At 67.4% G+C, this 57,120-nt stretch carries 49 protein-coding genes and 1 pseudogene (1 of these 50 only partly in view); 23 read left to right on the top strand and 27 right to left on the bottom strand.

Annotated elements, in window-relative coordinates; all coding sequences use genetic code 11:
- Both mreC and mreB read right to left on the bottom strand, forming a co-directional pair.
- On the bottom strand, positions 1-214 hold the beginning of the coding sequence (mreC, locus tag H165_RS0109310) for a rod shape-determining protein MreC (protein WP_017938664.1). Its footprint begins 779 nt before the window's first position; only the first 214 of its 993 coding nucleotides appear in the window; its start codon is at positions 212-214; its stop codon lies beyond the left edge, outside the window.
- A gap of 303 nt (positions 215-517) precedes the next feature.
- A complete protein-coding gene (mreB, locus tag H165_RS0109305; RefSeq protein ID WP_026146499.1) occupies positions 518-1,555 on the bottom strand; it encodes a rod shape-determining protein MreB in 1,038 nt (345 codons plus the stop codon).
- 211 nt (positions 1,556-1,766) lie between these two features.
- Between mreB and gatC the strand changes: the two genes are divergently transcribed.
- From gatC to H165_RS0109280, 5 genes are all read left to right on the top strand, one after another.
- Positions 1,767-2,054 carry an Asp-tRNA(Asn)/Glu-tRNA(Gln) amidotransferase subunit GatC gene (gene gatC, locus H165_RS0109300; RefSeq protein ID WP_017938662.1) on the top strand — a complete coding sequence of 96 codons (288 nt, stop codon included), beginning with the start codon at positions 1,767-1,769 and terminating at the stop codon, positions 2,052-2,054.
- Between the two features lie 14 nt (positions 2,055-2,068).
- Positions 2,069-3,520, top strand: a complete 1,452-nt coding sequence (gatA, locus tag H165_RS0109295) for an Asp-tRNA(Asn)/Glu-tRNA(Gln) amidotransferase subunit GatA (RefSeq protein WP_017938661.1) — start codon at positions 2,069-2,071, stop codon at positions 3,518-3,520.
- Between the two features lie 84 nt (positions 3,521-3,604).
- Entirely contained in the window at positions 3,605-5,053 is a 1,449-nt protein-coding gene (gene gatB / locus H165_RS0109290) for an Asp-tRNA(Asn)/Glu-tRNA(Gln) amidotransferase subunit GatB (RefSeq protein WP_017938660.1), read from the top strand.
- Between the two features lie 77 nt (positions 5,054-5,130).
- Positions 5,131-5,496, top strand: a complete 366-nt coding sequence (locus H165_RS0109285; RefSeq protein WP_017938659.1) for a septal ring lytic transglycosylase RlpA family protein — start codon at positions 5,131-5,133, stop codon at positions 5,494-5,496.
- Between the two features lie 17 nt (positions 5,497-5,513).
- The gene (locus tag H165_RS0109280; protein WP_017938658.1) at positions 5,514-5,894 is read left to right on the top strand and encodes a carboxymuconolactone decarboxylase family protein; all 381 of its coding nucleotides are present in this window, start codon (positions 5,514-5,516) and stop codon (positions 5,892-5,894) included.
- Between the two features lie 26 nt (positions 5,895-5,920).
- On the opposite strand, the gene H165_RS0109275 is transcribed toward H165_RS0109280, so the two are convergent.
- From H165_RS0109275 to H165_RS0109250, 6 genes are all read right to left on the bottom strand, one after another.
- Positions 5,921-6,349, bottom strand: a complete 429-nt coding sequence (locus tag H165_RS0109275) for a bactofilin family protein (RefSeq protein WP_017938657.1) — start codon at positions 6,347-6,349, stop codon at positions 5,921-5,923.
- 22 nt (positions 6,350-6,371) lie between these two features.
- The gene (locus H165_RS0109270) at positions 6,372-6,716 is read right to left on the bottom strand and encodes a hypothetical protein (RefSeq protein WP_248681204.1); all 345 of its coding nucleotides are present in this window, start codon (positions 6,714-6,716) and stop codon (positions 6,372-6,374) included.
- Positions 6,703-7,686 carry a M23 family metallopeptidase gene (locus H165_RS0109265; RefSeq protein ID WP_026146497.1) on the bottom strand — a complete coding sequence of 328 codons (984 nt, stop codon included), beginning with the start codon at positions 7,684-7,686 and terminating at the stop codon, positions 6,703-6,705. Before H165_RS0109265 ends, H165_RS0109270 begins: the two co-directional genes overlap by 14 nt.
- Positions 7,687-7,951: 265 nt before the next feature.
- The gene (locus H165_RS0109260; protein WP_017938654.1) at positions 7,952-8,893 is read right to left on the bottom strand and encodes an AEC family transporter; all 942 of its coding nucleotides are present in this window, start codon (positions 8,891-8,893) and stop codon (positions 7,952-7,954) included.
- 150 nt (positions 8,894-9,043) lie between these two features.
- Entirely contained in the window at positions 9,044-9,607 is a 564-nt protein-coding gene (locus H165_RS0109255) for a response regulator transcription factor (RefSeq protein WP_017938653.1), read from the bottom strand.
- A gap of 10 nt (positions 9,608-9,617) precedes the next feature.
- Entirely contained in the window at positions 9,618-10,865 is a 1,248-nt protein-coding gene (locus H165_RS0109250) for a HAMP domain-containing histidine kinase (RefSeq protein ID WP_017938652.1), read from the bottom strand.
- Between the two features lie 200 nt (positions 10,866-11,065).
- Here H165_RS0109250 and H165_RS0109245 point away from each other — a divergent pair, with 200 nt between their 5' ends.
- The gene (locus tag H165_RS0109245) at positions 11,066-11,782 is read left to right on the top strand and encodes an SIMPL domain-containing protein (protein ID WP_017938651.1); all 717 of its coding nucleotides are present in this window, start codon (positions 11,066-11,068) and stop codon (positions 11,780-11,782) included.
- A 215-nt stretch (positions 11,783-11,997) separates the two neighbouring features.
- On the opposite strand, the gene H165_RS0109235 is transcribed toward H165_RS0109245, so the two are convergent.
- The 6 genes from H165_RS0109235 to H165_RS0109210 all read right to left on the bottom strand — a co-directional run bounded on the left by H165_RS0109235 (position 11,998) and on the right by H165_RS0109210 (position 17,582).
- Positions 11,998-13,278: a sensor histidine kinase gene (locus H165_RS0109235; RefSeq protein ID WP_017938649.1), complete on the bottom strand. Its 1,281-nt coding sequence runs from the start codon at positions 13,276-13,278 to the stop codon at positions 11,998-12,000.
- Positions 13,279-13,284: 6 nt separating this feature from the next.
- The gene (locus H165_RS0109230) at positions 13,285-13,953 is read right to left on the bottom strand and encodes a response regulator transcription factor (RefSeq protein WP_017938648.1); all 669 of its coding nucleotides are present in this window, start codon (positions 13,951-13,953) and stop codon (positions 13,285-13,287) included.
- Positions 13,954-14,118: 165 nt separating this feature from the next.
- Positions 14,119-15,753 (bottom strand): chaperonin GroEL, encoded by a 1,635-nt coding sequence (gene groL / locus H165_RS0109225; RefSeq protein WP_017938647.1) that lies wholly within the window; start codon positions 15,751-15,753, stop codon positions 14,119-14,121.
- Between the two features lie 45 nt (positions 15,754-15,798).
- Positions 15,799-16,092, bottom strand: coding sequence for a co-chaperone GroES (locus tag H165_RS0109220; RefSeq protein WP_017938646.1), 294 nt, complete (start codon positions 16,090-16,092; stop codon positions 15,799-15,801).
- A 234-nt stretch (positions 16,093-16,326) separates the two neighbouring features.
- Positions 16,327-16,779, bottom strand: a complete 453-nt coding sequence (locus H165_RS0109215; RefSeq protein ID WP_017938645.1) for an FxsA family protein — start codon at positions 16,777-16,779, stop codon at positions 16,327-16,329.
- A gap of 65 nt (positions 16,780-16,844) precedes the next feature.
- Positions 16,845-17,582, bottom strand: a complete 738-nt coding sequence (locus H165_RS0109210) for a HugZ family pyridoxamine 5'-phosphate oxidase (RefSeq protein WP_017938644.1) — start codon at positions 17,580-17,582, stop codon at positions 16,845-16,847.
- 138 nt (positions 17,583-17,720) lie between these two features.
- On the opposite strand from H165_RS0109210, the gene H165_RS0109205 reads away from it, so the two are divergent.
- From H165_RS0109205 to H165_RS0109170, 8 genes are all read left to right on the top strand, one after another.
- Complete coding sequence (locus H165_RS0109205; RefSeq protein ID WP_017938643.1) at positions 17,721-18,479, top strand: SDR family oxidoreductase; 759 nt, start codon at positions 17,721-17,723, stop codon at positions 18,477-18,479.
- Positions 18,480-18,741: 262 nt separating this feature from the next.
- On the top strand, positions 18,742-19,893 hold the full coding sequence (locus H165_RS0109200; protein ID WP_017938642.1) for an efflux RND transporter periplasmic adaptor subunit: 1,152 nt from the start codon (positions 18,742-18,744) through the stop codon (positions 19,891-19,893).
- A gap of 68 nt (positions 19,894-19,961) precedes the next feature.
- Positions 19,962-23,021 (top strand): multidrug efflux RND transporter permease subunit, encoded by a 3,060-nt coding sequence (locus H165_RS0109195; protein ID WP_017938641.1) that lies wholly within the window; start codon positions 19,962-19,964, stop codon positions 23,019-23,021.
- A 142-nt stretch (positions 23,022-23,163) separates the two neighbouring features.
- Entirely contained in the window at positions 23,164-24,762 is a 1,599-nt protein-coding gene (locus H165_RS0109190) for an ABC transporter substrate-binding protein (protein WP_017938640.1), read from the top strand.
- Positions 24,763-24,766: 4 nt separating this feature from the next.
- Positions 24,767-25,777 (top strand): ABC transporter permease subunit, encoded by a 1,011-nt coding sequence (locus H165_RS0109185; protein WP_017938639.1) that lies wholly within the window; start codon positions 24,767-24,769, stop codon positions 25,775-25,777.
- Positions 25,774-26,655, top strand: coding sequence for an ABC transporter permease subunit (locus H165_RS0109180; protein WP_017938638.1), 882 nt, complete (start codon positions 25,774-25,776; stop codon positions 26,653-26,655). Before H165_RS0109185 ends, H165_RS0109180 begins: the two co-directional genes overlap by 4 nt.
- A gap of 56 nt (positions 26,656-26,711) precedes the next feature.
- Positions 26,712-27,662 (top strand): ABC transporter ATP-binding protein, encoded by a 951-nt coding sequence (locus H165_RS0109175; RefSeq protein WP_017938637.1) that lies wholly within the window; start codon positions 26,712-26,714, stop codon positions 27,660-27,662.
- Positions 27,659-28,615, top strand: a complete 957-nt coding sequence (locus H165_RS0109170) for a dipeptide ABC transporter ATP-binding protein (RefSeq protein ID WP_017938636.1) — start codon at positions 27,659-27,661, stop codon at positions 28,613-28,615. Before H165_RS0109175 ends, H165_RS0109170 begins: the two co-directional genes overlap by 4 nt.
- 6 nt (positions 28,616-28,621) lie before the next feature.
- Here the strand turns inward: H165_RS0109170 and H165_RS0109165 are convergent, their stop codons facing one another.
- From H165_RS0109165 to H165_RS18495, 5 genes and pseudogenes are all read right to left on the bottom strand, one after another.
- Complete coding sequence (locus H165_RS0109165) at positions 28,622-29,530, bottom strand: 5-oxoprolinase subunit C family protein (RefSeq protein ID WP_017938635.1); 909 nt, start codon at positions 29,528-29,530, stop codon at positions 28,622-28,624.
- Positions 29,527-30,204, bottom strand: a complete 678-nt coding sequence (gene pxpB / locus H165_RS0109160; protein ID WP_017938634.1) for a 5-oxoprolinase subunit PxpB — start codon at positions 30,202-30,204, stop codon at positions 29,527-29,529. The genes H165_RS0109165 and pxpB overlap by 4 nt, the downstream gene beginning before the upstream one ends.
- Positions 30,201-30,947 carry a 5-oxoprolinase subunit PxpA gene (locus tag H165_RS0109155; RefSeq protein ID WP_017938633.1) on the bottom strand — a complete coding sequence of 249 codons (747 nt, stop codon included), beginning with the start codon at positions 30,945-30,947 and terminating at the stop codon, positions 30,201-30,203. The genes pxpB and H165_RS0109155 overlap by 4 nt, the downstream gene beginning before the upstream one ends.
- 58 nt (positions 30,948-31,005) lie before the next feature.
- Positions 31,006-33,570 carry a PepSY domain-containing protein gene (locus H165_RS0109150; protein ID WP_026146496.1) on the bottom strand — a complete coding sequence of 855 codons (2,565 nt, stop codon included), beginning with the start codon at positions 33,568-33,570 and terminating at the stop codon, positions 31,006-31,008.
- A gap of 150 nt (positions 33,571-33,720) precedes the next feature.
- A pseudogene (locus H165_RS18495) lies at positions 33,721-35,362 on the bottom strand (TonB-dependent receptor); the annotation flags it as partial.
- Here H165_RS18495 and H165_RS19970 point away from each other — a divergent pair.
- Positions 35,309-35,548 (top strand): hypothetical protein, encoded by a 240-nt coding sequence (locus H165_RS19970; protein ID WP_420493622.1) that lies wholly within the window; start codon positions 35,309-35,311, stop codon positions 35,546-35,548. The pseudogene H165_RS18495 and the gene H165_RS19970 overlap by 54 nt on opposite strands.
- 62 nt (positions 35,549-35,610) lie before the next feature.
- Here the strand turns inward: H165_RS19970 and H165_RS0109135 are convergent, their stop codons facing one another.
- Positions 35,611-37,821: a TonB-dependent receptor gene (locus H165_RS0109135; RefSeq protein ID WP_017938629.1), complete on the bottom strand. Its 2,211-nt coding sequence runs from the start codon at positions 37,819-37,821 to the stop codon at positions 35,611-35,613.
- A gap of 188 nt (positions 37,822-38,009) precedes the next feature.
- Here H165_RS0109135 and H165_RS0109130 point away from each other — a divergent pair, with 188 nt between their 5' ends.
- On the top strand, positions 38,010-38,768 hold the full coding sequence (locus H165_RS0109130; protein WP_017938628.1) for a tetratricopeptide repeat protein: 759 nt from the start codon (positions 38,010-38,012) through the stop codon (positions 38,766-38,768).
- 43 nt (positions 38,769-38,811) lie between these two features.
- Here H165_RS0109130 and H165_RS0109125 read toward each other — a convergent pair whose 3' ends face one another.
- From H165_RS0109125 to H165_RS0109115, 3 genes are all read right to left on the bottom strand, one after another.
- On the bottom strand, positions 38,812-39,909 hold the full coding sequence (locus H165_RS0109125; protein ID WP_017938627.1) for an alpha-hydroxy acid oxidase: 1,098 nt from the start codon (positions 39,907-39,909) through the stop codon (positions 38,812-38,814).
- A gap of 7 nt (positions 39,910-39,916) precedes the next feature.
- Complete coding sequence (locus tag H165_RS0109120; RefSeq protein WP_017938626.1) at positions 39,917-40,597, bottom strand: Fe2+-dependent dioxygenase; 681 nt, start codon at positions 40,595-40,597, stop codon at positions 39,917-39,919.
- A gap of 183 nt (positions 40,598-40,780) precedes the next feature.
- Complete coding sequence (locus H165_RS0109115; RefSeq protein ID WP_017938625.1) at positions 40,781-41,944, bottom strand: type III PLP-dependent enzyme; 1,164 nt, start codon at positions 41,942-41,944, stop codon at positions 40,781-40,783.
- Positions 41,945-42,394: 450 nt separating this feature from the next.
- Between H165_RS0109115 and H165_RS0109110 the strand changes: the two genes are divergently transcribed.
- The 3 genes from H165_RS0109110 (at position 42,395) to H165_RS0109100 (ending at position 46,241) form a co-directional block, all read left to right on the top strand.
- On the top strand, positions 42,395-43,660 hold the full coding sequence (locus H165_RS0109110; protein WP_017938624.1) for a cation:proton antiporter: 1,266 nt from the start codon (positions 42,395-42,397) through the stop codon (positions 43,658-43,660).
- A gap of 138 nt (positions 43,661-43,798) precedes the next feature.
- Positions 43,799-45,382: a peptide chain release factor 3 gene (locus H165_RS0109105; protein ID WP_017938623.1), complete on the top strand. Its 1,584-nt coding sequence runs from the start codon at positions 43,799-43,801 to the stop codon at positions 45,380-45,382.
- A gap of 79 nt (positions 45,383-45,461) precedes the next feature.
- Positions 45,462-46,241 (top strand): TatD family hydrolase, encoded by a 780-nt coding sequence (locus H165_RS0109100; protein ID WP_017938622.1) that lies wholly within the window; start codon positions 45,462-45,464, stop codon positions 46,239-46,241.
- 64 nt (positions 46,242-46,305) lie between these two features.
- On the opposite strand, the gene H165_RS20325 is transcribed toward H165_RS0109100, so the two are convergent.
- The 4 genes from H165_RS20325 to H165_RS0109080 form a co-directional block, all read right to left on the bottom strand.
- Positions 46,306-48,330, bottom strand: coding sequence for a methyl-accepting chemotaxis protein (locus tag H165_RS20325; protein ID WP_017938621.1), 2,025 nt, complete (start codon positions 48,328-48,330; stop codon positions 46,306-46,308).
- A 347-nt stretch (positions 48,331-48,677) separates the two neighbouring features.
- Entirely contained in the window at positions 48,678-49,508 is an 831-nt protein-coding gene (gene ampE / locus H165_RS0109090; protein WP_017938620.1) for a regulatory signaling modulator protein AmpE, read from the bottom strand.
- A gap of 3 nt (positions 49,509-49,511) precedes the next feature.
- A complete protein-coding gene (gene ampD, locus H165_RS0109085; RefSeq protein WP_017938619.1) occupies positions 49,512-50,066 on the bottom strand; it encodes a 1,6-anhydro-N-acetylmuramyl-L-alanine amidase AmpD in 555 nt (184 codons plus the stop codon).
- Positions 50,067-50,185: 119 nt separating this feature from the next.
- Positions 50,186-52,459 carry a DUF1631 domain-containing protein gene (locus H165_RS0109080; protein WP_026146495.1) on the bottom strand — a complete coding sequence of 758 codons (2,274 nt, stop codon included), beginning with the start codon at positions 52,457-52,459 and terminating at the stop codon, positions 50,186-50,188.
- 338 nt (positions 52,460-52,797) lie between these two features.
- Between H165_RS0109080 and nadC the strand changes: the two genes are divergently transcribed.
- From nadC to H165_RS19150, 4 genes are all read left to right on the top strand, one after another.
- A complete protein-coding gene (gene nadC / locus H165_RS0109075; protein WP_017938617.1) occupies positions 52,798-53,646 on the top strand; it encodes a carboxylating nicotinate-nucleotide diphosphorylase in 849 nt (282 codons plus the stop codon).
- 153 nt (positions 53,647-53,799) lie between these two features.
- Complete coding sequence (locus H165_RS0109070; RefSeq protein ID WP_017938616.1) at positions 53,800-55,107, top strand: nucleotide sugar dehydrogenase; 1,308 nt, start codon at positions 53,800-53,802, stop codon at positions 55,105-55,107.
- A 74-nt stretch (positions 55,108-55,181) separates the two neighbouring features.
- Complete coding sequence (locus tag H165_RS0109065) at positions 55,182-56,336, top strand: glycosyltransferase family 4 protein (RefSeq protein WP_026146494.1); 1,155 nt, start codon at positions 55,182-55,184, stop codon at positions 56,334-56,336.
- Positions 56,333-57,004 (top strand): glycosyltransferase, encoded by a 672-nt coding sequence (locus tag H165_RS19150; protein WP_081609342.1) that lies wholly within the window; start codon positions 56,333-56,335, stop codon positions 57,002-57,004. The genes H165_RS0109065 and H165_RS19150 overlap by 4 nt, the downstream gene beginning before the upstream one ends.
- Positions 57,005-57,120 lie beyond the last annotated feature (116 nt).

Below are 57,120 nucleotides of genomic sequence, written 5' to 3'. Positions count from 1 at the left end.
CCTCGGCCTTGAGCTTCTCGTTCTCGGCCAGAAGTTCGCTGCGGCTGTTGAACTGTTCGGTGACGGCATCCCACAGGCGCACCGGCAGGCCGGCCACCCAGTAGAAGGGGGCGACCACCAGGCCCATCTGGCTACGCACCGGCTTGAGCACCTCCAGACGCGCGTCGACCACCATCAGCGCGACGGAAAGCACGGCCAGCACCAGCAGGCGCATGCCGAGCGAAGGTCCCTTGGTGAATAGCGGTTTGATGGCGAGTACCTCGCAGCCGCAGGTTTACAACCGGGAGCGGCAAGCTGGCGGGGGTGTTCCGGCTACAGCTTGCGGCTCGTGCCCCAATGCCGAACATCGCCACGATCCTGCGAAGCACCGGAGATACGGTCAAGAGACGGCCAGGCCGTCTGCGGATCCACGGACGGCGGGCAGCCATTCGGCAACGGCCGCCCTCCCCCTGTCATCCTGCACGCTACCCGCCTACCGCTCGCGACTTTCAGCAGCTCGTGGATCCGCGCCTGCCGCTTATTCCGAAGACAGCAGGTCCATGCTGTGGCGGTCCATCATTTCCAGCGCCTTGCCGCCGCCACGGGCCACGCAAGTCAGCGGGTCCTCGGCGACGATCACCGGCAGGCCGGTTTCCTGGGCCAGCAGCTTGTCCAGATCGCGCAGCAGCGCGCCGCCGCCGGTCAGCACCAGGCCGCGCTCGGCGATGTCCGAGGCGAGTTCCGGCGGGGACTGTTCCAGGGCGCTCTTGACCGCCTGAACGATGGTCGCCAAGGACTCCTGCAGGGCTTCCAGCACTTCGTTGGAGTTGAGGGTGAAGCTGCGCGGCACGCCCTCGGCCAGGTTGCGGCCGCGCACGTCGACTTCGCGGATCTCGCCGCCCGGGAAGGCGGTGCCGATTTCCTGCTTGATGCGCTCGGCGGTGGATTCGCCGATCAGGCTGCCGTAGTTGCGGCGCACGTAGGTGACGATGGCCTCGTCGAAGCGGTCGCCGCCGACCCGCACGGACTCGGCGTAGACCACTCCGTTCAGGGAGATCAGGGCGATCTCGGTGGTGCCGCCGCCGATGTCGACGACCATCGAGCCACGGGCTTCCTCGACCGGCAGTCCGGCACCGATGGCCGCGGCCATCGGCTCCTCGATCAGGAACACCTCACGGGCCCCGGCGCCCAGGGCGGATTCACGGATGGCGCGGCGCTCCACCTGGGTGGACTTGCAGGGCACGCAGATCAGCACCCGCGGGCTGGGCTGCAGGAAGCTGTTCTCGTGCACCTTGTTGATGAAGTACTGGAGCATCTTCTCGCAGACGCTGAAATCGGCGATCACCCCATCCTTCATCGGACGGATGGCGGCGATGTTGCCCGGCGTACGGCCGAGCATGCGCTTAGCCTCGGTACCCACGGCGACGACGCTCTTCTGGTTGCCATGGGTACGGATGGCGACGACCGACGGCTCGTCGAGGACGATGCCGCGATCGCGCACGTAAATCAGGGTATTGGCCGTTCCCAGATCGATGGACAGATCACTGGAAAACATGCCACGCAGTTTTTTGAGCATGGGATAACCCTAGGGAACGCGTGGATAAAAATGCGCAGGTAAAAAAGTGCGGCAAACTCTAACAACCACGGGCCTTTTGGGCAACCCGAGCGGTGTGCTAAATTGCCGTCTTTTCCGGGCCTTACGGCACGATTTCGCGGCCTATGACCACGCATGCGGGGTTCCGTTCCCCGCCCGCTGTCCCTCCGCCCGCTTGTTCTGGAGATTTCCCATGGCGCTAGAACGCTCCGAGGTGGAAAAGATCGCCCATCTGGCCCGACTGGGCCTGGACGAGGCGGACATTCCGCGCACCACCGAAACCCTCAACAACATCCTCGGCCTGATCGACCAGATGCAGGCCGTCGACACCGACGGCATCGAGCCGCTGGCCCATCCGCTGGAAGCCACCCAGCGGCTGCGCCCCGACGAGGTCACCGAAACGGACCACCGCGAGGCCTACCAGGCCATCGCCCCGGCCGTGGAGAACGGCCTCTACCTGGTGCCGAAAGTCATCGAATGAAGGAAAGGGTTCCCATGCATCACCTGACCCTGGCCGAGATCAGCCGCGCGCTGGCCGCCAAAGAATTTTCCGCCGTCGAGCTGAGCCAGGCGCTGCTGGCGCGCATCCGCCAGCTCGACCCGCAGCTCAACAGCTTCATCACCGTCACCGAGGAGCTCGCCGAGTGCCAGGCGAAGGCCGCCGACGCCCGCCGCGCCGCCGGCGAGAACGGCGCCCTGCTCGGCGCGCCGATCGGCCACAAGGACCTGTTCTGCACCAAGGGCGTACTGACCAGCTGCGCCTCGAAGATCCTCACCGGCTTCAAGGCCCCCTACGACGCCACCGTGGTCGAGAAGCTGGCTGCCGCCGGCACCGTGACCCTCGGCAAGCTGAACATGGACGAGTTCGCCATGGGCTCAGCCAATGAATCCAGCCATTACGGCCCAGTGAAGAACCCCTGGGACCTGGAACGCGTACCCGGCGGCTCCTCTGGCGGCTCGGCCGCGGCGGTGGCCGCGCGTCTGCTGCCGGCGGCCACCGGCACCGACACTGGCGGCTCGATCCGCCAGCCGGCGGCGCTGACCAACCTCACCGGCATCAAACCCACCTACGGCCGCGTGTCCCGTTGGGGGATGATTGCCTACGCCTCGAGCCTCGACCAGGGCGGCCCGATCGCCCGCACCGCCGAAGACTGCGCCCTGCTCCTCGGCGCCATGGCCGGCTTCGATCCCAAGGATTCCACCTGCCTGGACCAGCCGGTGGACGACTACCTGGCGGCGCTCAACCAGCCGCTCGCCGGCCTGCGCATCGGCCTGCCCAGGGAATACTTCGGCGAGGGCCTGGACAGCCGCATCGGCGCCGCCGTGCTGGCGGTGGTCGAGGAGCTGAAGAAGCTCGGCGCCACGGTCAAGGACATCTCCCTGCCGAACCTCAAGCACGCGATTCCCGCCTACTACGTGATCGCCCCGGCGGAAGCCAGCTCCAACCTATCGCGCTTCGACGGCGTGCGCTTCGGCTACCGCTGCGAGAACCCGCAGAACCTCGAGGACCTCTACAAGCGCTCGCGCGGCGAGGGCTTCGGTGCCGAGGTCAAGCGGCGCATCATGGTCGGCACCTACGCGCTGTCGGCCGGCTACTACGATGCCTACTACCTGAAGGCGCAGCAGATCCGCCGGCTGATCAAGAACGACTTCGTCGCTGCTTTCGAGGAAGTCGACCTGATCCTCGGGCCGACCACTCCGAACCCGGCCTGGAAGCTCGGCGAGAAGGCCAACGACCCGGTCTCCGCCTACTTGGAGGACATCTACACCATCACCGCCAACCTCGCCGGCATCCCGGCCCTGTCGATGCCTGCCGGCTTCGTCGACGGCCTGCCGGTCGGCGTGCAGCTGCTCGCTCCCTACTTCCAGGAGGGCCGTCTGCTCAACGTGGCGCACCAGTACCAGCAGGTCAGCGACTGGCACCAACGCGCCCCGGCCGGCTTTTGAGGCATGGCGCCGCCCGGCGGCCCTCCCGCTCGTGGGTAGCGGGAGAGGCGCGCCGCAGGCCACACAGGATTGAGGAATACGCAGATGCAATGGGAATCCGTGATTGGGCTTGAGATCCACGCCCAGCTCAGCACCCGCTCGAAGATCTTCTCGGGCAGCGCCACCACCTTCGGCGCCGAGCCCAACACCCAGGCCAGCCTGATCGACCTGGGCATGCCCGGCACCCTGCCGGTGCTCAACGCGGAAGCGGTGCGCATGGCCGTCAAGTTCGGCCTGGCGATTAACGCCGAGATCGCCGAACGCAACGTCTTCGCCCGCAAGAACTACTTCTACCCGGACCTGCCCAAGGGCTACCAGACCAGCCAGTACGAGCACCCGATCGTCGGCAAGGGCTACCTGGACATCACCCTGGAGGACGGCACGGTCAAGCGCATCGGCATCACCCGCGCGCACCTCGAGGAGGACGCCGGCAAGAGCCTGCACGAGGACTTCCACGGCATGACCGGGATCGACCTGAACCGTGCCGGCACCCCCCTGCTGGAGATCGTCTCCGAGCCGGACATCCGCTCCGCCAAGGAGGCGGTGGCCTACGTCAAGGCCATCCACGCGCTGGTCCGTTACCTGGGCATCTGCGACGGCAACATGGCCGAGGGCTCGCTGCGCTGCGACTGCAACGTCTCCGTACGCCCCAAGGGCCAGGCCGAATTCGGCACTCGCGCCGAGATCAAGAACGTCAACTCCTTCCGCTTCATCGAGAAGGCCATCAACTACGAGATCCAGCGACAGATCGAGCTGATCGAGGACGGTGGCAAGGTCATCCAGGAAACCCGCCTGTACGACCCGAACAAGGACGAGACCCGCTCGATGCGCGGCAAGGAGGAAGCCAACGATTACCGCTACTTCCCCTGCCCCGACCTGCTGCCGGTGGTCATCGAGCGCAGCTTCCTCGAGGAGGTGCGCGCCCAGCTGCCGGAGCTGCCCACCCAGAAGCGCGAGCGTTTCCAGAGCCAGTTCGGCCTGTCCGCCTACGACGCCAGCGTGCTCTCCGCCAGCCGCGAGATGGCCGACTACTTCGAAGCGGTACAGCAGGTCTGCGGCGACGCCAAGCTGGCCGCCAACTGGGTGATGGTCGAGCTGGCCAGCCTGCTCAACAAGGAAGGCCTGGAGATCGACCAGTCGCCGGTCTCCGCCGAGCAGCTCGGCGGCCTGATCCTGCGCATCAAGGACAACACCATCAGCGGCAAGATCGCCAAGATGGTCTTCGAGGCCCTGGCCAACGGTGAAGGCGCCAGCGCAGACGAGATCATCGAGCAGAAGGGCCTCAAACAGGTCACCGACGCCGGTGCCATCGACAAGCTGCTCGACGAGGTGCTGGCCGCCAACGCCGCCCAGGTCGAGCAGTACCGCGCCAGCGACGAGGCCAAGCGCGCCAAGATGTTCGGCTTCTTCGTCGGCCAGGCCATGAAGGCCTCCAAGGGCAAGGCCAACCCCGGCCAAGTGAACGAACTGCTGAAGAAGAAGCTCGAAGGCTAGGGCTGAACGCGAGGCCGGCCGTGGCGACCCGCCGGCCTCTCGGCCCCAACGATCTCACCAGACCGATGGGACACCGCATGTTCAGAACACTCCTGCTTCTCAGCTTCGCCCTCTGCCTGGCCGGCTGCGCCAGCCTCGGCCCCGGCGGTCACTACGACGAGACCGGCAAGGCCTCCTGGTACGGCGCCAAGCACCACGGCAAGAAGACCGCCAGCGGCGAGCGCTTCGACCAGCACGCGCTGACCGCCGCCCACCGCACCCTGCCCTTCGGCACCCGGGTTCGGGTCACCAACCTCAACAACGACCGCTCCGTCGTGGTCCGCATCAACGACCGCGGCCCCCACGTCCGCGGCCGGATCATCGACGTCTCGCGCAAGGCCGCCGAACGCCTAGGCATGCTCGGCAGCGGCGTTGCCCCGGTGCGCGTACAGAGCCTCAGATAGACCTTTGGGAGATCAGCATGAGCGAACAGAAGAGCGCCGGCGAACAGGTACGTCGGGCAGTGATGGGCGATGCCTTCGTCGACCGCGCGCTGCACAACGCCACCGAGTTCAGCCGGCCGCTGCAGGAATTCGTCAACGAGCACGCCTGGGGTGGGGTCTGGACCCGAGAGGGGCTGGACCGGCGGACCCGTAGCCTGATCACCCTCGCCGCGCTGACTGCCCTGAAGTGCCCGCAGGAGCTCAAGGGCCACGTGCGCGGCGCACTGAACAACGGCTGCACGGTGGAGGAGATCCGCGAGGCGCTGCTGCACTGCGCGGTCTATGCCGGGGTGCCGGCCGCCATCGACGCCTTCCGCGCCGCCCAGGAAGTGCTGGCCGAGCTACAGCCCGGCGCCTGAGAACCCGGGGGCGCGATCCCGCAGCGTCAGTCGGCCGCCGTCTCCGCGGCCGGTTCCGGTTGCGGCAGCTCCAGCACCGGGCGCTCGTCGTCCAGACGCATCAGGGTGCCCTCCACCACTGCGCCGTTCTCCATGCTCAGCTGACGGTAGCGGATGTTGCCGCACACCCGGGCGTTGGAATGCAGCTCCAGGAGGTGCTCGACGCACAGGTCGCCAACGATGGTGCCGTCGATCAGCGCGTCGTAGCAGCACACCTCGCCCTCGATCTGACCACCCGCGGTCAGCGCCAGCAGACTGGTGCTGCCCTCCTTGTGGCGCACGTTGCCACGGATCCGCCCGCTGACCTTGAGCCCCTCGGTGAACTCCACGTCACCGACCAGCGTGAGGTTGTCAGAAACCAGGCTGGAAAAACTGTCGATGGCCGGGCGCGGGGCCGCCTTCTTGGAACGAAACATCCTTTCCTGTACTCCGGTAAAGCTAGGGGTTGTCTTTCTGCTTGCGGAAAAACGCCAGCTCGGTGCTCAGCCGCTTCACCCGGGCGGACAGCTCGGCGTTGCGGCGCACCAGCTGGCGCTCGGCGGCCTGCGCCTCACGGTGCAGCAGCCGGCTCTCCTCCAGGCTGGCCTTCAGCTGGCGGTTTTCCTCGCGCAGCGCGGCCAGCTCCGCGGCCTGCTCACGGCGCTCGGCGAACCACAGGGCACCGACCAGCAGCGGCAGGCCAAGGGCCAGCAGCCACAGTCGCCGACGCCCCTGGCCGACCATCAGCAGACGGTGATCGCCGCGCACCAGATGGCGGGTCGAACGCCGCCTAATCGAGCGCAACGGCACCGCCGTGGCTCTCCAGGCTGTCCAAGGCCAGGAAGCGCTGCGGATCGACGAAACGTCCGTTCTTCATGACCTCGAAATGCAGGTGCGGGCCGGTGGAGCGGCCGGTGGAACCGACCTTGCCGATCTGCTGGCCGGGAGTGACCACCTGGCCGACCCGCACCTGGATGCTCGAGAGGTGCGCGTAGCGGGTCACCAGGCCATTGCCGTGGTCGATCTCCACGCGCTTGCCGTAGCCGCCCCAACGGCCGGCGGCGCGCACCTTGCCGCCGGCGGAAGCACGCACCGGCGAGCCGCTGGGCAGTGCGAAGTCCACCCCGGAATGGAAGGCCAAGCGACGATTGAAGGGGTCGACGCGGTTGCCGAAGGTGGAGCCGATCCGCCCCTGCTCAACCGGGCGCCACGAGGGGATCGCCAGCAGCGCGGCGTTGCGGGTCGTCACACGCTCCAGCAGGTCGTCGAAGCGGGCGCGTACGCAGCGCACCGCGGCCTCGCTGCGGCGCAGCTCGTCCAGGGCATCGGCATGGTCCGGCCAAACCTCCTCGGTGCAGCCGCGCGGAGCCAGCAGCACGCCGCCCTTGCCGGCGTCATCGTCCGCGGCGACATTCGCCGGCGTCGGCAGCAGGCCGGGATCGACCCGGGAAACCTGCTCGCTCAGGGTCTTGTGCTCCTCCAGCATGCGCTGCAGGGCCAGGGCATCGGCCTCCAGAGACTTGACCCGGCCGGCCAGCTCGCCAAGGCGGGCGACGGTGAAGCTGCTTTCCGCGCTGGACGGCGCGCCGTGTGACTCCGCCGCCAGCGGTTCCGCGCCCCGCTCGGCCCCGCGCCCGAGCCAGTAGCCACCGGCGAAAGCGAGAAGATTCAGCGCCAGGGAGAGGACCAGCACGGGCCCCAGCACCCGCCGCAGGTCCACCACCCGGTTAGCTCCACGGATCAGAGCCCGACTGGAGGGAGGGAACAACTTCATACTCGATACCCTTGGGTCTGTTGCCTGACCTGTTCAGCGGAGGTGGACTCTGCCACGCCCCGCGCGACAGTTCTGCGGGCCAGTGACCAGTCGCGGACATCCCGCGAACTTTTTCCCCAGACTGCGGCCCAGGCCGCAAAACGGCGTGCTTGAGCCTTGCCGAGGCGGTCCCGCCCGGCGCCGGCGCGGAGTCTACTGGCTGAGCGCGCGCCATCGAACCCCTTTCCGACGATTCGCACCTCGCCGGGACACTTTGCCGCACGGGCTAGATCCAGCCGCCCCACTGCAGGACGAAGAGGCCAAGGTTGGTGGTCAGCGCCGCGCCCAGGGTGGTCAGCACGATGATCGCCGCCGCCAGCTCGGCATTGGCGCCGGCCGCCCTGGCCATCACGAAGCTGGCCGCCGCGGTGGGGCTGGCGAAATAGAGGAACAGGATGCCCAGCTCGGCGCCGCGGAAGCCGCAGGCGAAGGCGCCGAGGGTGCCGAGCAGCGGCAGCCAGACCAGTTTCATCAGGCTGGCGCTGAGCGTCAGGCCGCTGCTGGCGCGCAGCGAGGCTAGCGACAGGCTGCCGCCGATGCAGATCAGCGCCAGCGGCAGGGTCAGTTGCGCCAGGTACTCGCCCGAGGTGGTCAGCCAGGCCGGCAGGCAGATCTGCCAGTAGGCGAACGGAAAGGCCGCCAGCACGCCAAGGATCAGCGGGTTGCGCAGGATGCCCCCGAGCAGGCTCCAGAGCCCCACCCTGCCGGCCGGGTTGTAGTACTCGAGGATCAGCACCGCCAGGCTGTTGTAGGTGACGATCATCACCCCGCCCAGCACCCCGCCCAGGGACAGGCCGTAGTCGCCGTACAGACTGGCCGCCAGGGCCAGGCCGATGATCCCGTTGTTGCCACGGAACGCGCCCTGCACGTAAACCCCGCGGTCGGCGCGCGGCACGCGGAGGATCGCCCAGCCCCAGGCGAGCAGGAAGCCGGCCAGCGTGGCCAGCACGAAGTAGCCGAGCAGCGCCGGCTGCAGGGAGGTGCGCAGGTCGGCATGGAGGATGGCGAGGAACAGCATCACCGGCATGCTGACGTTGAACACCAGGGCCGAGGCGGTGCCTATGAAGGCGGCGTCGATCTGCCTCAGATGACGCAGCAGCATGCCGAGGCACAGCATGGCGAACACCGGCGCGGTGATGGCGAGGATCTCGGAAATGAGGGCAAGCATGGCTGGGCACTACGAGGATGGAAGCCGCCGATGATAGCAGGCCGGCCCGAGCCCGCAGCGTCACGGCCGCTCAAGAGCGGAGGCTGGCGCCGCCGGGACGGCACGCCCGGCGGTTCAGCGGGGATCGCCCGGGGAGTCCGGGCTGGAAGCTCAGCGGCGCACCGGACGCTTCTGCAGCTTGCGCTGCAGGGTACGCCTGTGCATGCCCAGAGCCCGTGCGGTGGCGGAGATGTTGCCGTTGTGCTCGGCGAGCACGCGCTGGATGTGCTCCCACTGCAGGCGATCCACCGACATGGGGTTTTCCGGCACCAGCTTCTCGATGTCCACGTGCTCGGAGACCAGAGCGGTCAGCACGTCATCGGCGTCGGCAGGCTTGCACAGGTAGTTGGCGGCGCCGCGCTTGATGGCTTCCACGGCGGTGGCAATGCTCGAGTAGCCGGTGAGGATCACCACGCGCATCTCCGGGTCCAGGGCCAGCAGCTTGGGCAGCAGGACCAGGCCGGAGTCGCCCTCCATCTTCAGGTCGAGCACCGCGTAGTCGGGCACGTCCTGCTCGGCGAGCGCCAGCCCCTCCTCGGCGGAACTGGCGATCGACACGCGCAGGCCGCGGCTGGTCATCGCCCGCGCCATCACCCGGGTGAAGGTAGGGTCGTCGTCGACCAGCAGCAGATGGGGCTGCTCTTCGCCTTCGTGCAGGTTGCTTTCGTCGCTCATGCGTATTTCCTCAAGGCAGACGGGGCAGACGCAGCTCGGTGAGCGTGCCACCCTCTTCGTGGTTGTACAACTTCACCGACCCGCCGGCCCGCGTCACGCTGGCCTGGCTGAGGAACAGGCCGAGGCCGAAGCCCTTGCCGCCCTTGGTGGTGATGAACGGCTTGCCGAGCTGCTCGGCGATCGCCAGGGGCACGCCGACGCCGTGGTCGCGGATGCGCAACAGCAGCGCCTGATCATCCCAGTCGAGCCGGATGTCGAGGTTGTCCGGGCAGGCATCGGCGGCGTTGTTGAGCAGGTTGAGCAATGCCTGGGTGAGGTCCGCCGGAGTGGCCAGGCGCGGCACCGCGCCACTGCCCAGGCACTGGTAGCGGTAGGTGGCCTCGGGGCGCATCAGGTGCCAGCGGTTCAGGGTGCTTTCCAGCCAGCTCACCGCGCTCTGCTCCACCGTCGCCTGCAGGCGGTCGGCCTCGGCGGCGCGCACCAGCTGCTGCAGACTGTCCTTGCACAGCTGCACCTGCTCCTGGAGCAGCGCCAGGTCCTCCTGCAGCAGCGGATCGGCGTGCTCGCGGCGCAGCTCCTTGATCAGCACGCTCATGGTCGCCAGCGGGGTGCCCAGCTCGTGGGCGGCACCGGCGGCCTGGGTGGCTACGGCGAGCAGTTGTTGGTCGCGCAGGTCCTCCTCACGGCGCCGCGCCCGGGCCTCCTCCTGGCGGCGCAGTTCCTCTGCCATGCGCGCGACGAAGAAGGTGATCAGCCCGGCGGCCAGGGCGAAGCTCAGCCACATGCCGTAGATCAGCAGCTTCTCGCGCTCGATGAGCATCAACTCGAAGGGATGGTACCAGGCCAGCAGCAGGGTGTAGGCAGCCAGCGCCAGGCCGGCGAGCAGCAGGGTGTAGACCCCGGGCAGGGTCGCCGCGGCGATGGTCAGCGGCACCAGGTAGTAGGACACGAAGGGGTTGGTGGAGCCGCCCGAGTAGTACAGCAGCACGCTGTGGATGATCAGGTCGCAGGCCAGCTGGGATGCGTACTCCAGCTCGGTGACCGGCCACGGCCCGCGCAGGCGCAGGGCGGTAAGCACGCAGAGGATCGCCGACACCGCCAGGGTGATGGATAGCGGCAGCCAGGGCAGCGGCAGCAGCCCGGACAGGTAGGCGAAACCCACCGAGCCGGCCTGGGCGGCGAGGACCAGAATGCGGATCAGCGTCAACCGCCAGAGGTTCTGGTTGCTGGCGGACAACAGTTGCGCAGGTTCGAGCATAGGGTCTCCTAGGTTCGCCCGAGTATAACCAACCGTCCGTCCAGGAACCGCCCCGCTGCGGCAAAGCACCGCAGGCAAAATTCCCGAAATCGTCTACTCCGCGCACCGGGTGCGGCGGACGAACGGGGAACATCGGTTGACCCGAAGAGTCACATGGCTTCGTCTAAGCTCGGGCAATCCCGCCAGAAAAGGAGTTTTCCATGCACCTGCGCAACCGCATCGCCGCCGCCCTCGCCCTCTGTACCGCCAGCTTCGCCAGTCTGCCGCTGCACGCCGATGAGGCGCCCCGCTACAACCAGGTGGCCCTGCGTGCCGAAGTCAGCCAGGACGTGGCCCACGACCTGATGCACGTCACCCTCTACCACGAGGCCCAGCAAAGCGACCCGGCACAGCTCGCGGCACAGACCACCGCCGCGCTGAATGCCGCCCTGAAGAAGGCCCGCCAGGTACAGAAGGTCACCGTGCAGCTCGGCAGCCGACACAGCTACCCGGTGTACGACAAGGACGGCCAGCAGATCACCGCCTGGCGCGAGCGCGCCGAACTGCGCCTGGAGAGCCAGGACTTCGCCGCGCTCTCCCAGCTCACCGCCGACCTGCTCGGCGAGCTGAAGATGGGCGGCATGAACTTCTCCATCTCCAATCCCACCCGCAAGCAGAGCGAAGACCGCCTGCTCAAGGACGCCGTAGCCGCCTTCCGCGAACGTGCCCAGCTGGCCACCGAGGCCCTCGGCGGCACCGGCTACAGACTGGTCAGCCTGAGCCTCAACAGCGGCGGCTTCCAGCCCCTGCCCGTACAGCGCATGGACGCCGCGCCGGTGGGCATGTCGATGGCCAAGGGCGAGGCCCTGCAGATCGAGGGCGGCAGCAGCGAGGTCACGGTGAATGCCGACGGGATCATCGAGGTGCAGATGCCCTGAGGGCCGTCCCTGGCGGTTTACAACGAGTCAGCGCTGTGGCCGGGCTCGTGCCAGATGTCCGCTGCCAGGGAGGCGATACCCAACGCTCCGACGAGGAACAAACCTCGGGCGATTTCTAGCCTCATGCCATAACTCATTGATGAGGCCGCAAGAGGGCATGAGGCCAAACTAGTTCAGCCCGAGCCTTCCGGAGGCTTTTGCGACGAGCGGCCGGCTCAGCCGGCTGCGCCCGGACGCAACACGACGCGGAAGCGGCAGCCGCTCGGCTCGACCGCGGAGAGCTGCACCATCCAGCCTTGCGCCGCGCAGATCCGCTGTACCAGCGACAGGCCGAGCCCCAGGCCGTCGCCACGCTGCTTGCCGCCGCGCACGAAGGGCTGGAACATCGCCTCGCGCTCATGCTCGGGGATCCCCACCCCGCTGTCCTCGACCACGAAACCGTCCTCCTGCAGCAGCAGGCGCACGTGGCCCTGCTCGGTATAGTGCCAGGCGTTGCGCAGCAGGTTGCCCATCACGGTGCGTAGCAGGGTCGGATTGAAGGGCCCACACAGCTGCGCCTCGGGTCGGTATTCCAGGATCAGCCCCTTGCTCTCGATGGGTTCGCGCCACTGCTCGACCAGTTCGTCGGCGATACTGCGAACCTCCACCTCCGGCTGCACGCCCTGGCCCTGCTCGGCGCGCGCCAGGGTCAGGAAGGTCTGCACCAGCTCGCGCATCTCCTGGGTGGCACGGGCGATGCGCAGCACCTGCTTGCGCGCCCGAGGCTCCAGCAGGGGGTTCTCGAGGAGCAGCTCGCTGGAGCTGGCCAGCACCATCAGCGGAGTGCGCAACTCGTGGCTGACGTCGCTGGTGAACATCCGCTCGCGGTTCAGGGCCTGGCGCAGCAGGCCGAGGGTGGCGTCGAAGGCCGCCGCCAGCTGGCCTACCTCGTCGGCGGCGTAGTCCGGCGCCAGCGGCGGCGCCAGGGGCAGCAGTTGGTCCGGGTGGCGTACCTGGCGAGACAGACGCACCACCGGCTCGATCACCTTGCGGGCGAGCAGCCGGCCGAGCAGCAGGGCCAGGGCGATGCTGAACAGGAAACCGCCCCAAACCACCGCGAAGAGAATCTGCTCGCGCTTCTCGTATTCGTTCTGGTCCTGCAGCAACACGTAGCGACGGCCGTCGACGATGCGCACAAACGCGTGAAAAGCCTGGTCGTCACGGAACACCTCGTGGAAGCCTGGCTCCAGGTCCTTGAGGTCGTCCGGCAGGGCGAAGTCGCCGTAGCCGCCGGAGAAGTGAAAGAGCTGCTCCGGCTCCGGGCGCAGGCGCCAGTCGTCCATGCTCTCCATCTTCAGCAGACGGTCGAGGTCGCCGCCCAGCTCGGCGGAGAGCAGGCGCTCCTCGACGAAGTGCACGGTCTTGACGATGCCCATGGCGAAGGTGCCGGCCACCAGGGTGCTCATCAGCACGAAGGCGATGACGATACGCTGCGAAAGGTTCTGGCGAAACTCCATCCGCCGTCACTCCGCAAGGCGGTAGCCGACGCCGTGCACGGTGTGCAGCAGCGGCTTGTCGAAGGGCTTGTCGATCACCTGGCGCAGTTGGTGGATGTGGCTGCGCAGGCTGTCGCTGTCCGGGCAGTCGTCGCCCCACAGCGCCTCCTCGAGCACCTCGCGACGCAGCACGTGAGGACTCTTCTGCATCAGCACGGCAAGCAGCTTGAGACCCACAGGGTTGAGCTTGAGCGGCCTGCCGGCGCGGGTCACCTCCAGGGTGTCCAGGTCGTAGTCGAGGTCCGCCACCTGCAGGCGCCGGCGCCCGCCGCCCTGGCTGCGCCGCAGCACTGCCTCGATGCGCGCGGCCAGCTCGGAGAGGGCGAAGGGCTTGATCAGGTAGTCGTCGGCGCCGGAGCGGAAGCCCTCCAGGCGGTCGTCCAACTGGTCGCGGGCGGTGAGCATGATCACCGGGGTGTCGCGCCGTACCTCCTCGCGCAGGCGTCTGCACAGGGTGTAGCCGTCCAGGCCGGGGAGCATGATGTCCAGCACGATCAGGTCGTAGTGCTCGCTGCTCGCCAGGCGCAGGCCGGCCAGGCCGTCCTGGGCGCAGTCGACGCTGTAGCCCTTGATCTCCAGGTAGTCGGCCATGTTGGCCAGGATGTCGCGGTTGTCTTCAACCAGCAGGATGCGCATTGCCAAGTCACCTCGTGGGCGTGAACCCGATCTGCCAGACGATAACCGATGCCGGTGGCCGACCGCCGGGCTTTGACGAATTATTCACCTCCGGGTTTCCCACGGACAAAGAAAAAGCCCCGCACGAGGCGGGGCTTTTCGGTACGGCGCGGGAAGCCGGTCGGCTTACATCATGCCGCCCATGCCGCCCATGTCCGGCATGGCCGGAGCAGCGGGCTTGTCTTCCGGAGCGTCGGCCACCATGGCTTCGGTGGTGATCATCAGACCACCGATGGAAGCCGCGGCCTGCAGGGCGGAACGGGTGACCTTGGCCGGGTCCAGGATACCCATTTCGATCATGTCGCCGTACTCGCCGGTCGCAGCGTTGTAACCGAAGTTGCCGGAACCCTGCTTGACCTTGTCGAGCACCACGCTCGGCTCGTCACCGGCGTTGGCCACGATCTGACGCAGCGGAGCTTCGACGGCACGACGCAGCAGGGCGATACCGACGTTCTGGTCTTCGTTGTCGCCCTTCAGGTCGGCGATGGCCTGCAGCGCGCGAACCAGGGCCACACCACCGCCGGGCACCACGCCTTCCTCGACAGCCGCACGGGTGGCGTGCAGGGCGTCTTCGACGCGGGCCTTCTTCTCCTTCATCTCCACTTCGGTAGCCGCACCGACCTTGATCACGGCCACGCCGCCGGCCAGCTTGGCCAGACGTTCCTGCAGCTTCTCGCGGTCGTAGTCGGAGGTGGTTTCCTCGATCTGCGCACGGATCTGCTTGACGCGGGCCTCGATGTCGGCCTGGGCGCCGGCGCCGTCGATGATGGTGGTGTTTTCCTTGCTCAGCACCACGCGCTTGGCGTTACCCAGATGCTCCAGGGTGGCACCTTCCAGGTTCAGGCCGACTTCTTCGGAGATCACGGTACCGCCGGTGAGGATGGCGATGTCCTGCAGCATGGCCTTGCGACGGTCGCCGAAGCCCGGAGCCTTGACGGCAGCGACCTTGACGATGCCGCGCATGTTGTTGACCACCAGGGTGGCCAGGGCTTCGCCTTCCACGTCCTCGGCGACGATCAGCAGCGGACGGCCGGCCTTGGCGACGGCTTCCAGCACCGGCAGCAGCTCGCGGATGTTGGAGATCTTCTTGTCGACCAGCAGGATCGACGGGTTCTCCAGCTCGGCGACCATGGTGTCCGGCTTGTTGATGAAGTAGGGGGACAGGTAGCCGCGGTCGAACTGCATGCCTTCCACGACAGACAGTTCGTTCTCCAGGCCGGAACCTTCCTCGACGGTGATCACACCTTCCTTGCCGACCTTCTCCATGGCCTCGGCGATGATGTTGCCGATGGACTCGTCAGCGTTGGCGGAGATGGTGCCGACCTGAGCGATGGCCTTGGAGTCGGCGCAGGGCTTGGCCAGTTCCTTCAGCTGGGCGACGATGGCGCTGGTGGCCTTGTCGATGCCGCGCTTCAGATCCATCGGGTTCATGCCGGCGGCAACCGCCTTCAGGCCTTCGTTGACGATGGCCTGGGCCAGCACGGTAGCGGTGGTGGTACCATCACCGGCGGCGTCGTTGGCCTTGGAGGCCACATCCTTGACCAGTTGGGCACCCATGTTCTCGAACTTGTCCTTCAGTTCGATTTCCTTGGCCACGGACACGCCATCCTTGGTGATGGTCGGGGCGCCGAAGCTCTTGTCCAGAACCACGTTGCGGCCTTTCGGGCCGAGGGTTGCTTTGACCGCGTCGGCCAGCACGTTCACGCCGACCAGCATTTTCTTGCGAGCGGAATCGCCGAATTTGACGTCTTTAGCAGCCATGTCGATTGTTCCTCAATTCTGGGTAGTAACGGAGATTCGCGTTGATCACTCTTCGATGACGGCGAGGATTTCGTTCTCGCCCATCACCAGCAGTTCTTCGCCGTCGACCTTGACGGTGTTGCTGCCCGAGTAGGGACCGAACACCACCTTGTCGCCGACCTTGACGGTCAGCGGACGCACTTCGCCGTTGTCCAGCACGCGACCGGTGCCGACGGCGACCACTTCGCCACGATTCGGCTTCTCGGCAGCGGAGCCCGGCAGGACGATGCCGCCTGCGGTCTTGGTTTCTTCCTCGCTGCGACGGATGACAACGCGGTCATGCAGAGGACGAAGCTTCATTGTCGATCTCTCCTAACAAATGAGTGGTTTAACGACCGGCACCTTATCACCGGCGGTTTTAGTGTTTTCCGGCACTGCCGGGTGCGACCCGCTGGAGGTTCGGGCCGCAGAAGACTGACGTCGACCTTGCGGTGACTGCCTAGATTGGGACAGGAAAAAGAATTTCAAGGGCCGCCCTGAAAAAACTTTGCGCATTTCCTGCATGGGCAGCGAGGAGACCGCCGGAAGCGGCCTTCAGCGGTCGTGACGCTGGTACTCGCCCTCGATCAGGTTCGGCCGGCTCTGCCCGGAACGCGCCTGCAGGTCGTCGGCGAAGGCGCGCCGGCGCAATGCCTGCTCCTCAGCGCGGCGGCGCAGCAAGCCGGCCAGCAGGCGGCGACTCGGCGGCAGCAGGCAGATCAGGCCGATGAGGTCGCTGACGAAGCCCGGCAACAGCAGCAGGCCGCCGCCCACGGCGATCAGCAGGCCCTCGAGCATCTCCTGTTCCGGCAGCTCGCCGCGCGCCAGGCGCTCCTGGGCCCGCCAGGCGGTAGCCACCCCGGCGACACGCAGCAGCAGGCCGCCGAGCACGGCGGTGGCGATGATCAACAGCAGCGTGGGCAGCACGCCGATGGCGCTGCCGACCTTGATCAGCACCGCCAGCTCGAGCAGCGGGAAGAGGACGAAGAGAAAGAAGAACACGCGCATGAAAGGATTCCTTGCGGCGGAACGTCCGCCATCGGTGGCAGATGTGGCGCCGCGGCGGGATTAATTCAAGCCCCGCGCGCCTCCGCCTCGGGCCAGACCGAGGCGCGGGCCAGGGAAACCAGGGCCTGGCGCACCGCACCGGGATTGTTACAGGGTGTTGGGAAAGGGAGCCAGTGCAGCACCCGACCGATGCGCAGGTGGAAGCCCTCGCTGTCGATGCCGACCATCTGCGCCGCCGGCTCCCCGGGCAGGCCGCGCAGTGCGGCGTAGTGGGCGATGGCCTCGGCGTGATCACCGTTCATGTGCTCGACCATCCCGCGCTCGGTGTCGCCGGCGAAGGGATTGTCGAGCAGCAGGTCGCCGACCGACAGCCAGTGGATCTCGCCGAAGCCGCCGATGAAGCGGGCGCGCACCGGCTCCAAGCACCAGAAGTCGAAGTCGTGGGTGCGGTGGTAGTCGCTGGCCTGGGGGAAGTAGCGGTAGTAGCGCTCGGCGGCCGCGGCGATCTCCCCGGCGTCGCTGAGCTGGCGGGCCTCGGCGAGCAGGGTCAGGCGCCCGGCGGCCTGCACGTCCTCGGCGCCGCGCTCGCCGATCAGCAGCGAGCATTTCGGGTCCCGTTGCAGGTTGTGGGTGTGCTGGGCGATGCGGCTGATGAGGATCAGCGGCCAGCCCCGGGCATCCAGGCAGTAGGGCACCACGGAGCCGAAGGGAAAGCCCGCCATGGCCTTGGAATGGGTGGAGAGCACGCCATGGTATTCCTTGAGCAGCAATTCTCGGGCATGCTTGCCGGCCTTCACGCTCACAATATGACTCCTCGCTGAGAATTCGACGGAGCCCTGACCGGTCGGACAGCCGGCCAGGACGACAGCAACGAACATGCGTCCAGCATACCCATTTCGGGCGCCGGCGGGGGCAATCACCACCCTTCGAGGAGCACGCGCATGCAACTGCAAGACAAAGTCATCATCATCACCGGCGGCGGCCAGGGCCTGGGCCGCGCCATGGCCGAGCACCTGGCCGCCAAGGGCGCCAAACTGGCCCTGGTGGACCTCAACCAGGAGCGCCTCGACGAGACCGTCGGCCTCTGCCAGGCCGCCGGCAGCGAAGCCCGTGCCTACATCTGCAACGTCGCCAACGAGGAGCAGGTGGTTGCCACCGTGGCGCAGATCGCCGAGGACTTCGGCGCCATCCACGGCCTGGTCAACAACGCCGGGATCATCCGCGACGGCCTGACCATCAAGGTCAAGGACGGCGAGCTGAGCAAGATGAGCCTGGCCCAGTGGCAGGCCGTGATCGACGTCAACCTGACCGGCGTGTTCCTCTGCACCCGCGAGGTGGCGGCGAAGATGATCGAGCAGAAGACCCAGGGCGCGATCGTCAACATCTCCTCCATCTCCCGCGCCGGCAACATGGGCCAGGCCAACTACTCCGCGGCCAAGGCCGGTGTCGCCGCCGACACCGTGGTCTGGGCCAAGGAGCTGGCACGCTACGGCATCCGCGTCGGCTGCGTGGCCCCCGGCTTCATCGAGACCGAGATACTCGCCGCCATGAAACCGGAAGCCCTGGAGAAGATGACCGCCGGCATCCCGCTGCGCCGCCTCGGCAAGCCGCAGGAGATCGCCCACTCGGTGGCCTACATTCTGGAGAACGACTACTTCACCGGCCGCGTCCTGGAGCTGGACGGCGGCCTGCGCCTGTAAGGCCGCTCCCAGGACGGCCCCCTGCCCGCTCCCAAACGCCGCCGGTGCACGCACCGAGCGGCGTTTTTTCTGCCCCGGCCCAGCCCTGTCGCCCCACTCGCGGAGGACCGTTTTCCCATCCCGGAAGGTCCGTGCGACGCGGCTTCCGCGGAAATATGCCGTTCGATTTTTCTCCCGTTTTGCCTTTGACTTGCCTCCCAGCTGGTACTAAGGTTCCCGTTTCGCCTATTCCCAGGCTCATCACTCGCCAAGGAACCGGAATATGTTGCTTCGCCGCATGCTCGTCATGCTGGGGGTCGTGCTCCTCGTGGTACTGATCCTCGCAGGCTACAAGGGCTTCTCGATCTACCGGCAGATCCAGCAGTTCTCCGCGCCACGCCCGGCCATCAGCGTGTCCGCCGCCGTCGCCGAGGAACGCCCCTGGGAAGAACGCCTGCCGGCCATCGGTACCCTTACCGCCTCCCAGGGCATCGATCTGACCGTCGAGGTCGCCGGTACCGTGCGCGACGTGCTGTTCCAGTCCGGCCAGAAGGTCACCCAGGGCCAGCCGCTGATCCAGATGGACGGTTCGGTGGAGCAGGCCAGCCTGGAGGCCGCCGAGGCCGACCTCAGCCTGTCCCGCGTGGAGTTCGAGCGCGGCCGCAGCCTGGTCAGCAGGCAGATGATCTCCAAGAGCGACTTCGACCGCCTGGCCGCCCAGCTGCAGAAGAACACCGGCACCGTCGCCCAGCTCAAGGCCATGCTGGACAAGAAGCGCATCCTCGCGCCCTTCTCCGGGACCATCGGCATCCGCCAGGTGGACGTCGGTGACTACTTGGCCTCCGGCACGGTGATCGCCACCCTGCAGGACCTGTCGACCCTCTACGTCGACTTCCATCTGCCCGAGCAGGCGGTACCCAGGCTGTCGGTCGGCCAGAAGGTGGCGGTCAGCGTCGCCGCCTACCCGGGCGAGGTGTTCGAGGGCCGCATCGGCGCGATCAACCCGAAGGTGGACGAGGCGACCCGCAACGTGCAGGTCCGCGCCATGCTGCCGAACCCCGACGACAAGCTGTTGCCGGGCATGTTCGCCAACCTCGAGGTGCTGCTGCCCGAGGCGCCGCGGCGCGTGGTGGTGCCGGAAACCGCCATCACCTACACCCTGTACGGCAACTCGGTGTACGTGATCGAGCCGGTCAAGGACGACAGTGGCGAGGTGCAGAAAGACGACCAGGACGAGCCGCAGTTGCAGGTGCAGCGCCGTTTCGTCGAGACCGGTCCGCGGCGCGGCGGCTGGGTGGTGATCCTCAAGGGGCTGGCACCCGGCGAGCAGGTGGTCACTTCCGGCCAGTTGAAGCTGGACAACGGCGCCCGAGTGGCCATCGTCGAGGACCGCACGCTGAAGCTCGAGCCGGACAGGCAACCCGCAGGCAACTAACCCCGGCCGCTCGGCGCGCGCCCGCTCAGCGGCCGCGCCATTGCTGAGAGACCGCCAAGGAAACCGCCATGGCTTTCACCGATCCCTTCATCCGTCGCCCGGTGCTGGCGACCGTGGTCAGCCTGCTGATCGTGCTGCTCGGCATGCAGGCCTTCAACAAACTGGTGATCCGCCAGTACCCGCAGATGGAAAACGCCCTGATCACGGTGACCACCAGCTACCCCGGGGCCAACGCCGAGACCATCCAGGGCTACATCACCCAGCCGCTGCAACAGAGCCTGGCCAGCGCCGAGGGTATCGACTACATGACCTCGTCGAGCCAGCAGAACGTCTCGGTGATCCAGATCTACGCGCGCATCGGCGCCAACACCGACCGGCTGTTCACCGAGCTGCTGGCCAAGGCCAACGAGGTGAAGAACCAACTGCCTCAGGACGCCGAGGATCCTGTGCTGTCCAAGGAGGCGGCCGACGCCTCGGCGCTGATGTACATCAGCTTCTACAGCGACGAGCTGTCCAACCCGCAGATCACCGACTACCTGGCACGGGTCATCCAGCCCAAGCTGGCCACCCTGCCGGGGATGGCCGAGGCGCAGATCCTCGGCAACCAGGTGTTCGCCATGCGCCTGTGGCTGGACCCGGTGCGCATGGCCGCCTACGGGGTGACCGCCAGCGACGTGGCCGAGGCGGTGCGCAAGTACAACTTCCTCTCCGCCGCCGGCGAGGTGAAGGGCCAGTACGTGGTGACCAGCATCAACGCCAGCACCGACCTGAAGACCCCGGAAGCCTTCGGCGCCATCCCGGTGAAGACCGCCGGCGACCGCCGCGTGCTGATGCGCGACATCGCCCGGGTGGAGATGGGGGCGGAAAGCTACAACTCCATCGACTCCTTCGACGGCATCCCCTCGGTGTACATCGCCATCAAGGCCACGCCGACCGCCAACCCGCTGGACGTCATCAAGGAGGTGCGCGCCATCCTGCCGGAGCTGGAGCAGCAGCTGCCGCCCAACCTCAAGGTGGCCATCGCCTACGACGCCACCGAGTTCATCCAGGAATCCATCGACGAGGTGATCAAGACCCTCGGCGAGGCGGTGCTGATCGTCATCGTGGTGGTCTTCCTGTTCCTCGGCGCACTGCGCTCGGTGCTGATCCCGGTGGTGACCATCCCGCTGTCGATGATCGGTGTGCTGTTCTTCATGCAGGTGATGGGCTACTCCATCAACCTGCTGACCCTGCTGGCCATGGTGCTGGCCATCGGCCTGGTGGTGGACGACGCCATCGTGGTGGTGGAGAACATCCACCGCCATATCGAAGAAGGAAAGACGCCGTTCGACGCAGCCATCGAAGGCGCCCGGGAGATCGCCGTACCGGTGATCTCCATGACCATCACCCTCGCTGCGGTCTATGCCCCCATCGGCTTCCTCGAGGGGCTGACCGGGGCGCTGTTCAAGGAGTTCGCCCTGACCCTGGCCGGCGCGGTGATCATCTCCGGCGTCGTCGCCCTGACCCTATCGCCGATGATGTGCTCGCGGCTGCTGCGCCACGAGGAGAACCCCTCGGGCCTGGCGCATCGCCTCGACCTGCTCTTCGAAGCCCTCAAGCGCCGCTACCAGCGGGCCCTGCACGGTACCCTGGAAACCCGCCCGGTGGTGCTGACCTTCGCCGCCATCGTCCTCCTGCTGATCCCGGCGCTGCTCAGCTTCACCCAGAGCGAACTGGCCCCCGAGGAGGACCAGGGCGTGGTGTTCCTCTTCGCCAACGCCCCGCAGCCCACCAACCTGGACTACCTGAACGCCTACACCAACCAGTTTCTGGAGATCTTCAGGAGCTTCCCCGAATACTACTCGTCGTTCCAGATCAACGGCTTCGATGGCGTGCAGACGGGCATCGGCGGTTTCCTGCTCAAGCCCTGGAGCGAGCGCGAGCGCAGCCAGATGGAGATCCTTCCCGAGGTGCAGGCGCAGCTCGACCGGAAGATCCCCGGCCTGCAGATCTTCGGCTTCAACCTGCCGTCCCTGCCGGGTACCGGCGAGGGCCTGCCGTTCCAGTTCGTGATCAACACCCCTAACGACTACGAGTCGCTGCTGCAGGTGGCCGAACGCATCAAGGCACGCGCCGAGGCGTCCGGCAAGTTCGCCTTCCTGAACATCGACCTGGCCTTCGACAAACCCGAGGTGGTGGTCGACATCGACCGCGAGAAGGCCGCACAGATGGGCGTGTCCATGCAGGACCTGGGCTCGACCCTGGCGATCCTGCTCGGCGAGGGGGAGATCAACCGCTTCACCATCGACGGCCGCAGCTACAAGGTGATCGCCCAGGTGGAGCGGCCCTACCGCGACAATCCGGGCTGGCTGAACAGCTACTACGTGAAGAGCGAAAGCGGCCAGATGGTGCCGCTGGCCACCCTGATCAGCGTCCGCGACCGCGCCCGGCCGACCCGCCTCAAGCAGTTCCAGCAGCTCAACTCGGCGATCATCGAGGGCTTCCCGGTGGTCAGCATGGGCGAGGCCATCGACACCGTCACCCGGATCGCCCACGAGGAAGCGCCGCGCGGCTTCGCCTTCGACTACGCCGGCGCCTCGCGCCAGTACGTGCAGGAAGGCAGCGCGCTGTACGTCACCTTCGGCCTGGCCCTGGCGATCATCTTCCTGGTCCTCGCCGCGCAGTTCGAGAGCTTCCGCGATCCGCTGGTGATCCTGATCACCGTGCCGCTGTCGGTGTGCGGCGCCCTGGTGCCGCTGTTCCTCGGCGTGTCCAGCATGAACATCTACACCCAGGTGGGTCTGGTGACCCTGATCGGCCTGATCAGCAAGCACGGCATCCTAATCGTCGAGTTCGCCAATCAGCTGCGCCGCCAGGGTCGCCCGCTGCGCGAGGCCATCGAGGAAGCCGCGGCGATCCGCCTGCGCCCGGTGCTGATGACCACCGCAGCCATGGTGTTCGGCATGGTGCCGCTGCTCCTCGCCACCGGCGCCGGCGCGGTGAGCCGCTTCGACATCGGCCTGGTGATCGCCACCGGAATGAGCGTCGGCACCCTGTTCACCCTGTTCGTGCTGCCCTGCGTCTATACCCTGCTGGCCCGTCCGGACCAGAAGGCGCCGCAGCCGCAGGCCGAGGTACAGCCGGCCTGAACCACCCGCCCCGGGCTGCACGGCGGCCCGGGGCGACCTCTGCGCAAGGCCCTGCGCAGAGGCCCGCAAGCGATCCGGCGCATTGCCCAACCACCCCCTCGCCGCCTAGGATGGGTCACCCGAGACCTCCGGATGGAACCCCATGCTGCACCCCCTGCCCCTGCTCGCCCTGCTCCCTGCCCTGCTGCTCGGCGGTCAGGCACTCGCCGCCCGGGACAGTCTGGTGGTCTGCACCGAGGCCAGTCCGGAAGGCTTCGACCTGGTCCAGTACACCGCGGCGACCACCGCCGACGCCACCGCCGAGACGGTCTACGAGCGCCTGGTGCAGTTCGCGCCGGGCAGCACGCGGATCGTTCCGGCCCTGGCGGAGAGTTGGGAGATCAGCGCCGATGGCCGCAGCTACACCTTCAACCTGCGCCGCGGGGTACGCTTCCACCAGGTGCCCGGCTTCACCCTGAGCCGTGAGTTCAACGCCGACGACGTACTGTGGAGCTTCCAGCGCCAGCTCGACCCCGAGCATCCCTGGCATAGGCTGTCGCCGCGCGGCTTCCCCTATGCCGAGGCGATGGGCATGGCCGAGCTGATCGAGCGCATCGACCGGCTCGACGAGCACCGCGTGCGCTTCGTGCTGCGCCACCCCGAGGCGCCCTTCCTGGCCAACCTGGCGATGGGCTTCGCCTCCATCTACTCCGCCGAGTACGCCGCCCAACTGCTCGCCGCCGGCAAGCCGGCACAGCTCAACAGCCTGCCGGTGGGCACCGGGCCCTTCGTGTTCCAGCGCTACGCCAAGGACGCCCAAGTGCGCTTCGTCGCCAACCCCGACTACTGGGCCGGCGCACCCAGGCTCAGGCGGCTGATCTTCAGCATCACCCCCGACCCCAACGTTCGGGTGCAGAAGATCAAGGCCGGCGACTGCCAGATCGCCGTCTACCCGCGGCCCACCGACATCTCCCGGCTGCGCGAGGATCCGAACCTCCGGGTGCTGGAGCTGGATTCCCTGCTGGTCGCCTATCTCGCCATCAACACCCGGCATCCGCCGCTCGATGACGTGCGGGTGCGCCAGGCGCTCAACCTAGCCTTCGACAAGGCCTCCTACCTGCGCGCCCAGTACGGCGAGGGCAACGCCAGACCGGCGCTGGCGCCCTATCCGCCGACCCTCTGGGGCCAGAACCCGGAGCTGAAGGCCTGGCCGCACGATCCCCAGCGCGCCCGCGCCCTGCTGCGCAAGGCCGGCGTGCCAGAAGGCCAGAAGCTGAGCATCTGGACCCGCCCCGGCGGCGGGCCGACCAACCCTAACCCGGGCATCGGCGCGCAGATGCTGCAGGCCGACCTCCGGGCGGTGGGCATCGACGCGGAGATCCGCGTCTACGAATGGGGCGAACTGATCAAGCGCGCCAAGGCCGGCGAGCACGACCTGGTGTTCATGGGCTGGGCCGGCGACAACGGCGATCCGGACAACTTCCTCACCCCCAACCTGTCCTGCGCCGCGGCGGCCTCCGGAGAGAACCTGGCCGGCTGGTGCCACGAGAGGTTCGACCAGCTGATCCGCGAGGCCCGCCGGATCAGCGAGCCGGAGCGGCGCGCCGCGCTGTACCGCGAGGCGCTGGCGATCTTCCACGCCCAGGCGCCGTGGATCCCGCTGGCCTATCCCAAGCAGTTCGGCCTGACCCGCAGCAACGTCCGCGGCTTCCAGCTCAGCCCGCTGGGTTCCAACAACTTCGCCCGCGTGGAGCTGGACTGATCCCATGCTGGCCTTCCTCCTCCGCCGCCTCGGCCTGCTGCTGCCGACCTTCTTCGGCGTCACCCTGCTGACCTTCGCGCTGATCCGCCTGATCCCCGGCGACCCGGTGGAGGTGATGATGGGCGAACGGCATCTGGATCCCCAGGCCCATGCCGAGGCCATGCAGCGCCTCGGCCTCGACCAGCCGCTGCACCGCCAATACCTGGCCTACCTCGGCCAGCTGATGCGCGGCGACCTCGGCCAGTCGTTCCGTTCCGGGGAGAGCGTCTGGGCCGAGTTCACCACCCTGTTCCCCGCCACCCTGGAGCTGGCCTGCGCCGCCCTGCTGCTGGCCGGCGTCCTCGGCGTGCTGGCCGGGGTGATCGCCGCGCTGAAGCGCGACTCCTGGTTCGACCGCGTGCTCATGGGCCTGTCGCTCACCGGCTACTCGATGCCGATCTTCTGGTGGGGGCTGATGCTGCAGATCCTGGTCTCCGTGGGTCTCGGCTGGACCCCGGTGTCCGGGCGCATCGACCTGCTCTACGACATCGAGCCGCACACCGGCTTCATGCTTGTCGACAGCCTGCTCTCCGAGGAGGACGGCGCCTTCCTCGACGCCCTGCGCCACCTGATCCTGCCGGCCATAGTGCTGGGCACCATCCCCCTGGCGGTGATCGCCCGCATGACCCGCTCGGCGATGCTCGAAGTGCTGCGCGAGGACTACATCCGCACCGCCCGAGCCAAGGGCCTGTCACCGGCCCGGGTGGTGTTCGTCCACGGCCTGCGCAACGCGCTGATCCCGGTGCTCACGGTATTCGGCCTGCAGGTCGGCACCCTGCTCTCCGGCGCGGTGCTCACCGAGACCATCTTCTCCTGGCCGGGGATCGGCAAGTGGCTGATCGAATCCATCGCCGCCCGCGACTACCCGGTGGTGCAGAACGGCATCCTATTGATCGCCGCACTGGTGATCCTGGTCAACTTCACCGTCGACCTGCTCTACGGGCTGGTCAACCCGCGCATCAGGCACGCCCGATGATGAACGCGTCCTCCCCCTCGCCGCTGGGCGAATTCTGGCAGACCTTCCGGCGCAACAAAGGCGCCCTTGGCGGCCTGGCGTTCATGCTGCTGGTGCTGGTCTGCGCGCTCTGCGCCCCCTGGCTGGCGCCCCACGACCCCAGCCAGCAGTTCCGCGACGCCCTGCTCAGCCCGCCGGCCTGGCTGGACGGCGGCCAGTGGCGCTTCCCGCTGGGCACCGACGAACTGGGCCGCGACCTGCTCTCCCGGCTGATCCACGGCGCCCGCCTGTCCCTGCTGATCGGCCTGGCCTCGGTGCTCCTCGCTCTGCTCCCCGGGGTGCTGCTGGGTCTGATCGCCGGCTTCTCGCCACGCCACCTGGGACCGCCGATCATGCGCGCCATGGACGTGATGCTGGCACTGCCGGCGCTGCTGCTGGCCGTGGCGATCGTCGCCATCCTCGGCCCCGGGCTGGCCAACACGGTGATCGCCATCGCCATCGTCTCGCTCCCCGCCTACGTGCGCCTGACCCGCGCCGCGGTGCTCGGCGAGCTGGAGCGCGACTACGTCACCGCCGCGCGGCTGGCCGGCGCGCGCCTGCCGCGGCTGATGTTCGTCAGCGTGCTGCCCAACTGCCTGGCGCCGCTGATCATCCAGGCCAGTCTGAGCTTCTCGGCGGCCATCCTCGATGCCGCGGCGCTGGGCTTCCTCGGCCTCGGCGTGCAGCCGCCGACTCCGGAATGGGGCAGCATGCTGGCCTCGGCGCGCGACTACATCGAACGCGCCTGGTGGGTGGTCACCCTGCCCGGCCTGACCATCCTGCTCAGCGTGCTGGCCATCAACCTGATCGGCGACGGCCTGCGCGACGCGCTGGACCCAAAGCTGAAGAACGGGCTCTGAGGTGGGCAGATGAAGCACCGGAATTTCACCCTCGCCCGGCCAGGAGCCCTGCCACGATGAGCCTGCTGGAGATCCGCAACCTCAGCGTCAGCTTCGGCGGCCCGCCGGTGGTGGACGGCCTCGACCTGTCCCTGGAGGCCGGCGAGGTGCTGGCGGTGGTCGGCGAGTCCGGCTCCGGCAAGTCGGTGAGCATGCTGGCGCTGATGGGCCTGATCGACCCGCCCGGGCGGGTCAGCGCCGACGCCCTGCGCTTCGCTGGGCAGGACCTGCTGGCCCTGACGCCACGCGCCCGGCGCCGGATCGTCGGCAAGGACATCGCCATGGTATTCCAGGACCCGTCCAGCGCCCTCAATCCCAGCTACACCGTGGGCTTCCAGATCGAGGAAGTGCTCCGCCAGCACCTCGGCCTGCGGGGCAAGGCCGCGCGCCGGCGCGCCACCGAGCTGCTCGAACGGGTGGAGATCCCCGCCGCCGCGCGACGCCTGGACGCCTACCCGCACCAGCTGTCCGGCGGCATGGCGCAGCGCGTGGCGATCGCCATGGCCATCGCCGGCGAACCGCGCCTGCTGATCGCCGACGAGCCGACCACTGCCCTGGACGTGACCATCCAGGCGCAGATCATGGCCCTGCTGCTCGACCTGCAGCGCGAGCAGGACATGGCCCTGCTGCTGATCAGCCACGACCTGGCGGTGGTCGCCGAGAGCGCCCGTCGGGTCTGCGTGATGTACGCCGGCCAGGCGGTGGAGCTGGGCACGCTGCCGGCGCTCTTCGAGGCTCCCGCCCATCCCTACAGCGAGGCGCTGCTGGCGGCCATCCCGCAGCCCGGGCAGACGCGCCTGCACAGCCTGCCGGGGATGGTCCCCGGACGCTTCGACCGGCCCGCCGGCTGCCTGCTGGCGCCACGCTGCCCCTACGCGCAGCCGCGCTGCGCCGAGCGCCCGGCGCTGGCGCCGAGCCGCCTGGGCATGGTGCGCTGCTTCTTCCCGCTCAACCAGGAGGCACCATGAGCATCGTCCTCCGGGCCCGCGAGCTGACCCGCCACTACCCGGTGTCCCGCGGCCTGCTGCACAGGCCGGCGCTGGTCCGCGCGCTCAACGGGGTGTCCTTCGACCTGGCAGCCGGGCGCACCCTGGCGGTGGTCGGCGAGTCCGGCTGCGGCAAGTCGACCCTGGCCCGCGCCCTGACCCTGATCGAGAAGCCCGACGCCGGCAGCCTGGAGATCGCCGGACGCGACGCCCTGGTCCACGGCCGCGAGCTGCGCCGCGACGTGCAGATGGTGTTCCAGAACCCCTATGCCTCACTGAACCCGCGGCAGAAGATCCTCGACCAGCTGGCCGAGCCGCTGCGCAACTTCACCGGCTTCAGCCGCGCCGAACGCCGCGAGCGGGTGCTGGCCATGCTCGAGCGGGTCGGCCTGCGCCCTGAACACGCCTGGCGCTACCCGCACATGTTCTCCGGCGGCCAACGCCAGCGCATCGCCATCGCCCGGGCGATGATGCCGAGTCCTAGGGTGCTGGTCGCCGACGAACCGACCTCGGCGCTCGACGTGTCCATCCAGGCCCAGGTGCTCAATCTGTTCCAGGACCTGCAGGCCGAGTACGCCACCGCCTACGTGTTCATCTCCCACAACCTGGCGGTGGTCCGCCACCTGGCCCATGAGGTGCTGGTGATGTACCTGGGCCGTGCGGTGGAGAGCGGCCCCACCGAGCGCCTCTACGCCCGCCCGCTGCACCCCTACACCCGGGCGCTGCTGGCCGCCACCCCGAGCCTGCACCCGGCCCCGCAGCGCCAGCGCATCCCCCTGGTTGGCGAACTGCCCGACCCGCTGAACCCGCCCGCCGGCTGCGCCTTCCACACCCGCTGCCCCTACGCCACCGAGCGCTGCCGCGCTGAACGTCCGGAGCTGCGCGAGCTTGACGGCCGCCAGGTGGCCTGCCATCACGCGGAGCTGCTCGGTTAGGACGCTTCAGCAGGCGAAGAAGCGCAGGAAGGCCCGCCACTCCTGCTGCACGGTCTCCAGATCGGTCGCCACGAAGCGCAGTTCGGCATGGGCCGGGCACTGCGCCAGGCGGCCGCAGTCCAGCGGGTGCAGGTAGCCGAGGACCGGATAGCCGCCCACCGTCTGGCGGTCGGCCTGGAGGATGATCGGCTGGCCGTCCGGCGGCACCTGGATGGCGCCGCGCACCATGCCCTGCGACCACTCGCAGGGCGGCAGCCGCAGGGCTTCGCCGCTCAGCCGCGCGCCCATGCGGTCGGACTGCGGACTGAGTCGCCAGGACCGGGCGACGAAGCCTTGCAGGACCTCCTCCTGCCCCGCCGCCGGCACCACCCGCAGCGGCCGCGACGCGCGGTAATCGGGCACGAAGGGCCAGGGCACGCTGGCCGCTCCGGGGAAGTCGCCCAGGCCGCCGGCCAGCAGATCCCCCTCACGCAGCGGACTGCCGTCGCCGTGCAGACCGCCGAGCCCCTCGCGCGCCTGGCAGGCCAGGCTGCCCAGCACCGGCTCGCCGCGGAAGCCGCCCGGCACCGCCAGGTAGACACGCTGGCCGCTGCGCGCGAAGCCCAGTTCGAGGCGCTGGCCGGCGCGCACCGCGAAGCGCGACCAGTTCGGCCTGGGCACGCCGTCCAGGCGGATCGGCACGTCCGCCCCGCACAGCGCCAGCCAGCCATCGTCCAAGCATTCCAGCTGCAGGCCGCCCAGGGCGATCTCCAGCAACGCGGCGCCGCGGCGGTTGCCGAGCAGCCGGTTGGCCCAGGCCGCGGCGTGCGGGTCCAGCGGCCCGGCCGGCGACACGCCGAGGTGCTGCCAGCCGTGCCGACCGCCGTCCTGCAGCAGGCTGAGCGGCCCCGGACGCAGAACCCGGAAGCGGCTCATGGCCGACCGCCCTCGCGGCGGAAGGCGGCCTCGTCGATGGCCACGAAGCGCACCCGGTCACCCACTGCCAGCGGACAGGGCGGCTCGCGGCGGGCGTCGAACAGCCGCCAGGGGCAGCGCCCGATCAGGTGCCAGCCGCCCGGCGAGGCCTGGGGATAGACGGCAGTCTGCCGCTCGGCAATGGCCAGGCTGCCGGCCGGCACCCGGGTACGCGGGGTGGCCCGGCGCGGCAGGGCGAGGCGTTCGTCCAGCTCGCTCAGGTAAGCGAAGCCCGGGGCGAAGCCGATCACCCCGACCTGGTAGGTGCGCCCGCTGTGCAGGGCAATCACCTCCGTCACGGACAGCCCGCAGCCCGCTGCCACCTCGGGCAAATCCTCGCCGGCATACCAGATGGGGATTTCGTGCAGGCGTCCGCCACCTTCTTCCCCCGGCCGCGCCTGCCAGGCGTCGAGCAGCGGACGCAAACGCTCGGCGAGCCGGCGGTGGTCGGTGCGCAGCAGGTCGTAGTGCAGCAACAGGCTGTTCCAGCCCGGCACCAGGTCGGTCAGCTCGGCGCCCAGCTGGGCGCGCAGCATCTCCGCCAGGCGGGCGATGCGCAACGGCAGCCCCGGCTCGGGACGCTCGGCGAGCACCAGCAGCAGGGCCTCGGGCCCGGCGGGACGCAGCTCGATCACGAGGCGTCCAGCAGGCCCCGCAGACGGCGCAGCACGGCCAGCGACTCGGGGTTGTCGCCGTGCACGCAGAGGCTGTCGGCCACCAGGCGCAGCGGCTTGCCGTCGATGTCCGGGAAGGGCTCGCCGCGGGCGATGGCCAAGGCCTGGTCGAGGATGCGTTGCGGCTCCCGGTGCACCGCCCCGGCCAGGCGTCGCGGCGCCAACTGGCCGTCGGAGAGATAGGCACGGTCGGCGAAGGCCTCGAACAACAGCGGCACCCCGGCGGCCTCGGCCAAGCGCCGCTCACGGCCGTTGTCGGCCAGAGCCAGGACCATCAGCGGCAACCCCGGGCGATAGGCTGCGCAGGCGCGCAGCACCGCCTCGAGCAGGGCGTCGTCGCGCACGAGGTCGTTGTACAGGGCGCCGTGCGGCTTGACGTAGGCCACCTGGGTGCCGGCGGCGCGGCAGAAGGCGTCCAGGGCGCCGAGCTGGTAGAGCACCAGGGCCTCCACCTCGGCCGGAGAACAGGCCAGGTGGCGGCGGCCGAAGCCGGACAAGTCGGGATAGGCAGGATGGGCGCCGATGCTCACCCCGTGCTGCACCGCCAGGGCGACGGTGCGCTGCATGGTGAGCGGATCGCCGGCGTGGAAGCCACAGGCCAGGTTGGCCTGGTCGACCAGCGGCATGGCGAGCGCATCGTCGCCCATCCGCCAGGCGCCGAAGCTCTCCCCCATGTCGCAGTTGAGAAGGATGCGTTTGCTCATGGGACAGAGCTTAAAGCGCCGGGCGGCCGGCTCCAAGCGCCGCTGCCACCCGGCCCGCTCAGTAGACGTCGCGGCGGTAGCGGCCTGTCTCGCTCAGCCCCTCCACCGCGGCGTCGCCGAGCAGCTCGCGGAGCACCGCATCGACGCCGCCGGCCATGCCTTCCAGGCTGCCGCAGACGTACAGGGCCGCGCCCTCGGCGATCCAGCGGCGCAACTCCTCGCCCTGCTCGCGCAGGCGGTCCTGGACGTAGAGCTTCTCCGCCTGGTCGCGGGAGAAGGCCAGGTCCAGACGCTGCAGATCACCCTTCTGCAGGGCGGCCTCCAGCTCGGCACGGCAGTAGAAGTCGTGCGCCCGGTTGCGCTCGCCGAACAGCAGCCAGTTGCGCGAGTGGCCGGCGACCATGCGCGCCTTGAGCAGCGCGCGCAGGCCGGCCAGGCCGGTGCCGTTGCCGATCAGGATCAGCGGGCGGTCGTCCTCCGGGACGTGGAAGCCACTGTTGCGGCGCAGCCGAGCCAGCACTGTGGTGCCCAGCGGCGCATGCTCGGTGAGCCAGCCGGAACCCAGGCCGAGGCTGCCGTCGGCACGCCGTTCTTGGCGGACGATCAGCTCCAGCACGCCGTCGCTGGGCAGCGAGGCGATGGAGTACTCGCGCGACTCCAGCGGCACCAGGGCGTCCACCAGCGCCTGAGCGTGCAAGCCCACCAGGTGTGCGGTGGACTCCGGCAATTGGCGGCCGGCCAGGGCTTCGCGCAGCGGCAGGCGCAGGTCGGCCACGCTCACCGGCTGCTCGCCATCCAGGCCAAGGGGTTCCAGCCAGGCGCGCACCCGCGCCTCGGCGTGGCGCGGCAGCACCTCGAGGATATCGCCGGCCTCCCAGCTACGCGGCTGCTGCGGGACCAGGCCGAGCAGGAAGGTGGGTGCCCCCTGGCTGCCCGGATTGAGTAGCTCGCGGCGGCTCAGCGTCCAGCCCTCGAACGCGGCCTCGTCCTGGGCCAGCGGCTGGGCGCCGGTCAGCTCGGCCAGCTGGCGCTGCCAGCGCTTCAGGGCCTGGGCGTCGCCGCCGTCCACCTCCACCGGAGCGAACAGGCTGCGCGCGCCCTGGCGGCCGAGCCAGTCGTTGAGACGCCGGGCAAAGCCGCAGAACTGTTGGTACTGGCGGTCGCCCAGGGCGAGCACTGCGTAGCTGAGCTGCTCCAGGCCGAGGGTGCGACCGAGCAGCTTGCGCTCGAAGCCACGCGCGCTGTCCGGCGCCTCGCCGTCGCCGAAGGTGCTGACCACGAACAGCGCATTGCGGGCGGTGCGCAGGCCTTCCTCGTCCAGACGCCCCAGCGGTTCCACGCGCGCTGCCAGGCCGGCAGACTGCAACTGCCCGGCAGTCTGCCAGGCCAGTTGCTCGGCGAAACCGCTCTGGCTGGCGAAACCGATCAGCCAGGCATCCTCGCCGGAGTCCGCGCCCGGCGTGCCGCGCAGCGCCTTGACGGCGCGCTTCTTGCGGCGGCGGTCGAGGTAGAGCAGCCAGCCGGTGATGAAGAACAGCGGCATGATCAGGCTGGCGACGGCCATGATCAGCCGACCAGGCAGGCCGAAGTATTCGCCGGTGTGCAGCGGGTAGACGCTCTGCAGCAGTTGCTCGCCGGCCGGCTTGTCGGCATAGCGCCGATGGCCCTTCACCGCCCCCGTGACCGGGTCGATGCTCAGCATGTTGCCGGCGCGTTCATGGGGAGCATCGTCAAGCAGGTAGTTGACCTGCACCGGCTGGCCGGCCGCCGCCGGCAGGCGCAGGTTCCAACTGGCCAGGCGCTCGCCGGCGGCCTCGCGCAGCGCCGCCTCGATGCGCTGGTAGTCGTCGGCGGCAAGGCGCGCCACGCTCACCTGCGGTGCCGGGCGGCCGCCCCGCTCGCCACGCCCCGGCTGAGCGCGGCGCTCGCCGCCAGGGCCCTGCATGGCCGCCCCGTCGGAGAGCAGACGGGTGGCACCGGCACGGTACCAGTCGTAGGAGAAGTACAGGCCGGTCAGCGCGGCCAGCAGGTAGACCAGCAACACCCAGGTGCCGGTCACCGCGTGCAGGTCCCAGTTGAAGGAGCGGCCCTTCTTGGCCCAGTTGAGAGTCAGCCAGGCTCGCCAGTTCAGCGCCTGGCGCGGCCAGCGCAGGTACAGACCGGAGAGGCAGAAGAAGAGCAGCGCGATGGTGCTGGCCCCGGTCAGCTGCTTGCCGAAGTCGCCCATGGCCAGCCAGCGGTGCAGCTGGAACATCAGCATGAAGAAACCGGTGCCCTTCGGCTCGCCGAGCAGCTCGCCGCTATAGGGATCGACCAGCACCATCTCGCCGCGGCGCTGCCCGGGCGCCGGCAGCATGTTGGCCCGTGCCGGCTCGTTGGGCGCCTCGCTGAGACTCAGGCCGGCCACCTGCGAGCCCTTGGCCGCCTCGATCCGCTCGATCAGCTGGTCGAGGCTCAGGCGTGCCTGCCCGGCCGGCTCGACCCGCAGCACCTCGGGATTCAGGGCCTGCAAGATCTCCGCCTGGAAGCTGTACAGCGCCCCGCTGACGCCCATGATCGCCAGCACCAGCCCGGCGCTGATGCCGAAGAACCAGTGCAACTGAAAGATGATTTTCTTGAACACGCTGAAGTCCCGCACATATTCGGAGGCGGCGTATTGTAAATGGGAAACGCTCGCATGCAGCCGGTTTTACCCATTCCTTACCTTTCGCCACTCCGTGAAATGAAAAACCCCGCCCGGTCGCCCGGGCGGGGTTGGCGCATCATGCCGCCATCAGAAGTGGAAGTTGGTGCTCAGCAGGGCGGTACGGCCCGGGGCCACGTGGGCCATGTGGGCCGAGTAGACCTGGTCGAAGTAGCGCTTGTCGGTCAGGTTCTGGACGTTCAGCTGGAAGTCCAGGTTCTTGTTGACCACATACTTGGCCATCGCGTCGTAGCGCCAGTAGGACGGCACCTCGATGGTGTTGGCCGCATCGCCGAAGCGCGAGTCGACGTAGTTGGCGCCGGCACCGACGGTCAGGGCATCGGTCAGGTTGTAAGTGGTCCAGAAGCTGAAGGAGTTTTCCGGAGTGCTCTGCACCCGGTTCCCGTCGTTGCTGGGGTTGGCGTCCTGCGCGCCCTTGACGAGCTCGCTGTCGAGGTAGGTGTAGCTGGCAAACATGTTCCAGTTCGCAGTCAGCTGACCATTGACGCCGATCTCGAAGCCCTTGATCTCGGTTTCGCCGATGTTCTCCGGGATGCCATTGATGTCGTTGACCCGGGCATTCTTCTTGGTGGTCTTGAACAGCGCGGCCTGCAGGCCCAGACGCTCGTCGAAGAAGTCCCACTTGGTGCCCAGCTCGACGTTGCGGTTGCGTTCCGGATCCAGGATCGCGTTGGTGGCCGACAGGTTGTCGCCACCATCGCCCCCGGTTTCGCCGGACGGGTTGCTGGAGGTCGACCAGGCCAGATAGACGCTGCCGTTGGGCAGCGGGTTGTAGACCAGACCGGCCTGGTAGTTCCAGAAGTGGGTCTTGGACTCCAGATCGTTGTAACCGGTGACCTCGTTGGAACCACGGGGAACGGTCGGGCCCTGGGAGGTGGTTTCGTAGTCGTCGTAGCGCACCCCCAGGTTCAGCGACCACTGGTCGTTGAACTTCAGGGTGTCGAACACGAAGCCGGACAGGGTATCGGTGTCGGTGTCGGTGAAGGCGTTGCTGTCGACCACGCTGCCCTGCCAGCGATCCTTGTAGGTGGGATTCCGCAGGCTGGTGCAGTCGCCGCTGGCGAACGCCGCCGCGTTACACGGACGGGTAGCGGCGCCCGGGCCGGAGGTGATGTAGTAGGAGCGGTTGTGCACGCCCAGGCGGCTGATTTCCACCCCGGTGATCAGGCTGTGCTCGATGCTGCCGGTGGTGAAGTTGGCCTGCAGGTTGGTCTGGTTGACCCAGCCTTCCGAGGTGGAGTTGCGACTCTTGGAAGAGCGGAACACATTGCCGTTGGCCACGTTGCCGGCGCTGTCATCCGGGTTGGTGGCGATGTAGTCCAGGGTGGTACGGGTCACCCGGGTGGTGTTGGACAGAGTCAGGCTCTCGTTGAGGTCGTGCTCGAAGGCGAAGGTGCCGCTGTCGGTGGTGCTCTTGCGGTAGTCGCGCGACTGCAGGCCGTAGAAGCTGTCACGATCGACGGAAACCGGCTTACGCTTGCCGTCGCCGGCCATGCCCGCGGTCATCAGCGGAATGCCGTAATCGGGCATGTCATCCGTTTCCAGGTGGTAGTAGGACAGGGTGGCGCGAGTCGGGGGTAGCGAAGCCGAAGGTGATGGTCGGCGCCACGCCCCAGCGGCTGACGCTCACGGCGTCGCGGCCAGCCACGTGGGCATCGTGCTTCATCAGGTTCAGGCGGCCGGCGTGCTGCTCGCCCAGGGGCGCTTCGACGAGGCGCTCACCTGGCTGGAGCGCGCCCTGGAGCACGGTAACCTGAACTTCCTGCGCAGCGCACGGCAGTCCCTGCGCCAGGTGCCGGACGCCCGGCTGGCCGGGCTGGTACTCGCCTACCACCGCCGCGCCGCCGAGCTGGGCGACTCCAGCGACCGTCAGGCCCTGGATGCGCTGAGCGCCTGAACCACGGCCGGACATAACGAAAAGCCCCGCACGGGGCGGGGCTTTCCGGGCACTGCGGCGGCTTAGAAGCTGTAGTTGGCGGAGAGGATCGCCGCACGGCCGTCGCCGTACTCGATGGCCGAGGAACGGGCGTCGGTACCCGGCTGCTGGCGCACCCGCTCGACATAGTCCTCATCGAACAGGTTGTTGATGTTCAGCTGCAGGTCGAGGTTCTCGTTGACCCGGTAGCCGATCATCGCGTTGTGCAGCCAGTAGTCGTCCAGCTTGGCGTGGGAGGTGGAGCTCACGTTGCGCTCGCTGACGTAGCGGGCGCCGTAGCCCAGAGTCCAGCCGGCCGGCAGCTCGTAGGTGGTCCACAGGTTGAAGGAGCGCGGCGGGGTGTTGCCCAGCGCCTGGCCCTCACGCCCGGGATCGGCCACCGACTTCAGGGTCTCGCTGTCGAGGAAGGTGTAGTTGGCGAACACGTCCCACTGCTCGGTGATGTGGCCGGTCACGCCCAGCTCGACGCCCTGCACGCGCTGCTTGCCGGCCAGTTGGGTGGAGCCGTCGGCCATGGTTTCGCGGGCATCGGTCTTCTCGACGCGGAACAGCGCGGCATCCAGCTCCAGGCGGCGGTCGAACAGCTCCCACTTGGTGCCCAGCTCCCAGGTTTCGTTCTTCTCCGGATCGACGCCGGCGTTCGATTCGTTCAAGCCGCCACCGGTGGACGCCAGATTCTCCGCCGAGGGGTTGAAGGAGTTGCCCCAGGCCAGGTAGATGCGCCCGTTCTCCGCCGGCTTGTAGACCAGGCCGACGCGGCCGCTGAGCTTCTCGTCGGTGGACGACAGGTCGGAGGTCTGCACCTTGTCGCCCGAGAAGCCCTCGGCTTCGCCCTTGAACTTGTCGTAGCGCAGGCCCAGGTTCAGGTCCCACTGCTCGTGCAGGGCGATGGTGTCGAACACGTACAGCGCGGTGTCCTTCAGCTCGGTCTCGGTGTAGCCGGCGGTGGTCTTGCTGATCGGACCGTTCCAGCGGCCGGGCGGGTTGCCCAGGTCGTAGCCGTCGGCCGGATACAGGGCATTGCCCAGACCGTGGTTGTAGGTCTTCAGGTCCAGGGTCTCGCGGGAGATTTCCGCGCCCACCACCAGATCGTGGCGCATCCCGGCAAGGTCGAAGTTGCTGATCAGGTTGGTCTGGTTGATCCACATCTCGGTGGTCGTGTCACGCCCGTAGCCCTGCGGACCGGCCGGACGGTAACGGCCGGGCGGCACGCCCTGGACGTTGACGTGCGAGGCGGAGATGGTGGTGTCGCGGTCGATGCGGCTGTAGCGAGTCAGGTTCTGCAGGCGCAGGTTGTCGTTGAAGTCGTGCTCGAAGTTGGCAGTGAAGGCGTTCTGCTCGATCTCTTCCTTGTCCAGGTTCTTCCAGCCGAAGTAGGCGTCGCGGTCCACGCCGGCGATCTTCTTGCCGTCGCGGGCCGGTACGCCGTAGTCGGGCAGGTTGTCGTCGGTCTGGTGGAAGACGCTCAGGGTCAGGCGGGTGGACTCGCTGAAGCCCAGGCGCAGGGAGGGCGCGATGCCCCAGCGCTCGCGCTCGATCTCGTCGCGGCCGGGCACGTCGTTCTCGTGGGCCATCAGGTTGAGGCGGAAGGCGCTGTCCGTGCCGACGCCCTCCAGCGGCTGGTTGGTGTCCAGGGTCAGGCGATGGTAGTTGTCGGTGCCCAGGCTGCCGCCCAGGCGGGTGAAGGCTTCGCTCTTCGGCTGCTTGTTGATGATGTTGATGCTGCCGCCGGTGGTGCCGGCACCGCCGAACACCGAGTTGGGCCCCTTGATGACCTCCACCTGCTCGACGTTGAAGGTATCGGTACGGCTGGTCTGCGCGCTGTCGCGCAGGCCGTCGATCTGGATGTTGGAGTTCGCCGAGAAGCCGCGGATGTTGATGCTGTCGCCGGAGCCGCCGCCGGCCTCACCGGCGTTGAAGGTGATGCCGGAGACGTTGGACAGCACCTGACGCAGGCTCAGGGCCTGCTGCTCCTGAATCACCTTGGGCGGCACCACGGTGATGGTCTGCGGCACGTCGAGCAGCGGCGCCTGGTACTTGGCGGAAGCCGAGCGCTCGGTCTTCGAGCCGCTGTCGGCCTCGCCCTTCACCGTGATGTTGCCCAGCTCCAGCTGGCCATTGGCGGCCTCGGCGGCCAGCGCCAGGCCGCCCTGGGTGGCCACGGCCAGGCCGATGGCCGAAGACAGCAGATGCTTCTGGGCAAAGCTTGCAGGTACTCGATTCTTCTTGCTCATGGATTGGTCCCCCTTCCTTCGAAAAGCTGCGCAATCCTATTTGCATTTCATTATCAATTTCAATAAAAAATCTTTACGCCTGTAAAAAACCGTAAGCAAACCCGTTTTCGACGAGAACCCATGCCCGATCAGCCAGTCGTTTCCTCGCCCATCAGCCGCCATTCCACCGCCGCCGGGGAGGTGTGCCCATGAGCGCCTGCGACAACGCGGAGGAGCACGCCCTCGCCCAGGCCATCCTGAGCGCCGCCGAACAGGGCGACGTGGAGGCCCAGGCGCTGCTCGGCCAGATCCTCCTCGACGGCCGGGGCATCACCCGAGACGAGGCACTGGCCTTCACCTGGTTCGGTATCGCCGCTCGTCAGGGCCATGCCATGGCGCGGAACATGCTCGGTCGCTGCCACGAACACGGCTGGGGCTGTCCGGTGGACCTGCCGGCGGCGGCCCGCTGCTACCGGCTGGCGGCGGATCAGGGACTGGACTGGGGGCTGTACAACCTGGCCAACCTACTCGCCACCGGGCGCGGCGTGGCCCAGGACTACGCGCAGGCATACGCCCTCTACCGGCGCGCGGCGGAGATGGGTCATGCGAAGTCCATGAACCTAGTCGGCCGCTACCTGCACGAGGGTGTGCTGGGCGAGCCCGAGCCGCAGGAAGCCCTGGAGTGGTTCCGGCGCTCGGCCGAGGGCGGGGATTTTCGCGGGCAGTTCAGCTACGCCCTGCGCCTGCTGGAACAGGGCCGGCTCGACATGGCCCGCGGCTGGCTCGAACGGGCCCTGGAGGGCGGCAACCTGAACTTTCTGCGCGCCAGCCGGGGCCGCCTGCTGGCGCTGCCGCAGGCCGATGCGCTGCGCGACCTGGCCCTCGCCTACCACCGGCGCGCGGCTGAGCTGGGCGACGGGGACGACCAGGCGCGCTATCAGGCCCTGCTGGAAGACGGAAGAAGCTGACTCCCCGCTACGGACGGCGGGAAGCTCGACAGATCGCCGAAGATCAGCGCAGGATCAGCTCAGGCTGGATATCGGCGAGGGTTCGGCAACCGGTCAGCGCCATGCTCACTTCCAGCTCGGCGCGCAGCAGCTGCAGCACGTGGGCCACACCCAGCGCTCCGGCGGTGGCCAGGCCGAACACGTAGGGGCGCCCCACCAGCACCGCATCGGCGCCCAGCGCCAGAGCCTTGAACACGTCGCTGCCGCGGCGGATGCCGCCGTCCATGAGCAGCGGCACGCGGCCCTGCACCGCCTGGGCGACCGCCTCCAGCACCTCGATGGTCGCCGGTAGGCCATCCAGGGTGCGACCGCCGTGGTTGGAGACGATGATGCCGTCCACCCCAGCGGCCAGCGCCTGCCGGGCGTCCTCGGCGTCCAGCACGCCCTTGACCAGCAGCGGCAGGCGGGTCAGCGAACGCAGCCAGGCCAGGTCCTCCCAGGTCGGCGCCGTCTCCAGGAGCGGCGTGCCGAGCAGGATGCGCCCGTCCGCCGGGCCTTCGAGGGGGCGCAGACCGCGCAGGTTGACCGCTTCCACGTCCTCCGGCAGGGCGAAGCCGGCACGCTGCTCGCGGTTGCGCACGCCGTTGACCGGCGCATCCACGGTAAGCACCAGGGCCTGGTAGCCGGCCGCCTCGGCACGGCGCACCAGCTCGGCGGTGAATTCGCGGTCGTGCTGGACGTACAGCTGGAACCACAGCGGCCCCCGGGCCTGGGCGGCGATCTCCTCCAGGCCGATGCTGGCCTGGGTGCTGACCACCATGCCGCCCCCCAGGGTCCCGGCGGCCAGGGCGCTGGCCAGCTCGCCGTCGGGATGGGCGAGCTTCTGGTAGGCCACCGGGGCGAGAAGGATCGGGTGATCGAAGGTGCGGCCGAACAGCTCGAGACGGGTATGCCCGCCGCGCAGGTCGCGCAGCACCCGGCTGCGCAGGCGCAGGCGCTGGAAGGCGGCGCAGTTGTCGCGCAGGGTGAGTTCGTCCGCCGCGCCGCCGGCGATGTAGGCCCAGGCCTGGGCGCTCATGCGCTCGCGGGCGAAGGGCTCGTAGTCGACGACCGCGGCGATTTCCGGCGGAATCCGTTGCAGCTTGGGCAGCAGCTGGTTCATGGCAAGCTCAGGTCTGCGACCATTGGCGCAGCAGGTTGTGGTAGACACCGGTCAGGCGGATCAGCTCTGGGCTTTCCGGCACCTGGCGGGTCAGCCCCTGGATGGCGTCGTCCAGCTCCAGCAGCAGGGTGCGCTGGTGATCCTCGCGTACCAGACTCTGGATCCAGAAGAAGGCCGCCAGCCGCGCACCGCGGGTCACCGGCTCGACGCGGTGCAGGCTGCCACCGGTATAGAGCACCATGTGCCCGGCCGGCAGCTTGACGCGGTGGCTGCCGTAGGTGTCCTCGACCACCAGTTCGCCGCCGTCGTATTCCTCAGGGTCGCTGAAGAACAGGGTGGCGGACAGGTCGCCGCGCACCCGGTGCGGGGTGCCGGAAATGCTGAAGATGGCGTTGTCGATGTGGTTGCCGTAAGTGCCGCCCCTGGCGTAGCGGTTGAAACGCGGCGGCAGCACCTTGAGCGGTAGGGCCGCGGCGATGAAGCGCGGGATCTGCACCAGGCGGTCGAGGATGAAGTCGCCGAGCTGGCGGGCCAGCGGATCGTCGTGGGCCAGCTGCTGGTTGCTCTTGGCGTTGATCGCCAGGTGTCCGGCGGTGAGCCGGCCGTCCTGCCAGTTCGCCTCCTCCAGCGCCGCCCGGCATTGCCGCAGTTCGTCGGCCGTCAGCACGTCGGGGATGGTCAGCATCATGTGTCGTGGGTCTCCTGGCAGGGCTCGCGGCAAAGTCGCGAATGATTCTAAATCTTGCTGCGCAACTATGACAGCGACGCACTCCGCTGCGCTTGATCCAGAGCAATCCCGTGCCTTTCGACGCGCCCCATAGACGTACGAAGGCCCGCACGTGGCGGGCCTTCGCAAGTACCAGGCGGAGCCTCAGATGTAGTAGGACTTCAGAGGCGGGAAGCCGTTGAACTCCACTGCGCTGTAGCTGGTGGTGTAGGCGCCGGTGGAAAGCCAGTACAGGCGGTCGCCGCTGGCCAGGTTGAGCGGCAGGCCGTACTTGTAGTTCTCGTACATGATGTCGGCGCTGTCGCAGGTCGGCCCGGCGATGATCACTTCCTCCATCTCGCCCTTCTTCTCGGTCCAGATCGGGAACTTGATGGCCTCGTCCATGGTTTCGATCAGGCCAGAGAACTTGCCGACGTCGGTGTACACCCAGCGCTCCACGGCGGTGCGCGACTTGCGCGCGACCAGCACCACCTCGCTGACCAGGATGCCGGCGTTGGCGATCAGCGAGCGGCCCGGCTCGAGGATGATCTCCGGCAGCTCCTCGCCGAAGTCTTCCCTGAGGAAGCGGGTGATCTCCTCGGCGTAGGTCTCCAGGTCGTTGGTGCGCTGGATGTAGTTGGCCGGGAAGCCGCCGCCCATGTTGATCATCTGCAGGGTGATCCCGTCCTCGTTCCTGAGGCGCTCGAAGATCACCTTGACCTTGGCGATGGCCGCATCCCAGACGTCGATGTCGCGCTGCTGGCTGCCGACGTGGAAGGACACACCGTAGGGCACCAGGCCGAGCTGCTTGGCGAGGATCAGGAGGTCCAGGGCCATGTCCGGGTTGCAGCCGAACTTGCGCGACAGCGGCCAGTCCGCCGAGGCGGAGCCTTCGGTGAGGATGCGCACGTAGACCTTGGAGCCCGGCGCGGCCTTGGCGATGTTGCGCAGGTCGGCCTCGGAGTCGGTGGCGAACAGGCGCACGCCCTTATCGTAGAAGTAGCGGATGTCGCGGGACTTCTTGATGGTGTTGCCGTAGCTGATACGGTCGGCGCTCACCCCGGCCTTCAGCACCTTGTCCAGCTCGTAGATGGAGGCGATGTCGAAGCTGGAGCCCTTGTCACGCAGCAGCTCGATGATCTCCACGGCCGGGTTGGCCTTCACCGCGTAGTAGGTCTTGGCGTAGGGGAAACAGGTGACGAGCTGGTCGTAGGCGTCGGCGATGGTCTTCAGGTCGATCACCACGAAGGGGGTTTCATGCTGATCGGCGAACGCCTTCATGCGTTGGAAAGTGGCGGGTGCGAAATAGTCCTCGACCTTGATCGACATGCGCAGGGACTCCAGATGGCTGAACGAAATTACGGAATGGTGGAGTGGTTCCAGGTCTTGGAACCGCGAACGTCTGATCAGTTTCCCCACTTTGGTTCGCCTACTTCCCAAGGCATGTCGCCGAGCATCACCGGTACCGGGCAGGGACCGGCAACCTCTCGTCGTCAGTACTTGAGCCGGATGGATCGTTTCCAGCATGGACGTTCGGGCGCGCACTTTAGGACCATGCCCCGCCCAGATCAACCCAAAATTGCCGAACGTGCACAACCCGCATGGCGCCTGGCCGCGCGGCCGTTTTCGATCCGCAACGCAACGTCAGAAATGCTGCACGAATCCGCCTCCACGACCTGAAAGAACGCCCGGGCCATGGCGCCGATCCGCCAAGGACTTGTCCAGCCCCAACCGGAACGCCATCATGCCCGCCCATCGCCCATCAGGAGCCCGTCGTCGATGCTCAATCTGGTCGCCGCCTTCATCAGCCTCACCACCCTGCTCACCTACGTGAACTACCGGTTCATCCGCCTGCCGCCGACCATCGGCGTGATGGCCACCGCGCTGATCTTCTCGGCCCTGCTGCAGCTGGCCAGCCTGGCCGGCTTCCCGGTGCTGGAGCTGGAGATGCAGCGGCTGATCCGCGACATCGACTTCTCCGAAATCCTGATGACCTGGTTCCTGCCGGCGCTGCTGTTCGCCGGCGCGCTGCACGTCAACCTCGACGACCTGCGCAGCTACAAGTGGCCGATCGGCCTGCTCGCCACCTTCGGCGTGCTGCTCGCCACCGTGATCATTGGCGGCCTGGCCTGGCTGATCTTCGACCTGCTCGGCTGGCAGGTGCCGCTGCTCTACTGCCTGCTGTTCGGCGCGCTGATCTCGCCCACCGACCCCATCGCGGTGATGGGCATCCTCAAGTCCGCCGGCGCGCCCAAGCCGCTGTCCACCACCATCGTCGGCGAGTCGCTGTTCAACGACGGCACCGCCGTGGTGGTGTTCAGCATCCTGCTGAGCATCCTGCTCAGTGGTGCCACGCCGACCTTCGGCGAGGTGGGCTGGATGTTCGCCAAGGAGGCCGTCGGCGGCATGCTGGTCGGCCTGCTGCTCGGCGGGGTGACCATCCTGATGATGCGCGGCATCGACCAGTACCAGGTGGAGGTGATGCTGACCATCGCGCTGGTGTTCGGCGGCGCGGCGCTGTCCCGCGCGCTGCACGTCTCCGGGCCGATCGCCATGGTGGTGGCCGGGCTGATCGTCGGCAACTACGGGCGCCTGCACATCATGTCCGACGAGACCCGCCGCTATATCGACAAGTTCTGGGAGCTGATCGACGAGATCCTCAACACCCTGCTGTTCGCCCTGATCGGCATGGAGCTGCTGCTCCTGCCGTTCAGCTGGCTGCACGCGGGCGCCGCCTGCCTGCTCGGCGCCGCCGTGCTGGTCTCGCGCCTGGCCACGGTGGCGCCGCCGATCCTGCTGTTGCGCCAGTTCGGCCACCAGGCGCCGCTGGGCACCATTCGCATCCTCGCCTGGGGCGGCCTGCGCGGCGGCGTCTCGGTGGCCCTGGCGCTGTCCCTGCCGCTGGGGCCCGAGCGCGACCTGCTGCTGGCCCTGACCTACATCGTGGTGCTGGTGTCGATCCTGGTTCAGGGCCTGAGCATCGGCCCGCTGGTGCGCTGGATCTACCGCGGCCAGCCGCGCAGCCTGCAGTCCGAAGAACACTGAGCGCGCCGGGGCGGGCTGCCCCGGCATTCGCCGCTTTCGCACCCGCGACACCCGGCCTGCCGCGGCCGGCCGCTTCCGCTATAATCCCGCGCTTTTCCGGGCGCGCCGCGCCCGCCACCGTTTCCGCAGGCACAGACCATGACCAACCAGGCCGCCGAAGTCGCCAAGCGCCGTACCTTCGCGATCATCTCCCACCCCGACGCCGGTAAGACCACCATCACCGAGAAGCTGCTGCTGATGGGCCGCGCCATCGAGGTGGCCGGTACGGTGAAGTCGCGCAAGTCCGACCGCCACGCCACCTCCGACTGGATGGAGATGGAGAAGCAGCGCGGCATCTCCATCACCACCTCGGTGATGCAGTTCCCCTACCGCGAGCACATCATCAACCTGCTCGACACCCCCGGCCACGAGGACTTCTCCGAGGACACCTACCGCACCCTGACCGCGGTGGACTCGGCGCTGATGGTCCTCGACGGCGGCAAGGGCGTGGAACCGCGCACCATCGCCCTGATGGAAGTCTGCCGTCTGCGCGACACGCCCATCGTCAGCTTCATCAACAAGCTGGACCGCGACATCCGCGACCCCATCGAACTGCTCGATGAAATCGAGGCGGTGCTGAAGATCAAGGCCGCCCCCATCACCTGGCCGATCGGCTGTTACAAGGACTTCAAGGGCGTCTACCACCTGGCCGAGGACAAGATCATCGTCTACCAGCCGGGCCACGGCCACGAGCGCATCGAGCAGATCATCATCCAGGGCCTGGACTCCGCCGAGGCCCGCGCTCACCTGGGCGACCTGTACGACGACTTCGTCGAACAGCTGGAACTGGTCCAGGGCGCCTGCCACACCTTCGACAAGGACGCCTTCCTCAAGGGCGAGATGACCCCGGTGTTCTTCGGTACCGCGCTGGGCAACTTCGGCGTCGACCAGGTGCTCGACGCCATCGTCGACTGGGCGCCCATGCCCCTGCCACGCGCCGCCCACGAGCGCGTCGTGGAGCCCACCGAAGAGAAACTCACCGGCTTCGTGTTCAAGATCCAGGCGAACATGGACCCGAAGCACCGCGACCGCATCGCCTTCATGCGCATCTGCTCCGGCAAGTACGAGAAGGGCATGAAGATGCGCCACGTGCGCATCGGCAAGGACCTGAAGATCGCCGACGCCCTGACCTTCTTCTCCAGTGAGCGCGAGCAGTTGGAGGAGGCCTACGCCGGCGACATCATCGGCCTGCACAACCACGGCACCATCCAGATCGGCGACACCTTCAGCGAGGGCGAGGTGCTGGGCTTCACCGGCATCCCGCACTTCGCGCCGGAACTGTTCCGCCGCGTGCGCCTCAAAGACCCGCTGAAGTCCAAGCAGCTGCGCCAGGGCCTGCAGGAGCTGGCCGAGGAAGGCGCCACCCAGGTGTTCTTCCCCGAGCGCAGCAACGACATCATCCTCGGCGCGGTGGGCGTGCTGCAATTCGACGTGGTGGCCAGCCGCCTCAAGGAGGAATACAAGGTGGAGTGCGCCTACGAGACGGTCAACGTCTGGTCGGCGCGCTGGATCGAGTGCGAGGACAAGAAGAAGCTGGAAGAATTCAAGACCAAGGCCTTCGAGAACATCGCCATCGACGGCGGCGGCCACCTCACCTACCTGGCCCCGACCCGCGTCAACCTGAGCCTGATGGAGGAGCGCTGGCCGGACGTGAAGTTCCGCGCCACCCGCGAGCACCACTGACCCCTCTCCGCCCCCGTCCGCGCGCGGGGGCGGCTCTTCCCTTGGCCCTCGTCAGCCCCCCGGCGCTATCCTCAAGGCCATGCAGCTGATCGATACCCATACCCACCTGGATTTCCCAGACTTCGACGCCGACCGCGCCGAACTCCTGGCCCGCGCCCGCGCTCTGGGCGTCGAGCGTCTGGTGGTGCTGGGCGTCTACCAGGCCAACTGGCAGCGCCTCTGGGATCTGGTGGAGCGGGAAGAGGGCCTGTACGCCGCCTTCGGTCTGCACCCGGTGTACCTGGATGGCCACCGCCCCGAGCACCTGGCCGAGTTGCGCGCCTGGCTGGAACGCCTGGCCGGCCATCCCAGGCTCTGCGCCCTCGGCGAATTCGGCCTCGACTACTACCTCGCCGACCTCGACCGCGACGCCCAGCAGGCCCTGTTCGAGGCCCAACTGCGCCTTGCCGCCGAGTTCGAGCTGCCGGCCCTGCTCCACGTGCGCCGCGCCCATGCGCCGACCATCGCCGCCCTCAAACGCATCCGCGTCAAGCGCGGCGGCATCGTCCACGCCTTCGCCGGCAGCTACGAGGAGGCCCGCGAGTACCTCAGGCTGGGCTTTCGTCTAGGCCTCGGCGGCGCCGCCACCTGGCCGCAGGCCCACCGCCTGCGCAAGGTGGTGGCCAAGCTGCCTCTCGAAGCCATGGTGCTGGAAACCGACTCGCCGGACATGGCCCCGGCCATGCACCCCGGCGCGCGCAACAGCCCCGAATACCTGCCGGAGATCTGCGCCGTGCTCGCCGAGTTGCGCGGCGTGAGCCCCGAGGAGCTGGCCGCGGCCAGCACTGCCAACGCCTGCGCGCTGTTCGGCTGGTCCTGATCTTCGTCCGCGGCCAGAGCAATGAAAAAGCGGGCCGCCGCCCGCCTTTTCCCGAGGCTCCGTCCTAGACGCGGAAGGCGCCGATCAGGGCCTTGAGCTGGCCGACCAGTTGGCTCAGTTCGCGGCTGGACTGCTCGGTCTGGTTGGCGCCCTCGGCGGTGCGCTCACTGGCCCGGTTGATCGCCACGATGTTCTGGTCGATATCGTGGGCCACCGCGGTCTGCTGCTCGGCGGCGGCGGCGATCTGGCGGTTCTGATCGACGATCATGCTCACCGCGCCCAGGACGTTCTCCAGCGCCTGCTGCACCTTGGCCGACTCGTTGACCGTGCCGTCGGCCATCGCGTGACTGACGTTCATGGCCTTCACCGCGGCCCCCACTCCGCTCTGCAGGCGGTCGATCATGCTCTCGATCTCCTCGGTGGACTGCTGGGTGCGCAGGGCCAGGTTGCGCACCTCATCGGCCACCACCGCGAAGCCGCGGCCCGCCTCGCCGGCGCGCGCCGCCTCGATGGCGGCGTTCAGCGCCAGCAGGTTGGTCTGCTCAGCGATGCCCTTGATCACCACCAGCACCTGACTGATCGTCGCGCTGTCGGCGGCCAACTGGTTGATCACCGCCACCGACTGCTCGATCTCCCCGGCCAGCCGCCGGATGCTGGCCACCTGGGCCTCCAGCAGGGCCCGGCCGGACTCCGTCTCCTGGTTGACGCTCTGCGCACTATCCACCGCGGCGGCGGCGCTACGCGCCACTTCCTGGGCGGTGGCGGCCATCTCATTCATCGCCGTGGCCACCTGCTCGATCTGGTCGCGCTGCCCCGCTACCGCCTGGTTGCTCTCCCCGGACACCGTCTCGACCCGGCTGGCCTGGCCCTCCACCTCGCCCACGGTACGCCCGACCCGCTCGATCAGCTCGCGAATCCTCGCCACCGTGCCGTTGAACACCGCGCCCAGCTCGCCCAGTTCGTCACGGCTGCGGGTCTGGAAGCGGACGGTCATGTCGCCGGCGGCCACCCGCTCCATGACCCCGCCGAGGTGCTTCAGGGAGGTGCGGGTGGACACATAGAAAGCCGCGTAGAGGTAGCCGATCAGCAGAAACACCACCACCAGCGCGGCGACCAGCAGGATCATCTGCAGGCGCTTCTGCGCCAGGCGTTCCTGCAGCTGGCCGTCCAGAGCGGCGAGCACCGCGTCGTTGAGCCGGTAGGTCCGCTCCAACTGGGCGCTGAGCTGATCGAAGAAGCGCTCCCAGGGGGTATCCAGGGTCTCGGCCTCCACCACCTGCTCCTCGATCAGCGCCGCGCCGTCCCGGAGCGACGCCTGACTGGCCTCCGCCATCGGCCTCAGGGTTGCCGCGGCGCGTCCGGTGAGCAGGCTCTGCAGGCCGAGGCCGTACTCGCCGTGGAGCTTCTCGAGGCCTAGCAGCAGGTCGTCCAGCCGGCTACTGGATGAGGAATTGAGGAACCCCTGCCCCAGCGCGCCGCTGCCAATGGAGCGACCGAGGCTCAGGGCAGCGGTGACCCGGGCAGTCATGTCGCCTACCAGGGCGGACAGCTGGCGCACCTCGGCCTCGCTGTCCTGCGGGAAGCCGGCCTGGGCGACGATCAATTGGACGAACACCTGGGCATTGCCGGCGATCTTCTCCAGCCGGCCCACCTTGCTCTGCAGCGAGCTTTCCGCGCGAATGGCCTCGAGCTCGGCGAGCAGCTCGTCGCGCTTGGCGGTGAAGGCCGCCACCTGCTCGGCGCCGCTGACCACCGGCTGCATGCCCCGTAGCAGGGCGAGGGTCTGCTCCTCCAGAGCCTTGATGCGCGGCTCGATCTGCGCCGCCTCGGCGGACTGGCCGATCAGTCCGTTGATCTCCGTCAGGTCGCCGAGGTCCTCCAGCTGGCGGCGCAGCTTCAGGCTGTCGCCGAGCAGCCCGATGCTCTCCAGCTCCACGCGGGTGGCGACGAACTGGGCGTAGGAATCACGGACGAGGTAGAAGTTGGTGACCAGCATCGGCAGGAAGAACAGCACGCTGATCAGGCTGAACTTCATGCCGAAGCTGAGGCGGTTCATCAGCGCAATGGCCGGATACAACACGGTCTTCACTAGACGTCTCCTGAGCGCTTTTATTGTTATCTTCCGGCATCCGGTAGCCCTGGCAGCCCCTACCTGCCCGACCGTTCGGCCCACAGCGCGCCCGCCGGATCGAGGTGCGCCGGTCCACGCATGTGCGCGGTCACGGCTCCGGGCAGCAGAACGAGAGCCCTGTATACCCGATATCGGCGGGTGGATCTGTAAATTAAGGTTAAGGCGTCGGATTTTCCGGGCTGGCCAGCGGCCGGAACCTCAAGAAAGGACAAGGAAAGCGTCTAGATCGGGGGTCGGAGGTTTTCCCTTCAGCCTGCCCGCCCCCGCAAGGAAACGGGAGAAAACCTCCGTAACCGTCACCCTATTCAGAGCAACAGGATCCACACCGCAAGGCCCGCATACCAGAGCACCGCCGCACGGATCTGCAGCTGCCAGAGCTGGTCCAGACTGGCCACCCCGACCTCGCCCGGCTGCGGCTCCGGCAGGTCGTCCGCCGCCTGGCCGGCCTGGGTCACCAGGCGCGCCGCCGGGATGTCCCAGTTGAGCAGCTCGTGGAGCACCGTGCGGATCACCGCCGAGAAGTTGCCGACCAGCGCGAAGCTCAATGCCAACACCCGCGCCGGCAGCCAGTCCAGGCCGTGGCGCACCTGCACCGCGCGCTCGCGCAGGGCGGGTTGCCGGGCATGCTCGCAGGTCAGCGCCAGCAGCCGGTAGGCCAGCGCCGCCAGCGGGCCGAGCAGGGCGTACCAGAAGATCACCGCGAAGAAACCCTGGAAGCCCTGCCAGAGCAGGTAGCCCTGCACCCGGTGCAGCAGCTGGCCGCCCTCGTCGGCCACCAGCCCCAGATCGCGCTCGGCGACGTGGTAGGCCCCCTGGCTGTCGCCGCGCCGCCAGGCATCGCGGAACGGTCCAAGAGCGGCCAGCAGGTCGCCGCGCCCGAGACTGTAGATCAGCACCACCAGATGCACCGGCAGGGCCAGCCAGCCGTGGGCGATGGGTTCAAGCAGCCAGAGCAGCACGCCGAGCAGCGCCACCGGCAGCAGAACCAGCACCAGCAGACGAGACCAGGGTGCCGTGGCGCTGCCGTCTTCCACCCTGCCCAGCAGGTTCAGCCAGAGGCCGTCCTGCTGGATTCGTCGACGCCAGCCAGAGAATTTCTCGATCCACAGCACCAGCAGCAGTACCAGAAAACTCATGGTTCACTCCTTGTCCAGCAACGCCGCGCGATAACGCGCCCAGTCGAAACAGGGGCCCGGATCGGTCTTGCGGCCCGGGGCAATATCGCTGTGCCCGCAGATCCGATCAAGCCCGATCGCCGGGTAGGCGGCCTGCAGCTGGCGAGTCAGCTCCACCAGCACGCGGTACTGCGCATCGCTGAAGGGCAGCTCATCGGTGCCCTCCAGCTCGATGCCGATGGAGAAGTCGTTGCAGTTCTCCCGCCCGGCAAAGCAGGACACCCCGGCGTGCCAGGCACGATCCTGGCAGGAGACGAACTGAGTGACTGCGCCGTCGCGCTCGATCAGGAAGTGCGCGGAGACGCGCATCTCGGCGATGCCCGCGAAATAGGGATGCTCGTCCACCACCAGACGGTTCTGGAAGAACTCCTGCACCTTTCCGGTGCCGAACTGCCCGGGCGGCAGGCTGATGTTGTGGATCACCAGCAGGGAGATCTCCCCGTCCGGGCGCGCGTTGAAGTTGGCCGACGGGCAGTGACGAACGCCCAGGCACCAGCCGGTGCGGGGATCCAGACGCATGCGCGAACTCCTTCGATGAACCTCTCTGGAGCCAGGAGTCTACAGGAGCGCGGGGCGGCCGGGCCCGGAAAACGACGACGCCCGGAACGGGCCGGGCGTCGTGGCTGCGCAGGGCAGGATCAGGCGTTCTTCAACCGGCGCAGGTTGCCGATCACCGATTCCAGCGCGCGGTCGAACAGCAGCGCGTCATCCAGCAGGCGGATGGTGCCGCGTCGGAACTCCACGGCCAGGCCCATGCGGGTCTTTTCCAACACCTTCATGCCGGTGCGGTTGACGAACACGTACTTACCGGTGGCCTTGATCACCGCGGCCAGCTTGCAGCGCAGCTTGTGCTCCTCGTCCTCCTGGAACTCCACCCAGCTGCCGACGCGCAGGTTGTCCACCTGCTGCAGCGACTCATCGTCCTCCGGAAGGATCTCCTCCGGCTCCAGGGTGCGGGTTTCCTCCGGCGCGGCGAGGACGATCTCCTCGACCACCGCCACCATCGGCGGCTCTGCCGGGGCTTCCTCGTCCACCGCCGCGAGGTCCAGCAGCGGGCGGTCCTGCGGCTCGACGGCCACGCCCTCGGCCGCCGACTCGGCCTCCGGCAGCGGGCGCTTGAAGCGCTGCAGCCCCTGCACGTGCAGGGCCTCCAGCTGGCTGAAGAACTCCCCGGTGGAGAAAGGATCGAAGGCCGCGCTGGCCAGCCCTTCGCGCAGCGACTTGAGCAAGCCCGGCACCAGCTCCAGCAGGCGCTGACGCGCCTCGGGCTCGTCGTGGGGCTCGACGCTCCAGATCAGGTCGTCCATGGTCGCCAGGGCCGCCTGCCATTCCGCGGATTCCACGCCGTGCTTCAGGCAGGTGAGCATCAGCACCTTGCTCCAGGCCTCCTTGAGCAGACGCACCACCACTTCGGGCAGGGTCTTGCCCAGCAGCCGCTCGTTCAGCGCCTGCTCCACCTGGCGGCGGGCCAGCTCGGCCTTGGCGCTGCCCTCCTCGGCATCGCGGGTACGCTGCTCGAGCAATTCGCTGCGCCGGCGCTCGTCGCCGATGAAGGCCAGGAAGTCGGCCAGCAGCTCGGAGAAGATCGCCGGATCGTCAACGAAGTCGTTGAGCAGGCGCTGCACGATCTGCTCGATCTTCTGGTACAGGCTGTCGCGCTGCACGTCGCCCTGGTCGGCCCAGCCCAGCGCCGCCGAAGCGATCTCGTTGAGCAGGCGCCGCGCCGGGTGGCTGCCGCGACCGAAGAAGGTCTTGTCCAGCACCGCGACCTTGAGCATGGGAATCTGCAGGCGGCCGATCAGCGCCTTGAGGGAATCCGGCAGGTTGCGATCGTCGAGGATGAACTCGAAGAGCATGGACACCAGATTGATGACGTCCTCGTCCACCTCGCCGACCACGCGGACCTTGCCGCTCTTGGCGCTGACGCGGCCGAGCAGCGCTTCCAACTGGTCGCGTACGTCGAGCTCGCTCATCGCCTCCACGGGCATCCGCTGCTGCAGATGGGAAAGCAGCCGGGTCAGGTCACGGCTGGTGATCGGCAGGGCATCGGCCGGCAGCTCGCGGCGCGGCACGGCCACGCCACGCACCTGGGCAAGCAGGTCCTGGAGAACCTGGAAGACTTCCTGAACCTCGCCACCCTCGGCATGCCCCTCGCCGGCCGCCACCTGCGCGGCCCGGCTCGCCGCCGGCTGGTTCGGTGCGCGGCGGCGAGCCTGCGGCAGAGATTTCAGCTCGGGCAGCACGCCGGCGCTGATCAGCGCCTGGTTGGCCTCGTCGTACAGCTCGCCCAGGCCGCTCAGCACGTACTTCTCGAACAGCTTGAGGATGATCAGCTTGACCTTGATGTCCACGCCAAGGTCGCTGCAGGACTCGATGAAGGCGTGGCACAGCGCCTCCGGGCCGAGCGGGTTGCTCTTGTCGTCGAGCTTGCGCGGCACCAGCGAATTCAGCCGGGTGGTCAGGTGCCCCAGCGCCAGGGCGTCGCGGCTCATGACCTTGGCGACCATCGAATCGACGGCGACGCGCTCCTCCAGCTCGTCGTTCTGGACCAGCGACAGGCTGTCGAACGACATCGCGTCCAGCTGCGGCGCCTTGCCGATCTCGTACTGGGTCAGGGAAGCAAACGACTCGAAGAGCTTGTGCAGGAAGCCGCGCTCGATGTTCTTGCGCTTCAGGCGCAGGTCGCGCATGGCCTCGAAGAAGGTATTCTGCTCGGCATTGCTGGTAGCCCGGTCGGCCATCTCGAACAGGGTATCGTCCGCATTGTCGAACAACGCCTGCAAAGCCTGCTTGAGCTGCTGCGCAGCCTTGTCGCGGACAGGGATCAACGCCACGGGCAGTTTTCCTACCGGCGAGTTAGGCGAATGCTCAGGGGCAACCTTGGAGAGGTGCACCACTTTCGCGTCGGTCATTGCGTGTCTCCTGCAAACCCATCATCCAGTATGACGGGCCGCACAACGGTCGGCGGAGTGTCGTCCCTAACGTCAAAGGTATGGCGTCAATAGTTGGAGGTAAAGCCATTATAAGGATCAATGCGCAAGCCCAGTAATCTTTTCATCCAGACATGAACCAGGTCACAGTGATGACAGCCGGGATTTTCCGCACCTTCCCCAGCGGAAACGACTCCAACATCTGCACCTTAGCGCAGCTGCCTCTATAATCCCGCCTCCTCGACGAGCGCCTTTGCCTTCCTCGGGCGGGCTGCGTCATCCTTCCCCTGTTTCCGGCCACTGAGCACGCGGAGTTCGCCATGCCCAACCTGACCCTTGCCGACCTGAGCGCCGAGATCGAAGCGAATGTCCGCCGCGCCCTGGCCGAGGACATCGGCAGCGGCGACATCACCGCCCAACTAATCCCCAGTGAACGCCTGGCCCATGCCAGCGTCATCACCCGCGAAGCCGCCGTGATCTGCGGCACCGCCTGGGTGGATGCGGTGTTCCACCAGCTCGACCCGCGCGTAGCCGTGCACTGGCAGGTGCAGGATGGCGACCGGGTGCAGCCGAACCAGGTGCTCTTCACCCTCGAAGGCCCGGCGCGCGCCCTGCTGAGCGGCGAGCGCAGCGCCCTGAACTTCCTGCAGACCCTCTCCGGCGTGGCGACCAAGTGCCGCCACTACGCCGACCTGGTCAGCGGCACCCGGGTCAAGCTGCTCGACACCCGCAAGACTCTCCCGGGCCTGCGCCTGGCACAGAAATACGCGGTCACCTGCGGCGGCTGCCACAACCACCGCATCGGTCTCTACGACGCCTTCCTGATCAAGGAGAACCACATCGCCGCCTGCGGCGGTATCGCCCAGGCCATCGCCAACGCCCGGCGGATCGCTCCCGGCAAGCCGGTGGAAGTGGAAGTGGAAAGCCTGGAAGAACTGCAGGAAGCCCTGGATGCCGGCGCCGACATCATCATGCTCGACGAACTCAGCCTCGACGACATGCGCCGTGCCGTAACCCTCACCGCCGGTCGCGCCAAGCTGGAAGCCTCGGGCGGCATCAACGAAAGCACCCTGCGCACCATCGCCGAGACCGGAGTGGACTACATCTCGCTGGGGACTCTGACCAAGGACGTGAAGGCGGTGGATCTGTCGATGCGGCTGGCCCTGTAAGGCCACCCGCACCGAAGACCTTCTCGAGTCCTTGGCTGATCGCGCCAGTCCGAGCCGTCGATACGCCCCAGTAGACATTGACCGAGCGCACTGCAATACATCTCCGCTCTCTGGCATGATCCCGCCACTTCACCATATCGGGATATCACCAGCATGAGCGGACTGGACACACTCAGAGAGCGCATCGCTACCGACGAGGCGATCATCGGCATCTACGGCCTGGGCTACGTCGGGCTGCCTCTGGCGCTGCGCTTCGCCGAAGTGGGGCTGAAGGTGATCGGCTTCGACATCGACCCGGTCAAGGTGGACAAGCTCAACAACGGACAGAGCTATATCGAACGACTCACTCCCGACCTGATCCAGACCGCCGTCCACCAGGGGTTCGAGGCCACCACGGACTTCGCCCGCTCCCGCGAGGCCGACGCACTGATCATCTGCGTACCCACTCCGCTGGATACTCACCGCCAGCCGGACCTGAGCTTCATCACTTCGACGCTCGAGGCCATGCTGCCCCATCTGCGCAGTGGGCAATTGATGAGTCTGGAAAGCACCACTTGGCCGGGTACCACCGAGGAAGTGCTGCTACCGCGCGTTCAGGAGCAAGGACTGAAGGTCGGCGAGGACTTTGCCCTTGTCTTCTCCCCGGAGCGCGAAGACCCGGGCAACCCGCACTTTTCCACTCGCGATATTCCCAAGGTCATCGGCGGCATTACCCCTACCTGCCTGGAGCTAGGCAAAGCCCTCTACGAAAAGGCCATTACCCGCATGGTCCCGGTCAGCAGCACCCGGGCCGCGGAAATGACCAAACTGCTGGAGAACATCCACCGCAGCGTCAACATCGGCCTGGTCAACGAAATGAAGATCGTCGCCGACAAGATGGGCATCGACATCCACGAGGTCATCGACGCCGCCGCCACCAAGCCCTTCGGGTTCGTTCCCTACAAGCCCGGCCCAGGACTGGGCGGCCACTGCATCCCCATCGACCCCTTCTATCTCACCTGGAAGGCCAAGGAATACGGCATCAACACCCGTTTCATCGAACTGGCCGGGGAGATCAACCACTACATGCCCCACTGGGTGGTCCAGAAGATCGCGGACGCACTCAATGATCAAGGCAAGGCCATCAAGGGCAGCCGCATCCTCATCCTGGGCCTGGCCTACAAGAAGAACATCGACGACACCCGGGAATCCCCGGCAGTGGAAATCCTCGACCTGCTACAGGCCAAAGGGGCCGAAGTCGCCTACAGCGACCCGCACGTCCCGGTCTTCCCTCGCAAGCGCCACTACCACTTCGACTTGCAATCCGTACCACTGAACGCCGAAACCCTCGCGAGCTACGACTGCGCAGTGCTGGCCACTGACCATGATCGCTTCGATTACGAACTGCTACAGAGGCATGCTCGCCTGATTGTGGATACTCGAGGCAGGCTGCCCAGAAATACCCGAATTGTCAGTGCCTGACAGCTTCTGCCCGAATCCGACTCAACAATAGCCACAGACAAAGCTGCGCCTAATTGAGGCAAGCGAGATGTTCAATGACGGAAAAACGCCCGCGCATTCTCCTCATCACACGCAATCTACCGCCGCTGGTCGGCGGCATGGAGCGACTGAATTGGCATATGGCTGACGAGCTGGCCAAATGGGCCGAGGTCCGAGTGATTGGTCCCAGCGCATCCGCAGTACTGAAACCTCGATCCGTCACCTTGATCGGAGCCCCGCTCAAGCCGCTACCGCTGTTTCTCCTGACATCCGCACTCAAGGGGTTCTGGCTTGCCTTGCGCTGGAAACCAAATGTGGTTTTAGCCGGCAGCGGCCTAACTGCGCCTATAGCCTGGCTGCTGGGCAAACTATGCGGAGCTCGCACGGCAGCTTATCTGCATGGCCTGGATATCACTGTCAATCACACCCTGTACCGCAAGCTCTGGCGACCAACATTCAGGAAGCTGGACCGGGTTATCGTCAACAGCACGTCCAGCCAGCAACTGGCTCTTGCCGCTGGTGTCAATCCAAATACCATCAGCATCATTCATCCCGGAGTCCGGCTCCCGGAAACGCCACAGCCGGCAGAGAACATTGCAGCCTTCAAAGAGCGGCACGACCTGAACGGCAAAAAAATTCTGCTCTCCGTAGGCCGGCTGACCACCCGTAAAGGGCTCAGGGAGTTCGTGGAGCATGCCCTGCCCGACATCGTACAAGCCATCCCGTCAGCCATGCTGGTTGTCATTGGCGAGGCTCCCAAGAACTCCCTTGGGGCAGACATCCAAAGCGTGGAAAGCATCCAGGCGCAGGCCCTGAAATCAGGTGTGGGCGGACATATCAAGTTCTTGGGCGTCGTCACCAACAGCAACCTATTAGCAACAGCTTACGAAGCAGCCGATGTGCACGTCTTTCCGGTCCGCCACATTCCCGATGACCCTGAAGGCTTCGGCATGGTTGCCACCGAAGCCGCCGCACACGGCGTACCGACCGTGGCCTTTGCCACCGGAGGCATATCTGATGCTGTCTCTGAAGGACAATCCGGACATCTGGTTCCCGCCGGTGACTACGCTGCTTTGACTCAGGCGGTGATAAAAACTCTCGAAGTTCCCAGAACAGAATGGCAGCCAAAGGCCGCCGCTTTCTCCCGACAGTTCTCCTGGCAGAATTTCGGCCAACGCATTGGGGCCGCATTGCTGGTCGATCCTCAATGACCGTATCCCAAAACATCAAGATGTCCACGACTCTGGCCACTGTTACTGTGACCTACAATCCAGCCTTGGCTGAACTAGAGGCACAACTTCGGGCATTGCCCTCCTCCAGCCCCAAAGTCATCGTGGACAACGCATCCCAAACGGAGTGCTGGATAGAGGTCGAAGCTCTCGTCAGCCAATTTCAGAATGTGCATCTGATACGATGCGATACCAACCTTGGCTTGGCGGCAGCCATAAACCAGGGTGTTCAGTGGTTAGCGACACTGACTCCTACGCCAGAGTTCGTACTTTTGCTAGATCAGGACAGCGAACCGAAACCAGGCAGCATTACCGCCCTGCTTGAGGCCTTTCGGAGTCTTAAAGCAAAGGGCTACAGAGTGGGCTGCGTCGGGCCATTGCTTGAAGACCCTGATACCGGGCTGACCCACGGTTTTCACCAAAGCACCCGATGGAGATGGACACGGGCCTACCCCGCAACAGACTCTCCATTACCCGTTCCATGCGCCAACCTCAATGGCAGCGGAACGCTTGTTCCCATTGCCCTGTTCGAGCAATTGGGCGGCCTCGACGAGTCACTGTTCATTGACCACGTAGATACCGAATGGGCGTTCCGTGTCACGGCACACGGATACAGTTTATGGGGCATCCCTAAGGATGGTCTGAAGTAGCCACGTATTTCTGGCCGACTACAGACCTCGCTGTTTTTTGAAGCGATCCATCGATCAAAAAGCGCTCAGATCGTCGTCTTATGTAGGGTTTTTAGCCGCTACGCGTACCCCGTAGC

Source organism: Pseudomonas thermotolerans DSM 14292 (assembly GCF_000364625.1).
Classification (GTDB): domain Bacteria; phylum Pseudomonadota; class Gammaproteobacteria; order Pseudomonadales; family Pseudomonadaceae; genus Aquipseudomonas; species Aquipseudomonas thermotolerans.
The sequence above is the reverse complement of the archived record's forward strand: the minus strand, read 5'-3'. Positions and strand labels throughout refer to the sequence as shown.

Excerpts from the sequence above, each read along its gene's own strand:
- H165_RS0109215 (WP_017938645.1), bottom strand. The coding sequence starts at position 16,779 with ATGCGCGTGTTCTTCTTTCTCTTCGTCCTCTTCCCGCTGCTCGAGCTG.
- H165_RS0109245 (WP_017938651.1), top strand. The coding sequence starts at position 11,066 with ATGCACCTGCGCAACCGCATCGCCGCCGCCCTCGCCCTCTGTACCGCC.
- H165_RS0109275 (WP_017938657.1), bottom strand. The coding sequence starts at position 6,349 with ATGTTTCGTTCCAAGAAGGCGGCCCCGCGCCCGGCCATCGACAGTTTT.
- nadC (WP_017938617.1), top strand. The coding sequence starts at position 52,798 with ATGCCCAACCTGACCCTTGCCGACCTGAGCGCCGAGATCGAAGCGAAT.
- H165_RS0109250 (WP_017938652.1), bottom strand. The coding sequence starts at position 10,865 with ATGCTCGAACCTGCGCAACTGTTGTCCGCCAGCAACCAGAACCTCTGG.
- H165_RS0109165 (WP_017938635.1), bottom strand. The coding sequence starts at position 29,530 with ATGAGCCGCTTCCGGGTTCTGCGTCCGGGGCCGCTCAGCCTGCTGCAG.
- H165_RS0109115 (WP_017938625.1), bottom strand. The coding sequence starts at position 41,944 with ATGTCGATCAAGGTCGAGGACTATTTCGCACCCGCCACTTTCCAACGC.
- H165_RS0109195 (WP_017938641.1), top strand. The coding sequence starts at position 19,962 with ATGGCTTTCACCGATCCCTTCATCCGTCGCCCGGTGCTGGCGACCGTG.
- H165_RS0109070 (WP_017938616.1), top strand. The coding sequence starts at position 53,800 with ATGAGCGGACTGGACACACTCAGAGAGCGCATCGCTACCGACGAGGCG.
- H165_RS0109170 (WP_017938636.1), top strand. The coding sequence starts at position 27,659 with ATGAGCATCGTCCTCCGGGCCCGCGAGCTGACCCGCCACTACCCGGTG.
- H165_RS0109230 (WP_017938648.1), bottom strand. The coding sequence starts at position 13,953 with ATGCGCATCCTGCTGGTTGAAGACAACCGCGACATCCTGGCCAACATG.
- H165_RS0109155 (WP_017938633.1), bottom strand. The coding sequence starts at position 30,947 with ATGAGCAAACGCATCCTTCTCAACTGCGACATGGGGGAGAGCTTCGGC.
- H165_RS0109120 (WP_017938626.1), bottom strand. The coding sequence starts at position 40,597 with ATGATGCTGACCATCCCCGACGTGCTGACGGCCGACGAACTGCGGCAA.
- H165_RS19150 (WP_081609342.1), top strand. The coding sequence starts at position 56,333 with ATGACCGTATCCCAAAACATCAAGATGTCCACGACTCTGGCCACTGTT.
- H165_RS0109285 (WP_017938659.1), top strand. The coding sequence starts at position 5,131 with ATGTTCAGAACACTCCTGCTTCTCAGCTTCGCCCTCTGCCTGGCCGGC.
- H165_RS0109200 (WP_017938642.1), top strand. The coding sequence starts at position 18,742 with ATGTTGCTTCGCCGCATGCTCGTCATGCTGGGGGTCGTGCTCCTCGTG.
- H165_RS0109065 (WP_026146494.1), top strand. The coding sequence starts at position 55,182 with ATGACGGAAAAACGCCCGCGCATTCTCCTCATCACACGCAATCTACCG.
- mreB (WP_026146499.1), bottom strand. The coding sequence starts at position 1,555 with ATGCTCAAAAAACTGCGTGGCATGTTTTCCAGTGATCTGTCCATCGAT.
- ampD (WP_017938619.1), bottom strand. The coding sequence starts at position 50,066 with ATGCGTCTGGATCCCCGCACCGGCTGGTGCCTGGGCGTTCGTCACTGC.
- H165_RS0109180 (WP_017938638.1), top strand. The coding sequence starts at position 25,774 with ATGATGAACGCGTCCTCCCCCTCGCCGCTGGGCGAATTCTGGCAGACC.
- H165_RS0109235 (WP_017938649.1), bottom strand. The coding sequence starts at position 13,278 with ATGGAGTTTCGCCAGAACCTTTCGCAGCGTATCGTCATCGCCTTCGTG.
- ampE (WP_017938620.1), bottom strand. The coding sequence starts at position 49,508 with ATGAGTTTTCTGGTACTGCTGCTGGTGCTGTGGATCGAGAAATTCTCT.
- H165_RS0109205 (WP_017938643.1), top strand. The coding sequence starts at position 17,721 with ATGCAACTGCAAGACAAAGTCATCATCATCACCGGCGGCGGCCAGGGC.
- groL (WP_017938647.1), bottom strand. The coding sequence starts at position 15,753 with ATGGCTGCTAAAGACGTCAAATTCGGCGATTCCGCTCGCAAGAAAATG.
- H165_RS0109080 (WP_026146495.1), bottom strand. The coding sequence starts at position 52,459 with ATGACCGACGCGAAAGTGGTGCACCTCTCCAAGGTTGCCCCTGAGCAT.
- H165_RS0109185 (WP_017938639.1), top strand. The coding sequence starts at position 24,767 with ATGCTGGCCTTCCTCCTCCGCCGCCTCGGCCTGCTGCTGCCGACCTTC.
- H165_RS0109265 (WP_026146497.1), bottom strand. The coding sequence starts at position 7,686 with ATGAAGTTGTTCCCTCCCTCCAGTCGGGCTCTGATCCGTGGAGCTAAC.
- H165_RS0109135 (WP_017938629.1), bottom strand. The coding sequence starts at position 37,821 with ATGAGCAAGAAGAATCGAGTACCTGCAAGCTTTGCCCAGAAGCATCTG.
- H165_RS0109175 (WP_017938637.1), top strand. The coding sequence starts at position 26,712 with ATGAGCCTGCTGGAGATCCGCAACCTCAGCGTCAGCTTCGGCGGCCCG.
- H165_RS0109190 (WP_017938640.1), top strand. The coding sequence starts at position 23,164 with ATGCTGCACCCCCTGCCCCTGCTCGCCCTGCTCCCTGCCCTGCTGCTC.
- gatB (WP_017938660.1), top strand. The coding sequence starts at position 3,605 with ATGCAATGGGAATCCGTGATTGGGCTTGAGATCCACGCCCAGCTCAGC.
- H165_RS0109220 (WP_017938646.1), bottom strand. The coding sequence starts at position 16,092 with ATGAAGCTTCGTCCTCTGCATGACCGCGTTGTCATCCGTCGCAGCGAG.
- H165_RS0109280 (WP_017938658.1), top strand. The coding sequence starts at position 5,514 with ATGAGCGAACAGAAGAGCGCCGGCGAACAGGTACGTCGGGCAGTGATG.
- H165_RS0109130 (WP_017938628.1), top strand. The coding sequence starts at position 38,010 with ATGAGCGCCTGCGACAACGCGGAGGAGCACGCCCTCGCCCAGGCCATC.
- H165_RS0109105 (WP_017938623.1), top strand. The coding sequence starts at position 43,799 with ATGACCAACCAGGCCGCCGAAGTCGCCAAGCGCCGTACCTTCGCGATC.
- gatC (WP_017938662.1), top strand. The coding sequence starts at position 1,767 with ATGGCGCTAGAACGCTCCGAGGTGGAAAAGATCGCCCATCTGGCCCGA.
- H165_RS0109260 (WP_017938654.1), bottom strand. The coding sequence starts at position 8,893 with ATGCTTGCCCTCATTTCCGAGATCCTCGCCATCACCGCGCCGGTGTTC.
- H165_RS0109100 (WP_017938622.1), top strand. The coding sequence starts at position 45,462 with ATGCAGCTGATCGATACCCATACCCACCTGGATTTCCCAGACTTCGAC.
- H165_RS0109125 (WP_017938627.1), bottom strand. The coding sequence starts at position 39,909 with ATGAACCAGCTGCTGCCCAAGCTGCAACGGATTCCGCCGGAAATCGCC.
- gatA (WP_017938661.1), top strand. The coding sequence starts at position 2,069 with ATGCATCACCTGACCCTGGCCGAGATCAGCCGCGCGCTGGCCGCCAAA.
- H165_RS0109255 (WP_017938653.1), bottom strand. The coding sequence starts at position 9,607 with ATGAGCGACGAAAGCAACCTGCACGAAGGCGAAGAGCAGCCCCATCTG.
- H165_RS0109110 (WP_017938624.1), top strand. The coding sequence starts at position 42,395 with ATGCTCAATCTGGTCGCCGCCTTCATCAGCCTCACCACCCTGCTCACC.